Raw genomic sequence first — 56,034 nt, forward strand, 5'->3', positions numbered from 1 at the left:
TCCCGCCAACGATTGTCGGTGCCTTCGCGGAAGGCGACATCCTGCAGGTGCTGTTCTTCTCGGTTCTGTTCGGCATGGCGCTCGCGATGGCCGGAGAGACGGGCAAGCCTGTCGTTTCCTTCCTTCAGGCGCTCATCGCGCCTGTCTTCAAGCTCGTTGGCATTCTGATGAAAGCCGCGCCGATCGGCGCTTTCGGCGCAATGGCCTTCACCATCGGCAGATATGGCATCGGTTCGGTCGTCAACCTCGCGATGCTGGTCGCGACGTTTTATTTCACCGCCTTCCTCTTCGTGTTCGGGGTTCTCGGCGCGGTCTGCCGCTACAACGGCTTTTCGATCTTTTCTCTCATTCGCTACATCAAGGAAGAGCTGCTGCTTGTGCTCGCAACGTCCTCCTCGGAGGCCGCGCTCCCCTCGCTCATGCAGAAGATGGAGAAGGCGGGCGCCAGGCGTTCGGTTGTGGGTCTCGTCATCCCGGCCGGATATTCGTTCAATCTGGACGGCACGAATATCTACATGACCCTGGCGGCCCTCTTCATCGCACAGGCGACGAACACGGATCTGTCAATCGGCGATCAGGTGCTGCTGCTGCTCGTTGCGATGCTTTCCTCCAAGGGCGCTGCAGGTGTAACAGGTGCGGGCTTCATCACCCTGGCTGCTACGCTCGCCGTAGTTCCGAGTGTTCCCGTTGCTGGGATGGCACTGATACTCGGCATCGACCGCTTCATGTCCGAATGCCGGGCGTTGACGAATTGCGTCGGCAACGCAGTGGCATCCCTCGTCGTTGCCCGCTGGGAAGGAGAATTGGACCGAGCGCAGATGAAAGCCGCCTTCTGCGGTCATCAGCTTGCCGAGGCATCAAACCGGCTATCCTCCGCCGAGTAAGGGCGACGCACCGCGACCGGTTTCGCCAAGCTGGTCACATGACCTGAACGATCGACTCGCAGGCTCTAAACGGCGCCTCACGGACCATGTATCAGAAGCGCTAAATGTGTGAGTGCAAATCGTCGCCGCCCTAAGCGAATGAACCTTCCGTTATACCCGGCCGGTCTACGTCTGGAGTAGTCCAATACGCTGTCGATCATTCAGTATGCGGGCGTCTTCACTTTGCCCACCCGAAACCATTGTCGAATCGCGCTAGGTGACAGAGAGCCAGCCTGCGTCAAAAACCAATCAGAATAGGACCCATGACCAAGCGCCCCACAATTGCCGATCTCGCCCGCGAAGCCCGAGTCAGCGTAGCAACGGTCGATCGGGTTCTGAACGCCCGCCATCCGGTGCGCGAGGAGACCGCGCGGCGGGTCCACGACGCCGCCCACGCGATCGGCTATCATGCTGCCGGGCTCATCAAGCAGCGCTTGCGGCGAGACCTACCGTGCTACCGTCTGGGCTTCATCTTGAGAAAACCGGCCCAGCATTTCTACCAAGACTTTGCGCGCGAGGTCGAAGCGTCGGTCAATTTGGCCCAGTCCTTCCACGGCATTCCGCTCATCCAATTCGCCCCGTCACATATGCCGAGCGACCTAATCGCACCGCTCAAGGATTTGGGCGCACGCTGCCATGCGATCGCGATGGTGGCACCGGACCACCCAAAAATTACAGCAGCGGTTGAGGACCTCAAGGCCAAAGGCATTCCGGTTTTCTCGCTGCTTTCCGACTTCGCCGCCGGCGTGCGACAGGGCTATATCGGCCTCAACAACCGCAAGGTGGGGCGCACGGCCGCTTGGATGGTGTCCAAGGTCGCAAAACGGCCCGGCAAGGTGGCGGTGTTTGTCGGTAGCCATCGTTTCCAGGGGCACGAGCTCCGTGATGTCGGCTTTCGCTCCTATTGCCGTGAGAACGCGCCGACGTTCGAGGTGCTCGATCCGCTTGTGAACCTGGAGAAACGGCAGGTCACCTACGAGGCAACGCTTGATCTCATGCAGCGGGAACCCGAGCTCGTCGGCTTCTATGTCGCCGGGGGCGGCATGGAGGGCGCCATCTCCGCGGTCCGGGAAGAGGGTAAAAGTCGCGATCTCGTCGCGATCGTGAATGAAATCACGCCGGAATCTCGGGCGGCACTCGCTGATAACATCATCACGATGGCGGTCGCCACGCCAATGCGCCGGCTTTCCCAGGAGCTGATAACGCTGATGACGCGGGCTATCGAGACCGGCACTGCTGAAACACCAGGACAGACATTTCTGCCGTTCGACATTCATCTGCCGGAAAATATATGAAACTGATGGCTTCTATCGTAAGCGGGGAAGTTTCCTTTCATAAATGAGAGAAAGTTGATTGATGATCCCATCCACGCGGGGTAGCCGCACCCCACAGGCCTCAGCCGCGGCCCAGGATGAAGCCAATTGGGTGAACGGATCGGCCACGCGTTCAGGCGGAAGCGCGAGGTAAATTGCCTACATCCGCAGCGTCAATCGCGACCGGCTTCATTGCCAACATCTCGACGTTGTCGGTGCAAGGCGGTGTCGTCAAGGATGCCTCACGCCAGTAGCCGAGCGAGGCCGGCACAGTCCGTTGGGATTGACCTCGTCGACCGGCATCTCCTCGCCTGGCCGCGCGTGAAAAGCCGCGGCAGGGCCGGCAAAGTTGGCATTTGAGTGGGGCTAAACATCTTCTGGGACTTCGCACGCGAAATCGGAGGCGGCAGTCAACTCAGCACCAACCCGGGCATGTGTTCTGCTCGTTACTGGCCCTCGTACTCAGCAAGGAACTGCGCCGCTCTGCCGAGCCAAAGGCCTGACGCCCGAATGGCAACCGCTCCTACGCGATCGCGACCGCCTCCAGGAAGCCCGAGACGCTCAATAGCTTTCAAGCAAAGGCGCCAGGCGAGATGCCTCCTGCAACATCATTTCCCGCATCCACAGGCTTGCCGGATCAGTATTGTGAAGCGCGGGCCATTGGACGGCCTCCGTGAATGCGGGATGAGGAAGTGGCGGCGGAAGTCCGACAATCCGCAGGGGTGTTGTTTTTGCGAAATGCTGCGCCAGCCGTAAGGGCATGGTCCCGATGCGGTTGGTGCCTGATATGACGGGCGCGATCAGGCTAAAGCCCTGTACGACGACCTCGATACGTCTCTCGAAACCGTGCTCGAGCAAATACCACTCCTCCATGGTGGGCTGCCGGGTGTGCCTGAATTTGAGCACGACATGCCCCATCGACAAGTATCGCTCGAATGTAAGTGGCTCTGACAGCTGCTTGTTCGTGCCGCAGCCTACGCATACGAGCATATCTTCGAACAGGGCTGCGCGAGGATGTTTCGACATGAACACTTCCGGCATAATCAGAAAATCAACGTCGCCGCGCCGGAGAAGCTCCTCGGGGTCGTCGCAAATAGGCAGACATTCGAAGCGGACGGCGGGAGCTTCCCGCGCAGTACGCTCTACGATCCTCTTAAAAAGCACGAGCGTGAGGTAATCGGAAAGCATGATTCGGAAGAGACGATCCGATTGGGCTGGGTTAAAGGCGTCGGAGGAAATAATCGATAGCTGGATGTGCAGCAATGCGTCCCGGACTGCTGGGGCAAGCCCCTCCGCGCGCGGTGTCAAAATGAGCTCGCGGCCGTTCATCGTAAATAGCTCATTGCTGAAGTAGGCGCGTAACCGAGCGACGGCGGCGCTCATGGCCGGCTGGCTCAGGTTAATACTGTTGGCCGCGGCAGTGACTTTACGCTCCCTGATCAGAGCGTCCAGCACAACGAGGAGATTCAGATCCAGCCCCTTAAACCGCATATCCTGATCTATCCAGCGTGTGGATGGGCATCATCTAAACAATCAATTTTACGAATTTACGAACCATGCATTAGAGGAACGTAAATGACCGACGTCAAGCTCAAATCGACGGCGCCGCGACGGGCGAGAACATCGAGAGAGCTCATTGGCGAGCCCCACCGGCTGGCTCACCTTCGCTAACGACAACGGTTGAGTGCAGCCAACAACGCCGCCGCTTTGGCCGGGTAATGCGGCCCGCAAGAAACTATTTTGAAGAGAGGTCCTGAATGCGCCCTCAGGTGCAGTGGAAATTGTGCTGGGAAAACGAGTTGCAGCTCTCGGACCACGTCGAGCTCGCCCAGTTCTTTCGTAATACCTACGGGCCGACTGGGGCGTCCAACGCAGAACCGTTCGAAGGTAGTCGAAGCTGGGCCGGCGCCAGGCCTGAACTCCGCGCAATCGCCTATGATTCGAACGGTGTAGCGGCTCACATGGGCATACTGCGCCGTTTCATCAAGGTTGACGCGGTCGATCTGTTGGTGGCTGAGCTGGGCCTGTACGGGGTACGTCCGGATCTTGAGGGTCTCGGAATCGCCCATTCAATCCATGTCGTGCTTCCAATACTGCAGGAGCTTGGCGTTCCATTCGCTTTCGGAACCGTCCGGCACGCGCTGCGGAATCATGTTGAGAGGTTCGGGCGGCGATACAGCCCTTTGGCCGTTTTGTCGGGAATTCGCGTGCGCTCCACCCGACCAGAGGCGCGCCTCGACCTGCCGCCCACACGCATCGATGACGCACTCACCATTGTTCTGTCAGTTGGACGGCCGATCAGCGAATGGCCCACGGGCACGATGATCGATCGGAACGGACCAGAGCTATGAGCCGTCCCGATTGCTTGTACGAAGTGCGCCGTGAGTGCTCTGACGGCACCGGCCGTCGCAGCGTTTATCTGACGTTTGACGACGGTCCCAATCCACTTTTCACACCGGAGATTCTGGATGTGTTGGCAGAGCAGCGGGTGCCGGCGACTTTCTTCGTCATCGGCGCCTACGCCTTAGAGCACCCGGATCTAATCCAACGAATGTTTGCAGAAGGGCACGAGCTAGGCAACCACACGATGACTCATCCGGATCTGTACAAATGCGGCTTCGGCGAAGTGCAACGTGAGATCTTTGAAGCGAACGGCGCCATCATGAGGGCGTGCCCTCAGGCCTCGGTGCGCTATATTCGCGCGCCCTACGGCGCCTGGAGCGAAGAAGTCTTCACAGCGTCACAGATCGCCGGGCTGACGGCCCTCCATTGGTCCGTCGACCCTCGAGATTGGTCTCGCCCTGGGGTCGACGCGATTATCGATACCGTGCTCGCCTCTGTCCGGCCGGGCGCAATCGTACTCTTGCACGACGGATGCCCTCCCGGCGAGTTGAGCCAGGGCGCTCACGCCGGTCTGCGCGACCAGACGGTCACGGCGCTGTCCCGTCTGATTCCAGCACTTCATGAGCGCGGATTTGTAATCCGCTCACTTCCTCAACATCACTGAACAAACGAGATCCCATGACTCTTCTTGGTACAACCAGCACTGTGGCCATTTCGCTTTATGCACTGCTCTCGACTGCTTATAAGAGCATGCAGGGGATTTATGCTCTGCCGACAAACGACTCATCGGCGTTGGAGGATCTCGTCGGCTCCGATCAACTGCCCAGCGTGGATGTCATCGTCCCCTGCTTCAACGAGGATCCGCGCACGCTTTCAGAGTGCCTGGCGTCCATTGCAGACCAAGAATACGCCGGAAGACTTCGGGTCTATGTGGTTGATGACGGTTCTGGAAATCGCGAAGCCGTAGGAACTGTCCACGAAACCTACGCGCGCGACCCTAGGTTCGACATCATTTTGCTTCCCGAGAATGTTGGAAAGCGCAAGGCGCAGATCGCCGCGATACGCCGCTCATCCGGGGATTTGGTGCTTAACGTTGATTCAGACACGATACTCGCGTCCGACGTCATCACCAAGCTTGTACCGAAGATGCGAGATCCAGCGGTCGGCGCAGTCATGGGTCAGTTGATTGCCAGTAACCGGAGCGAGAGCTGGCTGACAAGGCTGATAGACATGGAGTACTGGCTGGCTTGCAACGAGGAGCGCGCGGCACAGGCTCGCTTCGGTGCCGTTATGTGCTGTTGCGGCCCATGTGCCATGTACCGCCGGTCTGCGCTCCTTTTGTTACTGGACCAGTACGAGTCGCAATTTTTTCGGGGCAAGCCAAGCGACTTCGGGGAGGATCGCCATCTCACTATCCTCATGCTGAAAGCAGGCTTTCGAACCGAGTACGTTCCGGGCGCCATCGCGGCCACAGTCGTTCCGAACAGACTCGGACCGTATCTGCGCCAACAACTCCGTTGGGCACGAAGCACATTCCGGGACACGCTGCTTGGGCTGCGCTTGCTGCCCGGCCTCAATAGCTATCTCACGTTGGACGTGGTCGGACAGAATCTCGGGCCGCTACTCCTCGCCCTATCGGTACTAACGGGCCTCGCACATTTCGCACTGACAGGCACTGTGCCTTGGTGGACAGGACTGATGATTGTGTCCATGACCATGCTCCGATGCAGCGTGGTAGCATTTCGTGCTCGACAGTTTCGATTTCTGGGCTTTTCCCTGCACACGTTCATCAACATCTTTCTCTTACTTCCCTTGAAGGCCTACGCGCTGTGTACATTGAGCAATAGCGATTGGCTGTCGCGAAGCTCTGCTGTCGCTACATCGAACACTGGGGGAAAACAGGCCCCCACCCAAACTCCGATCACTGGATCAAGCAGGGCAGAATTCTCACCGCATGCGGCTCCGCTTCGCAGGCTCAATCTTGCGCGGATTCTTCGGGATTAGCGCTGTCGAGCAACATCTGCGGCGACGAGTGATCGCTAATTACCTAGGTGGACGAGAGGTGGACGAGTTTGACCCAGAACATGAATCATCAGTTGCTCGATCGGGAATTGGCCGCAGACGATCCGTGGCGCCTCGACGGCAATCCGTTCGAGCGGGAGCGCCACACGCAAATGCTCCAGCTGGCGCTTGCCCAAGGCTCCATTACAAATGCCCTCGAAGTCGGGTGCGCTGCCGGCGCATTCACGGAAAAACTAGCTCCCAACTGCCAACGGCTCACCGTCATCGATGTCGTGGCGCAAGCGATTGCTCGAGCACGTCAACGGATAAAGGAGCCGTCGCGCATCAACTGGATAGTCTCCGATGTTCAACAGTTTTCGACCGACGAGTTGTTTGACCTGATCGTTGTGGCGGAGGTCCTATACTACCTCGAAGACATAGCCGAGATGCGCGCGGCCGTCAAAAACCTGGTGCGGGTGCTTGCGCCAGGCGGGCATCTGATCTTCGGATCGGCAAGGGATGCTAATTGCCGTCGCTGGGGTCACGCCGCTGGTGCTGAGCCGGTCATCGCCATGCTGAACGAAACGTTGATCGAGGTAGAGCGTCTTGAGTGTCGGGGCGAGTCGGTCAACGAAGACTGCTTGCTCGTCCGTTTCCGGAACCCGCTTTCCGCTTCCTGATCAATCGAATCTATCGCCGTTAACGTGGAGACACTATGCGCATCTCTGGTACCAAGCTGACCCATGATGGGGCGATCGCCCTTGTCGAGGATGGACGGCTCGTCTTCTGCGTTGAGCAGGAAAAGCGGCACAACAATCCGCGTTATCAAACCATCGATAATCTCGACGCAATTGTCGCCGCTTTGGCGGAACAGGGGCTAAATCCTTGTGATGTCGATCAGTTCGTTATCGACGGCTGGGATGGCGAAGACGAGTCACAGTTTCAGGTCCGGCAGGCAACCAAGCAACCGCCAGTCTTGGCGTCCCTCTCGGTAAAATGAACCCATGTCCATGGTAGCGATCGATCTTACTGACGTAAGCAAAACTTATGACAAGCTCGTTGTCGACAGACTGTCGTTCCGCGTTGCGGCGGGGGAATGCTTCGGGCTCCTGGGACCGAACGGTGCGGGCAAAAGCACGATTGCGCGTATGGTCCTCGGCATGACATCGCCTGATGCGGGGAAGATTACTGTGCTCGGCGCTCCAGTGCCGGCGCGCGCGCGTTTGGCACGTATGCGCATCGGCGTGGTCCCGCAGTTCGACAATCTTGATACCGCGTTCACTGTACGCGAGAACCTGTTGGTGTTCGGGCGCTACTTCCGGATGAGCAGACGCCAGATCGAAGCGGTCATACCATCGCTGCTTGAGTTCGCCCGCCTCGAGAACAAAGCGGATGCGCGCGTCGCCGAACTGTCCGGCGGCATGAAGCGGCGCCTGACGCTCGCGCGTGCGCTGATCAATGACCCGCACTTGCTGGTGATGGACGAGCCGACCACCGGCCTCGATCCGCAGGCCCGCCACCTGATCTGGGAACGGCTGCGATCGCTGCTGGCGCGGGGCAAGACTATTCTTTTGACTACCCATTTCATGGAAGAGGCCGAGCGGCTGTGCGATCGGCTGTGCGTTATGGAGGAGGGGCGCAAGATCGCCGAAGGCCGCCCGTCCGCACTCATTGACGAGCAGATCGGCTGTGACGTGGTCGAGGTCTACGGCGGCAATCCGCATGAACTGGGTGCGCTGATCCGGCCGTACGCACAGCGCATCGAGGTGAGCGGTGAGACGCTTTTTTGCTATGCACCCGATCCGGAGCAGGTGCTGGTGCAGCTACGCGGGCGCGCGGGTCTGCGCCTTCTGCAGCGTCCCCCCAATCTCGAGGATGTGTTCTTGCGGCTAACCGGGCGCGAGATGGAGGACTGAACAATGGGCGAACGTTATGCGGCGGCCATGCCCGCCAATGCGTGGAATTGGGTCGCGGTTTGGCGCCGCAACTATCTTGGATGGAAGAAAATCGGGCTTGCATCGGTTCTCGGCAACCTCGCCGATCCGATGATCTATCTGTTCGGTCTCGGTTTTGGCATCGGAACAATGATAGGTCCTATTGAGGGCACGTCGTACATTGCGTTTCTCGCGGCTGGCATGGTTGCCACAAGCGCGATGGCATCGGCGACTGCTGAAACGGTTTACGGGAGTTTCGGCCGCATGGACAACCAGCGCACCTGGGAAGGAATGTTATGCACTCAGCTGACGCTTGGCGATATCTTACTCGGCGAATTGGCGTGGGCAGCCACCAAGGCCCTGATGGCGGGCACAGCAATCACTGTTGTTGCCACCACGCTCGGCTACACATCGTGGCCATCCATCCTCTGCTTGCTGCCAGTCATCGCTCTCAGTGGCCTCGCCTTCGCGAGTCTAGCGATGGTCGTCACGGCGCTTGCGCCCAGTTATGAATATTTCATATTTTATAATACGCTTGTTATAACACCCATGCTGTTCCTTTGCGGCGCGATGTTTCCGGTCAACCAATTGCCCGGCACTTTTCAGGACGTCGCCTCCTTGTTGCCGCTCGCACATGCAATTGACCTCATTCGTCCGGCGATGCTTGGCCGTCCGGCCGGCAGCATGGGCCTGCATATCGGCGCGCTTTGCATATACACGGTTTTGCCGTTCTTCCTATCGGTTGCTCTATTTCGTCGTCGGCTGATGCGTTGACGCTACTCACCATTCGTAAAATTGATTCTTTGGGCGATACCCATCCACGCGTCGGATAGGTCAATACATGCGTTTTAAGGGACTCGATCTAAATCTCCTGGTTGTGCTGGACGCTTTGATCAGGGAGCGTAAAGTCACCGCCGCGGCCCGCAGTATTAACCTGAGTCAGCCGGCCATGAGCGCCGCCGTCGGTCGGTTACGCGCCTATTTCAGCGATGAGCTATTTACGATGAACGGCCGCGAACTCATTTTGACACCGCGCGCGGAGGGGCTCGCCACAGCAGTCCGGGACGCATTGCTGCACATCCAGCTGTCGATTATTTCCTGGGACGCCTTTAACCCGGCCCGATCGGATCGTCGCTTCCGCATCATCCTTTCCGATTACCTCACGCTCGTATTTTTTAAGAAGATCGTAAAGCGTGCTGCGCGGGAAGCTCCCGCCGTCCGCTTCGAATGTCTGCTTATTTCCGACGACCCCGAGGAGCTTCTCCGGCGCGGCGACGTTGATTTTCTGATTATGCCCGAAGTGTTCATGTCGAAACATCCTCGCGCAGCCCTGTTCGAAGATATGCTCGTATGCGTAGGCTGCGGCACGAACAAGCAGCTGTCAGAGCCACTTACATTCGACCGATACTTGTCGATGGGGCAGGTTGTGCTTAAATTCGGGGACACCCGGCAGCCCTCCATCGAGGAATGGTATTTGCTCGAGAACGGTTTCGAGAGACGTATCGAGGTCGTCGTACAGGGCTTTAGCATGATCCCGCCCCTTCTATCAGGCACCAACCGCATCGGGACAATGCCCTTACGGCTGGCGCAGCATTTCGCAAAATTAACACCCCTGCGGATTGTCGAACTTCCGCCGCCACTTCCTGCCGCATTCACGGAGGCCGTCCAATGGCCTGCGCTTCACAATAATGATCCGGCAAGCCTATGGATGCGGGAAATGATGTTGCAGGAGGCATCTCGTATGATTACCCCGCCTAAGAGCACCGGACGTCTCAGTTGTCGGCCGACGACCCCTCCGTTATGAGAGGAGGCATGGATGGCGATTGGGATTGGGCGATTCCTGCATTGTCGAGAACGATGCAGGGAGAGCAGATCCTTCAGCCTGAAGAGGTGGCAGCGATGCTGCCGCTGCATGAGCTTGGCTGGGGAACCGACGGGCGAACGAATTCGGGTGCGCTCGCAACACGGTGCCTCGGTATCTAAGCGAGGGCGGGACTGTTCCGTTTCGCAAGCCTGTGCGGCCGACCGCGTTTGACGGACTGGACGATTGGCTGCGGGAGCGCTTCTTCCCCCATGGCTCGGGCTGGATGACGATCTCGACCCGCTCCAGATGCGCCGGGAACGCCTTGCGCGGTCGCGCAGCACGTCGCGGCTCGCCTGTCGGTCTTGCGGCCTCGAGCTCGGACTCAATCGCGCCGAGCCCGGTCTGGATTTCGAAGGCGAAGGCCTGCTAGGCACGTTGGAGCTTCTCGGAGCTGCGACCGAAGCGGCGCGCTCCAGCTGCTTGACGATCCCATGAAGGTCGGCGATCCTCACCTGGGCACGCTCGTTGAGTGTCGCCATCCGGACGATCTCGGCCTTGAGTGTTTCGCTCCGGAGTTGTTGCAGTTCGGCCTTCTCCGCCGCCATGGCGACGAACATCGCCTTGAGCGTATCGATTTCGTGGGGACGGGCCGAAGCGCTTCTCATCATGACGCCGACAGAAGCTTATTGTGCACGGCCTGAAGCCCGCCTTTTGCGCCTGAGTCACTTCGCCACCGCCTTCCGGCCGGACGCCGTCGCCGTTCGGCTCGAACGCGTGTCCAGTCCATGCCTTCGACGAGCGCCATCAGTTTCGGCGCGGCAAGCCGATCACGCCGTTCTCCGCCAGCGGAACTTGTCCTCGTCCAGCGCTCACGGTGCGGGTATGCCGGCGTCGAGCAAACAGAGAGAAGTTTGGGGCCCAACCAGGACGGCCCCGTTACGAAGTTCGTCCTAGTCCCGGTTTGAGTGTCGAATCTTCATCGATTGCTTGGGCGACCAGCGTCCCCGCCGCCAGCGAGCCCGCAACTGCTCAGCAGAAGGGCGAAGTGAACGTGAATGCATCCATTTCGTAAATGTGTGTCTATCCAAGCAATCGATTTCTCTAATTATCCGATGAGCAATATGAACGCGTCAGGCAGGGTGCATCATTAGGAGTATTTTCGATGGCAAAGATTATCGAGGGTGGCCCGGGTGCCGAAACACTCATCGGCACCGAGCTTGACGATTGGATGGAGGGTTTCCAGGGCGGTGACTGGATTGACGGTCGTGGCGGCAACGACGAGATCTCGGGTGGCCCGGACAGTGACCGACTCATCGGCGGCAAGGGTAACGACCGCATCTTCGGCGGAGATGGCTGGGACGATCTCTCCGGCGACAACGGCCGCTTCAACCCGCGCGTCTCCGGTGAGGACAATGACAGGCTCAGCGGCGGTCCCGGCCAGGATGTCCTCTACGTGGGTGACGGCCAGGACACGTTGACCGGGGGCACCGACAGTGACACGTTCGTGTTCCAGTTCCACAATCCGGTGCCTGGGGTTGTCGGGTCGAAGTCGGACATTACCACTATCACCGATTTCAACCCGGCGGAGGACAAGTTCGCCTTCGATGCGGTGGGCCTCTACAATGACGGTTTTGGCGCGAACTTCGTCAACAACGCCAGCATACAGTCCGGCTACCCGGTGAGCAGCTTCTACAGTGGTGCGGCCTCAGGTGCGAACGGCGAACACGTCGTGGTAATCACTGGCGAATCTTTCAACTCTGCTTCTGAAGCCGCGAGTGCGATCTCCGGCGAGCACGCCGGCGACATCATTGTCTACCAAAGCAGCTACACCGACAGAGTCGCAACTCTGGCCTATGTCACCGCCGACAACAACGCGCATGAATTCGTCCACCTGGGCGGTGTGGTCACCGTGGCCGACCTAGGCCTGACCGCGTCGGACTTCACCTTCGTTTGATCCAGAAAACCCATACGGAACAGCGCCCCGCCCCCCGGGGGCGGGCGCTTCCGTTTCCGCTACTTGCGATGGGCCGGGGCGCCCGGGAGCAGTCGCAGCGTGTACAGCTTGACGAAGCCCTGCACGTCGCGCTGGTCGTACACCGAAATCTCCCTGAAGGCGTGGAGGCGGAAGCCTGTTCGGGCCCTTGCGGCCGGCCACGATGACGTTGCCCTTCCAAACCTTCAGCCGGACGGTGTTGTTGTTGACCCGCTCCATTAGATGCCAAACCAAACACATTCGGCGGGAGCACTGATCCTGAATCAGCGAGCGGATGCAGTCGGTTGCCGCTCGGGGACCAATATAGGGAGCTGGGTCGCCAGATCCTCACGGAGACCTACGTGAGTAACCATTCCTTGAAGGATTCAGCTTTGAGACCTTTCCCTCTGACTTCCGCTATTTGGGGAATTCTGTTGATCAGCGGCGTGGTCAACGTGCTTGCGCTGATCTCGCCGCTGTTCATGCTTCAGGTCTACGACCGCGTTCTGGCAAGTGGCAGCGTATCGACGCTAGTGGGGCTCGTCGTGCTTGCTGCAGGGCTTTATGCGTTCCAATGCCTGCTCGACGTTTTGCGCGCCCGCGTGCTGCTGCGGATTGGCGAGCGTTTCGATGAACAGTTTTCCGGACGCGTTCACGATGCGATCGTTCGCCTTCCGCTTTTAACGCGCATGCCGGGCGACGGCTTGCAGCCGCTTCGCGACCTCGACAATATTCGCGGATTCTTAGGTGGAAACGGTCCGACAGCGTTCTTCGATCTGCCTTGGATGCTGCTTTATCTTGCCATTTGCTTCCTCCTTCATTTCTGGATCGGCATGACGGCACTTATCGGGGCGATCGGTCTCACATCTCTGACACTTCTTACCAACACTCTCTCGCAACGGCCGATACGCGAGACCATTGCCCACGACATGGTGCGCAATGGCCTACTGCAAGCAGCGCGTTGCAATGCCGAGGTCGTGCAAGCTCTCGGTCTCGGAAAGCGGATCGCTGCCCGATGGCACAAGGCCAATGCCGAGTATCTGGCCGCCAACCGGAAAGCTGGGGACGTGGCAGGTGGGCTGGGTGGCATTGCAAAGTCGTTGCGCGTGCTGCTGCAATCGGCCATTCTTGCCGTCGGCGCGTACCTTGTCATCAGGCAGGAGGCTACGGCCGGGGTCATGATTGCCAGTTCGATCATGATGGGGCGTGCGCTGGCTCCGGTCGATCTGGCCATTTCAAGCTGGAAACCCTTCCTCATGGCGCGCCAGGGTTGGGCGCGGCTGGAGGACCTCCTGGGAAAGGTTCCTGAAACCGCTCCTGTTATGCCAATGCCTGCACCTGAACGCGAACTCCGCGTCGAAGGCGTGACAATCGTTCCGCCCGGCGAAAGGAAGCCGACCGTGACCGGCCTTGCGTTTGCCGTTCAGGCGGGAAGCGCACTCGGGATCATCGGTGCATCGGGTTCGGGCAAGTCGACACTCTCGCGCGCCATCGTCGGCGCATGGACGCCGGTCGCCGGAAAGGTTCGCATCGACAGCGCAAGCCTCGATCAATGGGACCGGGAAGCGCTAGGCCGTCATATCGGCTATTTGCCGCAAGGTGTTGAACTGTTCGACGGCACCATTGCCGAAAACATCGCTCGTTTTGAAGATAATCCTGACCCTGAGGCTATTGTCACCGCGGCGAAAGCAGCGGGCACGCACGAACTGATCCTCCGATTTGAGCACGGCTACGAAACTCCGATTGGTGAGGCCGGATCGGCACTTTCCGCCGGGCAGCGCCAGCGTATCGGTCTTGCCCGTGCTCTTTATCGAGACCCTTTCCTTGTTGTGCTGGATGAACCCAATGCCAATCTCGATGCGGAAGGCGAGGCTGCGGTCGTCAAGGCGATCGCCTCCGTGCGCGGGCGCAAGGGCATTGCGGTTGTCGTCGCCCATCGGCCGAGCGCCATCCGCGCCGTGGATTTTGTGTTGGTCATGGAAGGTGGACGGCAGCGAGCATTCGGTGCGCGTGATGAAGCGCTTTCCAAAGTCTTGAAGAGGGCAGCGATGGCACCAGGCGCTGGCGTCAAGGCCATCGCGTCTACACAGGATAACGTGGGAGAGCGCGCTGACATGGAGGATCCCGGTGGCCGGCATTCATCAGAATAATGACGTTTCCAGCTCCATTCGCCGGCACCTGCTGGCGGGCCTTCTGGCGAGCGTGATCTTTGTTGGAGGAGCCGGAGCCTGGGCGGCCTTCACGAATCTCTCCGGTGCGGTTGTCGCGTCCGGACACTTTGTCGTCGATTCCTATGTGAAGAAGGTGCAGCACCCGACCGGCGGGGTGGTGGGAGAAATCCTGGTGAGCGAAGGTGATAAAGTAAAAGCCGGCGACATCCTCATGCGGCTCGACGCCACCCAGACGCGCGCCACTCTCGCTGTAGTCACCAAGCGGCTCGATGAGCTGGCCGCCAACCTGGCACGACTCGAAGCTGAGCGTGACGATCTGGCGGAGATCGCCTTCCCGGACTGGCTGCTCGCCCGCAGAGATGTTCCGGACGTAGCTTCGGCAGTACATGGCGAGACGCGGCTGTTCGAATTCCGCAGACAATCCCGCGACGGAAGGCAGGCGCAGCTAGCGGAACGCATCACTCAATATGAGCACGAGATCGAGGGGCTCAAGGCGCAGGCAATCGCTTCTGAGAAAAGCACCGAGATTCTCCAAAAGGAAATTGCTGCCCTGAGTGGGCTGCGCGACCAAGGCATTGTCTCGGACCAACGCTTGAACAGCCTGAAGACGCAGGTTGCCACTTTCGGCGGCGAACGCGGTGAGAAGATTGCACATCAGGCACAGACGGCAGCCCGCATAGCCGAAACGCGCCTCCAGATCCTGCAGATCGATCCGGATTTCAAGACGGAAGTCGGCCAGGAGCTCAGAGAGGTTCAGGCGCAGGTTGGGGAGTATGTTGAGCGCAAGGTGGCGGCTGAACAGGAACTGCGACGGATCGATATTGTCGCGCCGCAGTCAGGCGCCATTCAACAACTCGCAGTTCATACGGTCGGAGGAGTGATCACGCCCGCCGATCCGATTATGCTAATCGTGCCCGAAGGCGACGATCTTGCGCTTGAAGCACGAATCACCCCGAAGGACATCGACCAAATCCAGCTTGGTCACAAGGCCGTGCTGCGGATGTCAGCCTTCAATCTGAGGACCACGCCGGTATTGAACGGATATGTCAGCCGGATCGCAGCCGATCTGGCGACGGACGAAAAAAACGGCGTTTCGTATTACCTGGTGCGTCTGTCGGTTCCGCATGCGGAACTGACGAAGCTCAAGGACCTGACGCTCGTGCCCGGCATGCCGGCCGAAGCGATGATCCAGACGGGCGAGCGTACGGCGCTTTCTTATTTTGTGAAGCCGCTGTCGGACCAAATCAGTCGCGCATTCCATGAGGAATGAAAGTAATCCACAGAAATATTTTGTTTGTATTCTTGTTGGTTGTTACGCATGCATGAGAGTCATAACCGTCTGAAAACACAGCCATGCTTTCCTCAGTTGGATTCCGCCTCTGACTCAGATTCGTGGTTCCGCGGTCATTTTGCCCTTCCAAGTCGCCGACCATTCAGTTCTTGGCCTCGAGCGCATTAAGATACCCATCATCGTACACAAAGGCTGGAAAAGAGTCCGGTGTCTTGAGCGATCCTAGGTCTGGAGACCTAGGGTGAGCCTGCAAGCACAGGGCTAGGACATGATTGAGCGTCTGCAATATTCGGACAGGTACATAGGAAGACAGGCAGGCGTCAAAAACGCGCTTTCAACGCGCTAAACCGATGCTACGCACCCCGAGCGTCTTGCCGCCCTCGCTCCCGCCGGTAGGAATCAATCGCGAGCAGGCTGCGACGTTCATCGGCGTAAGCTCAACGACCTTTGATGAAATGGTCCAGGACGGCCGGATGCCGCAGCCACGAATGCCGAGCAAGGGGCGCATTGTTTGGGACGTCGAGGAACTTGTATTGGCCTTTCGAAAGCTCCCTCACCGCCAAATCGGAGGAGCACCAAAGCTTGACGAAGATTCGCCGCCACTAGACAATCCTTGGGATCGAAAACCACGAACATGACGGATGAGCCCGTGAAAATCGATCTTAAGGGCGTAGTGAAGGACACTGATCGCCACGGCAATGATCGGTACTATTTTCGCGCACCGGGTCGGAAGAAGGTCCGGCTCCGTGAACCGACCGGCAGCGACGAGTTCCTCGAGGAACTGCGCTGCGCACGCGCCGAGGTCTCTTATGTTCGGCCCGGCACTCTTCCCGAGATTTGCCGGCGCCTCCCCAAGCCTTCCGAGCCAGCGAAGAAAGGCACGTTACTGTGGCTTTGCCAGGAGTATTACCGTCGGGGCGGCACGGAAATCACCCAAGACACTATGGCGCGCCGACGAGCAATTCTGGAGCGCGTATGCGAATTACCTCATCCCCTCGAAGGTGACCCGGATCCTCAGTATCCCACCAAGGGATCTCTGCCATTCGCCGGTATGAAACGGTCTCATGTTAAGGAGATCAGGGACACCAGGCTCGACGCCCTGGGCGCGGCAAACAATATCGTAAAAGCCATCAGCGCGATGTTTGAGTGGGCAAAGGACACAGAGATTCCGGGCGTCGACTCCAATCCCGCCCGCGGCATCAGACGGCTAAAGAGCGGCGACGGCTGGCACCCATGGGACGTGTCGGAGATCGTTCAATATGAGAAGCGGCATCCGCTGGGTACCGCAGCCAGACGTGCGCTCTCGATCTTCATGTTTACTGGCCTGCGGTTGTCCGACGTCGCGATCTTCGGTCGACAGCACATCACGCTCGTCTACAACGAGGAGACCGAGCAGTGGGAGAAGTGGATCAGAATTAAGCCTGGGAAGACCAGTCGTAACAAGGATGCGGTGTTGGTGGAGCTCCCGCTTCTGCCCGAACTAGAGGCGGAACTTGAGCACACGCCCTCCGACCAGATGACCTTCCTGGTCAATGAGTATGGTCGCCCGTTCTCGGAGAACGGTCTGGGCAACAAGATGCGCCAGTGGTGTGATCAAGCTGAGCTGCCGCACTGCAGTGCTCATGGAATTCGGAAGGCCGGCGCGACGATCGCCGCTGAGAACGGCGCGACGCACGAGCAGCTGAAGGCGATATATGGGTGGACTACGTACCAGCAGCCCGACCACTACATCAAGAAAGCGCGTCGCCGGAAGGTAGCGAGAGCGGCGAAATACCTGCTGGTTATCGATCGAAAAGAGAACAAAATTGTCCCACTTTCTGAGGGGGTTGAAAGAGGTGGGACAAAAATGGCCAAAAAATCCAATTAAATCAACGGCCACAAAAGCCAATGGTGGGCCCGGAGGGACTCGAACCCCCAACCAAGCGGTTATGAGCCGCCGGCTCTAACCATTGAGCTACAGGCCCCACGGCGTTGGATTAGTGTTTTTCCCTGAACCGCACAAGGCTTTCAGAGCGGCTTTCCGAGGGGGCTGGCCGAGACCGCCCAAATCAGCCCATATTGATAACCTATTGCACGTCCCCCATTGGAGCCGCTCGACACTCGGCAGTCTTGGGATCGCAGATCGAGGAGATTTCATGACCAGACGTATTTTGCCACTGGCGATTGCCGCCGCAATCGCATTTCCGGCGATCGCCGGCGCCGCCGATTCGCCGCCGCCGCCGCGCATCGTCGTCACCGGCGAAGGCGAGGCGGCGATAGCACCCGATCTGGCTCTGCTGACGCTCAGCGTCATGCGCGAGGCCAAGACGGCGCGTGCCGCGCTCGATGCCAATAACGACGCCATGGCCGCGGTGATCGCGGCAATGAAATCGTCCGGCATCAAGGAGCGCGACCTGCAGACCGCGGGCATCCAGATCAACCCGCGCTATAACTACACCAACAAGCCCGACGGCAGCCAGGAGGCCGAACTTGTCGCCTATCAGGTGACCAACACGCTTTCGGTGCGCATCCGCGACATCGACAAGACCGGCGACATTCTCGACAAGGCGGTGTCGCTCGGCGTCAACCAGGGCGGCGGCATCTCCTTCTCCAACGACGATCCGGCGGCAGCCGTCACTGAAGCGCGCAAGAAGGCCGTCGCCAATGCCATGGCCAAGGCCAAGACGCTGGCCGAAGCGGCCGGCGTCGGCATCGGCCGGGTTCTGGAAATCACCGACCAGAATTTCGCACCGCCGCCGATGCCAATCAACGCCAAGGCTTTCGATGCGGCCGGCGCATCGGTCCCCGTGCAGGCCGGCGAGAATTCCTATACCGCGCAGGTGACGGTGACTTTCGAACTGAAGTGATCGTCGATCGCAGCGCATAAAAAACCCCGGAGGACCGATCCTCCGGGGTTTTCGAGCCGCACCTTTCCGTCCTGGCGGAAAGAGGCTCCGCTACTTTACCGGCTGAAAGACGCCGGCCGCAAAGCTTCGACGGGCTTAGCGATAGATAATCGGACAACCGCGCTCGTTGGCGAATACGATCACCACGCGGTCGCCGTACTGGCGGCCAGCGACCTTGACCGTGCGGCGGTTGATGTCGACGATGCGGGCGCGGCGCAGGCCCATACGTTCGGCCTTGTCGAGGGCACGCTCGGGCGAACAGGAGCGGCGCCAGTTGCGCTCACGGCGGTGTTCGCGATAGTAACCATCATCTTCGTCGCCGGTATAGACGCCGACGCGCGGATCTTGGTTGTTGCCGAAGCCGAGATAGATACTGTCTGCATGGGCTGGGATGGCAGCAAGCGTGCCAAGGCCGACAAGAGCCGAAAGAGCCGCCGTCTTGATGGTGTTGAACATTGTCTTCTCTCCTTGTTTGAGGGTTTCCACCCGTTTTCGTCGAACCGATGGGAGGAGAATGCACCCGCCTGTCTGAATTTTTTGCGAACCGGCCGTTCATCTCCGGTTCATGCGGCAGAACCGGGATAGTCTCTCGCTTCCGGAACCGGTGCTATGGACGGCGGTCCTACATAGGGTGGACCGGCATGGGCGGATAGGCAACGTCCGTTTTGCTGTCGGTTCTGGGTCCTAGATTCCGGAGTAAATCCTAAGGCTCGTCTGCAAGCATATGGTCGAAATAATCCTCCGGCTCGGCAAGCTCCGTCTCGCTGGCGCTGACCCGGCCGCGCATCGAGATGCCGGCCTCGTGCACAGTCTCGTCGCTTCCCGACACCAGCCTGTGCCACCAATAGAGATCGCGGCCCTCGGCAACCAACCGGTAAGCGCAGGTCTTGGGCAGCCAGCTGATGGTGCGCACATTCTGCGGCGTCAGCCCGACGCAATCCGGAACACGCGCCAGCCGGTTGGTATAATCGGAGCAGCGGCAGCTTCCAGCGTCGAACAGCCGGCAGCCGACGCTGGTCCAGTAGATATCTCCGGTGTCCTCGTCTTCGAGTTTGGACAGGCAGCATTTGCCACAGCCGTCGCAGAGCGATTCCCACTCGGCCGGGGTCATCGCCTCCAGCGTCTTGGTTTTCCAGAACGGCTTTTCCATCGTCGGCATGTGGACCTCGGAGGCGTCAAGGTCAAGCGCAGCAACCCATGCACCCTCGTCCGAACAATACGCCGGGACCATACGCCAAGACCATACGAATGACATGAAGTCGCCTTCAAAACGCCGGTCAATCGCCCTGTGCCACCGCTAAGACCTACAAACAGGAACCAAACATGGTTGCTGAAAGTTTGGGCAGGGATGGGACGCCACAAGGAGTGTTTATGATGAAACGCCAACCACGGATTCTGGCAGGCACGGCGCTTGGCCTGTTGATGGCGTCCGCGCCGTTAGGCGCGTTCCCGCTGCAAGGCAGCGCCGCATTCGGCCCCGCTCGGAACAGCGCAGTGCTTATCCCGGCGCAGTCGAATTGCGCCGAAGGCGAGTCGGCCGAAGCCTGTGCCCAAGGCGGGCAGGCGGAGCCGGAACAGAAGCCCGGCAAGAGGCGCGAACGGCAGGAGCGAACCGAAGCACCCGCCGAACAATCGGGCGAGTCCGAGCAAAAGCCGCGCCGGAACAAGCGCGAGCAGCAACAGACCGAATCCGCGCCCGCCGAACAACTCGCGCCCTCGGGCGGAGAGGAGCAGGGCAATCAACGCAGGAAAAAGAGGCAGCAACAGCAGATCGAAGCCGAACAGCCGGCCGAGCAGGCTGCACCCGTGAATGACGATCAGCAGATCAAGCCGCGCAGGAAGAAGCGCGACCAGCAACAGCGGGAAGCCGCACCTGCTGAACAGCCGGCCGAGCAAGCTGCACCCGCGAGCGACGATCAGCAGCAGCTCAGGCCGCGCAGGAAGAAGCGCGACCAGCAACAGCAGGAAGCCGCACCTGCTGAACAGCCGGCCGAGCAGGCTGCGCCCGCGAACGACGTTCAGCAGCAGCTCAAGCAGCGCAGGAAGAAGCGCGACCAGCAACAGCAGGAAGCCGCACCTGCTGAACAGCCGGCCGAGCAGGTTGCCCCTGCAAACGACAACGAGCAGGGCAATCCGCGCAAGAGGAAGAATAAGCAGGACCAGCAGGCGGCGCCGGCTCTCCCACAGGCCGAGCCACTTCCAACCGACAAGCAAGCCGCTCCTGCTCAAGCCGAACAGCCCCAGGACCAGACGAAGAAACGCGGCAAGAAGCCCGTTGGGGAAGAGCCGGTGACAGGCGAACAGCAGCCCGCAACCGGTGAGCAACCCGCCACCGGCGAACAGGCAGCACCCGCCGAGGGTGGGCCCCCTGCTTCGGGCGAAGCCGCGGCCAACCCGAACGAGGCGCCCATACTGGACAGTCAGAAGGATGTCAGGCGCAGGCACGGCAAGGACCAAGGCGGCCAAAACGCGGGTCGCCAAAATGGCGGCAAAACGGGTGGTCAGGAAGGCAACCAGCCCGTCGAGGAGAACGGCAACCAGGCGGAAGTCTCGAAACCGGCTCCGGTCGACCAGGGGCCGCCCCCGACCGACGACCGGGCAGCGCAGCAGGAGATCAAACCTGAAAAGATCGCTCCCGTGACCGAGGAAAAAGGCAAGCGCGTCGAGCGCTCAGCCGATTTCGAGGATGTTCGTCGTCGGCGGCGCCCGCAAGGCACCAATGTCCTCAGGGAATTCGGCGACCGCGTCATCCTCCAGTTCAACAACCAGACGTTCGTCGAAAGCAGCGACGCCCCGCGTATGCACCGCGGCGCCAGGAATGTCTATTATGAGGACCTGTCGGGCGATCGCACCCGGGAAATCGTGGAGCGTGACAACGGTTTCCGGATCGTCACCATCCGCAACCGCTACGGCGACGTGATCCAGCGTTCACGCATCGCGCCTGACGGACGCGAATATGTGCTGAGCTATGTCGACGAGCGGAACTATGACGATGATGCAGACTGGCGCGACCCGGGCGACGACCTGCCGCCGATGCGCCTTACCATCCCGCAAGAGGAATACATTCTGGATTCCGAAGAGGTCGAGGATCCGGACGACTACTACACCTTCCTCGAACGACCGCCGGTGGAGAAGGTCCAGCGCCTCTATTCGATCGACGAGGTCAAACGCTCGGCCCGCGTGCGCGACATTGCCCGCCGCATCGACCTCGATACGCTCAACTTCGAATTCGGTTCGGCTTCGATTTCCGACACCGAGGTCCAGAAGCTGGAGGGTGTTGCCAACGCCATGGACAAGCTGCTGAAGAAAAACCCGGCCGAGACCTTCCTGATCGAAGGCCACACGGATGCAGTCGGCAAGCCGGAAGCGAACCTTGCATTGTCCGACCGCCGCGCCGAGGCAGTCGCCGAAGCCTTGACCAATGCCTTCGGCATCCCGCCGGAGAACCTGACGACACAGGGCTATGGCGAGGAGTATCTCAAGGTAGACACGTCGGGACCCAACCGTGAGAACCGCCGCGTCGCCATCCGCCGCATCACCTCGCTGGTGGCGCCGGTGGCCAGCGCCCAATAAGCGGAATGTGAACCGCGCGATCCGATCAACCATTGAATCGCGCGGTCACCAATCTTGAAACGCGAGGTCACCAATCCCAAATTTTGGAAAGGGCGTCCCTGCCCCGTCCCGACTCCAGCGGGACACACGAGCCCCGCCGGTTCCCCTCCCCGGCGGGGTTTCGTTTTTTAGAACCTTGCAAACCGCCGCAGCCTGCCCGAAATACGGCACTCCGACAACGGAGCCCGGAATCGCCGCATGAAGCGCCTCGAACTCGCCATCGAATCGATCATTCTCGCCTCGCGCTGGCTGCTGGTCGTCTTCTATCTCGGACTGGGCGCGGCGCTTGCCATCTATGCCGTGTCCTTCGGCAAGAAGCTGTTCGAGTTCGTCTTCGTGGCCTTCACGCTCGACGACACCGATACCATCCTGAAGATCCTCGGCCTCATCGACGCCGCGCTGGTCGCCTCACTGGTGGTGATGGTGATCATCTCGGGCTACGAAAACTTCGTAAGCCGCTTCGATGAAAATGACGGCAAGGTGCATTGGCTGGGCACGATCGATGTCGGCTCGCTGAAGGTCAAGGTCGCCTCGACAATCGTCGCCATCTCCTCGATCCACCTCCTGCAGGTTTTCCTGAACTCGGTCTCCTACACGACCGACCAGCTGATGTGGCTGACCATCATTCATCTGGCCTTCGTTCTGTCGGCACTGATGCTTGCCTATATCGACCGGCTGATGGGTCTTGGCAAAGCCAAGAAAGCCGAAGGCTGAGCACGCGTCTGTGCCGGTCTTTAAGAGATACGCCTGTCAGCTAGATGCTTTCCGTCAGTAAATACCTTTGATTTTGGTATCAGTCCGCTCGAACACCTCGTCCGGCACAAAAAAGTCGCCGGCGAGCGGGCCTGTCGCGCCCGGCGCATAGGCTGAGAAATCGCTGACGCCTTCGGCGCGCAGCACTTCTTCGTCGATGTAGAAATTACCGGTTGCCCCGCGCGACGGCCTGACCAGGATGGCGTGTGCGGCATCGGCCATGATGTCGGGCGAACGGCTCATCGCCGCCACCGTCGCCCCGCCCAGGAGGTTGCGCACCGCCGCCGTGTCGATGGTCGAGATCGGCCATAGCGAATTGACCGCAATGCCGTCCCTGGCGAACTCGGCGCTCATGCCCAGCGTGCACATCGACATGCCGAACTTCGCCATCGTGTAGGCGACATGGTTCTTGAACCATTTGGCCTTCATGTCGAGCGGCGGCGCCAGATTCAAAATGTGAGGATTTTCCGCCAACCTCAAGTGTGGAATGCACATTTTGGAGACGAGAAAAGTACCGCGCGTGTTGATCTGGTGCATCAGGTCGTAGCGTTTCATGTCGGTCTCCAGCGTGCCGGTGAGTTGGATGGCGCTGGCATTGTTGATGCAGATATCGATGCCGCCGAACGTCTCCACGGTCTTGGCGACGGCTTCGGCGACCTGCGCTTCATCGCGGATGTCGCACAGCGCCGGCAGCGCCTTGCCGCCGGCCCGCTCGATCTCTTGCGCCGCTGTGTAGATCGTCCCCGGCAGCTTCGGATGCGGCTCGGCGGTCTTGGCCGCGATCGTCACATTGGCGCCGTCGCGCGCGGCGCGCAGCGCAATCGCCAGCCCGATGCCGCGTGACCCGCCAGAGATGAACAGCGTCTTTCCCTTGAGCGACATCCTCGCCCCTCCCTGTGCTACTCTCTTTTCTACCATCTTTTCTCCTTGCGATCCTTGCCTGCACCGCCGGCGGATACAAGCGCCCTTAACCCGCAGCGGTGGTGTGACGCTACGGAGGGTCGTGGATTTCGCGGGAGCGCGCGTTGAATCTGTCGGGCAAGTTGGTATATATTCTATACGAAAAGGGAGAATATATAAATGGCCTTATCGATCAAGAATATGGCAGTCGAGCAACTGGCACGTGAGCTCGCCCGCCGGCGCCAGGTATCGGTGACGGAGGCCATCCGTCAAAGCCTCGAGCGCGAGGTTGCGCGCGAGCGGCTTGTGCCGCGCGACGAGACCGGTGACCTTTTTCAACGTCTGATGGCGATTGCGGAACGAGCTGCACGAATACCGGAGCGCAAAGACGCGATGAGCGACGATGAAATTCTCGGTTATGACGAACTGGGTATCCCGACGCGATGATCATCGATTCCTCGGCGCTGGTCGCCATTTTACGCACGGAGCCGGGCTACGACCGCTTCGTTTTGGCGATCACCCAGGCTGAAAGACGTTTGCTTCCGGCACCGACACTGCTTGAAACGACAATGGTGCTCGTCGGCCGCTGGCAGGACCAGATTATCGATCGCTTCGAAACTTTTTTGCGCACCGCCTCGATCGAGACGATCCCCTTCACGGCCGACCACGCCGCGGTCGCTCGTCAGGCGTTCCTGCGCTATGGCAAGGGCCGGCATCCGGCCGCCCTCAACTTCGGCGACTGCATTGCCTATGCTGCGGCACGTATCGAAGCCATGCCGTTGCTGTTCAAGGGTGACGATTTCCGGCTGACCGACATCGAACCGGCTGTTTGATCCACGGCTAGACCAGCACCAGGCCCTGCCGCATGGCGATGGCGATCGCATCGGTGCGGTTGGCGGCACCGAGCTTCGTCAGGATCGCTGCGACGTGGAATTTCGCCGTATGCACGGAGATGTTCAGCCGCCGCGCGATGACCTTGTTGGGCGCGCCTTCGGCGAGCAGTGCCAGCACCTCGCTTTCGCGCGGCGAAAGCGTCGGCCGGACGATTTGCTCGTTACTCGGTTCCTCGTCGAACCGGTCGCTGTCATGAAAGGTAAAATCGTGCCCGTCTGACAGAGCGTGGCTGTCACGCGAAATCCGGTAGCCAGCCGCCGCCAGCCGCGCCGCAGCGGCGATCAGCACGTCGTCCGCTGCCACCGGCAGCACGGCAAACACTGTATCGGCCGGCCGCTCCCCGGCCGCTCGCGACGATAGCAGCACTCGAGGCATAGCGGCGTCGACGAGCCCGCCTTGCACCCCATGATCATCGACGATGGCGACATCCGCCGCCCAACGCCCGTCGACTTCGCCCGCCAGAAAAGGCTGCAGGTCATCGGTCGCAGCGAGAGCCGCGGACAGACTTCGCGCGCGCTCGACGTCACGGAGCACGATCAGCACCGTCAGCCGTCTGCCAGCGACCTCACCGCTTACCATCTATCCCTCAGCTCAGTGGTTTTTCACCGATGGTCAGTGAGACCTCACGGTTCTCGCCGCCGCGCACCACGCCGAGTGTCACCAAGGCACCGGCGCTGTCCGGCCCGAGCTTGCGGATCAGCTCGCGCGGGCCATGCACCGTCTCTGCGTTCCACGATACGATGATGTCGCCGAGACTGAGACCGGCGGCTTTCGCCGGGCCGCTATCGTCAAGGCTCATCACCATGGCGCCCTGTGTATCACCATTGCGGACCGGATGCAGGCCGGCACCAAGATAGCCCCTCGCCACATGACCCTTCTCGCGCAGCGTCGTGACTGCCCGCTCGATCGTTTCGTAAGGCATGACCAGCGCCCGCCGGCGTGGCCCGAACAGCAGCATGCCGATCAGTCCGCCCTTGGCGTCGAGCACAGGGCCGCCCTCGAAACGGCCGCCGGCATTGACGGCAAGGTTGATGCGCCGGTCGATCGTGCCGCCGCGCATTGAACGCCAGGCCGGGCCGACCTCGCCGACCGTGCCGAAGGTAGCGAGCGAGGTGCCGTCGCTATTGCCCGCGACGATCGCCAGATTGCCCGGCCGCACTGCATCCGCCTTCACCAGGGACGGCACGCTTGGTGCGCCGGTGGGTTTCAAAACGGCCGTGCCGGTGGACGGGTCGCGGCCGACCAGCTCGGCCTTGACGGTTTCGCCCGAAGGAAACGTCAGCTCGATCTCCTCGCCGGCCTCGACCGCCTCCTCGGCAGTGACGAAATAGCCGTCCTGCCAGTGGAAAGCGGTAGACGTGCGGTGGTGGTGCGTCGCGAAGCTGGCCGTCGCTGGAGCCGCGGCTGCGGCGATGTCGGCAATGGCGTCGGAAAATGTGCTCAGATTGAAATCGCTCATGATTTGTCTCCTGGGTTCCTCGTGACCCAGATATCGCTCGGCAGGGCGTTGGCGGATACTCGCCTGACGGCTAGTTGGGCGTTTGACTGGCCATCTGGTCAGGTCGCGGCCGGTCCGGCCGCTCCGCACATATAGGCATTGTTCATCTTGTTCCAAAAGCTACGGAGCCCCGCAGATGGCCCTGCCCGCCCAGCAATTGCAATATGACGATGCCCTTCTCGATGCCTATTCGGCGACGGTCGCCGATGCCGTCGACCGCATCGGGCCCGCCGTCTGCCGCATCGAGCGTGTCGGTGGCCCGGGCGGCCATGGCTCAGGCTTCGTCATCGCGCCGGACGGGCTGGTCGTCACCAACTTCCACGTCGTCGGCGATGCGCGCAGTGTGCGCGTGTCGATGCCGGACGGCGCCTCCAGGGAAGGCCGCGTGCTCGGCCGCGACCCCGACACCGACATTGCGCTGGTGCGCGCCGACGGCAACTTTGCCGACGTTGCGCCGCTTGGCGATTCCAAGCGTTTGAGGCGCGGCCAGATTGCAATTGCCATCGGCAACCCGCTCGGCTTCGAATGGACCGTCACCACCGGCGTCGTCTCGGCGCTCGGCCGCTCGATGCGTGCCTCCACCGGCCGGCTGATCGACGACGTCATCCAGACTGACGCCGCGCTCAACCCCGGCAATTCCGGCGGACCGCTGGTGTCCTCGGCCGGCGAGGTGATCGGCGTCAACACCGCGATGATCCACGGAGCGCAAGGCATCGCGTTCGCGGTTGCCTCCAACACCGCCAATTTCGTCATCTCGGAGATCATCCGCTTCGGCCGCGTGCGCCGCGCCTTCATCGGCGTTTCCGCCGACACCACCAACCTGCCGCGCCGCGCAGCACTCTTGTCGCAAGTGTCGAGCAGCACGGCGGTGCGCCTGCGCAGCGTCGAGAAGAACAGCCCGGCGGACAAGGCCGGCCTCAGGGAAGGCGACATTATTGTCGCCATCGACGGCCGCCCGGTCACCGGCGTCGACGATCTTGTGCGCATGCTCGACGCCGAGCGCATCGGCCGCGAGACACTGTGCACGGTGGTGCGCCGCTCCGGCATTGCCCAGGTCACGGTGATGCCGTTGGCGAGGGCAAGCTAGCTCGCTGCAGCACCCTGCGCATATTGCGCCAGGAATTCCGGGCTCGGCGGGATCGGCCTGATCACGTCGATCAGCACGCCGTTGGGATCCTTGGTGATGAAATGGCGCTGGCCGAAGGGTTCGTCGCGCAGCGTTAGCAGGATCGGCAGGCCGGCGGCGGTGATCCGCTCATAGACGGCATCCGGGTCCCTGACCTCGAAATTGATCAGCACGCCAGACGCGCGGCCCCGCCCCTCCTCCGGGATCGTCTCATGATCGCCCTGGACGATGCCGAGGTTGACGCGGCGATCTTCGGCTGAGCGCAGATGGATGTACCAGTCGGCCTCGAACAGCGGCTTGAAGCCGAAATGCGCGACATAAAAGGCTGCAGTGCCGGCAACATCGCCCGTCATCAGCACCGGATAATAGCTCGTCGTCCTCATCTTTCCTTCTCCCGGCGAACACCATACAATCTGCATGTAAATGTAACTAACATACAGGCTGAATGTATGCAACAGCGATCCGCTCGCCGCTCCAACCGTGATCGCACCGAAGCGACACGCGCCGAGCTCATCGCTGCGGCGCGAAAACTGTTCACCGAAAAATCCTATGCCGAGACCAGCACACCCGAGATCGTCGCCGCTGCCGGCGTAACGCGCGGCGCGCTTTATCATCACTTTGCAGACAAGCAGGCGCTGTTTGCCGCTGTGGTCGAACAGGAGGCGCAAGCCGTGGCGGAAGAGATCGAACGCGCGTCGCCGCCTTCGCTATTTGCCCGCGATGCGCTGATTGCCGGCTCGGATGCCTATCTGGCTGCCATGCGCGCCCCCGGCCGAACTCGGCTCTTGCTGCTTGATGGCCCCGCCGTGCTCGGCCGCGCCGCCATGGATGCGATCGACAATCGCCATGGCAACCGTTCGCTGCGTGAGGGCCTTGTTGCCGCGATGCGCTCGCACTCTATGACGAGATTGCCTGTGGAAGCACTGACCGCTTTGCTCGCCGCTGCCTTCGACCGCGCAGCGCTCGCCATTGAAGCTGGAGCATCGATCGAGGACTATCGCGCCGTTCTCATCGCGCTGATCGACGGTCTGTCTCCGGCTCCTCCTTAGGCACCTCACCCGGCTCGAATTCGTTGAAACAACCAAGCTGGCGCTTGAACTGATCGATCAGCCAGGCGGCCGCCGGTTTCGGGCTGCGATCGGCGCGGTGCATGGCATAAAGCGGCGAGCGGACTTCGCTGTAAGGCTCGAGATCGAGTTCGACGAGCCGGCCGTTCGCCAGATCATCGGCAATCAGCCATCGCGGCAGCCCGCCCCAGCCCAGCCCCTCGCGCATCAGCACGTGCTTGGTGCGCACATCCGTCAGCCGCCAAGTGCGGTAGGCGAAGACGCCATAGTCGCGCCCGCGCGTACGCTCGGACTGGTCCGAGACGACCAGTTGGATGTGTTCGCGGACATCCTCCAGCGCCACTGGTCTGGGCAGCAGCGCCAGCGGGTGATCAGGCGCTGCGGCCGGCACCAGGGAGAAGAAACCGATGCGCAGCAGATTCACGTCCGCCTCGCCCAGAAGCCCTCCGATGCCGAGATCGGCCTGTCCGCCGACAACATGATCGAGGATAAGGCCAAGCGAGCCGATATGCAGACGCAGTGTCACGGCCGGAAACTGCACCTCGAATGCCTTTAGCACCCGAACCAGCACCGGCGACGGTAGCGTCACGTCGACCGACAGCGCAACTTCCGCCTCCAATCCCTGCCGATATCCGTCGATACGCGAGCGGATGCGTTGCAGCACGCCGACCATGCGCCGCGCATCTTCCAGCGTCGCCTTGCCGACATCGGTCAGTTGCGGCTCACGCGTGCCCTCACGCTCAAACAGCTTCAGCCCAAGCTGCGCTTCGAGGTTGGCAATGGCGTAGCTGATGACCGACTGCGCGCGGTTGAGCTTACGGCCGGCAGCCGAGAAGGAACCGGTGTCGGCCACCGCAACCAGGATCTGCAGTTGGTCAAGCGTCGGGTTGGGCTGCATCTTTCAATCCACAATTTAGATGGATCATATACAAAATATACCAGTTTTTCAAATGGGTCTGCGCACACATATTTGCCGGGAGATTTTAATCCAACCTTGGAGAGTCACCATGTCCATCCTTCTTGTCACATCCAGCCCACGCGGCGCCGCCTCGCACTCGACCCGTGTCGCCAACGAACTCGCCGACAAACTGCTTGCCGCCGATCCTTCGGCCAAGCTTGTCGCCCGCGACCTCGTCGCCAACCCGCTGCCGCATATCGACCCCGACTATTCGACCGGCATCTATACGCCGGCCGAAGCGCGCACCCAGCGCCAGGCTGAGGTCGTCGGCGTTTCCGATACTGTACTGGACGAGCTGTTTGCGGCCGACACCGTCATTCTCGCCACCGGCTTCATCAACTTCAACATCTCGTCGACGCTGAAATCCTGGGTCGACCACGTCGCCCGCTCCGGCAAAACCTTTGCTTATAGCGATGCTGGCCCGAAAGGCCTCGTCACCGGCAAGAAGGTCTATGTCGTGCTGGCTTCGGGCGGTATCTATTCCGAAGGTGCGGCCGTGCAGTTCGATCACGCCATTCCCTACCTGCGCAGCGTGCTCGGCTTTCTCGGCATGACCGATGTCGAGGTCATCCGCATCGAAGGAGTCGGCATGGGCGCCGATGCGGTAGCAGCAGCGCTGGCCAAGGCCTCGACCAAGGTCGACGCCATTGTGGCCGCGACCGGAAGCGCCGAGCGCGTCGCCGCCGCGGCGTAAAGCCAGCATCGTTTGAATTGAACAAGGGTAGGCGCTCGGTGCCTGCCCTTGCTGTCGTTGGCGACAACCTATTGTGGTGGGCCAACAACTGCCATTGGTTATTCCGCTTGTCTGCGCTATCGGTCGCGGATGTTCCTGTCCGTTGCCACAACGCACCGTCCGGCCACCGATCTCGGTTTCCTGCTGCACAAGCATCCCGATCGTTTGCACGAGACCGACCTCTCCTTTGGCAAAGGGTGGCTATTCTATCCCGAAGCGACCGAAGAGCGTTGCGAGGCAGCACTCCTGCTCGATGTCGACCCGATAGGGCTAGTGCGCGGCAAGGGGCGGGCGGAAGGCTTGCTGGACCAATATGTGAACGACCGGCCTTACGCGGCATCGTCTTTCCTGTCCGTGGCGCTAAACAAAATGCTGCGGACGGCGATGACCGGAATGTCAAAGGAGTGCCAGGAACTGGCTAGCGGCGAACTGCCGCTGGAGGCAGTCGTGACTCCACTGCCGATGCGCGGCGGTGAGGCTCTGGTTCGAAGCCTGTTCGAACCCTTGGGCTGGACAGTCGATCTGACGCCAATCGAGGGAATCGGGTCTGATGCAGGCGAGTCCCGGTACGGCCATCTGAAGCTGACCGGCACGGGCCGGCTCAGCGCCTTGTTGAACCACCTCTACGTGCTGATCCCGGTGATGGACGATGCCAAGCATTATTGGGTCGGCGAAGCAGAGGTCGACAAGCTGCTGTCCAAGGGAGAGGGCTGGCTGGAAAAACATCCCGCCAAGGACCTGATAGTTCGCCGATACTTGCGCAACCGCGGTGCCTTGGCCCGCATCGCTCTGGAACGACTGGTTCCTGAAACGGCCAGGGAGACTTTGCCGCCCGAACTGCGTGTCACACCTGAGGAAGCGCTGGAGACGCCGATCCGGCTCAACGATCTGCGCATGGAAGCTGTTGTCCGAGCCATCCAGGCAACGGGTGCAACCACGGTTGCGGACCTGGGATGCGGCGAAGGCAAGCTACTTTATCGGCTCGTGCGCGAGCGATGGGTCCATAAGCTGTTCGGGTTGGATCCAGCGGCACGCGAACTGGAATGGGCTGCAAAGCGTCTCAAGCTGAACGAGTTTGGCGGGCCGCCGGAGGGCCGGGTTACGCTGCTGCACGGATCTCTGACATACCGGGACGGCCGCTGGGCGGCAGCCGACGTCGCCGTGCTGGTCGAGGTCATCGAGCATCTCGACGAGGACAGGCTGCCCCTGGTCGAACGCATCGTTTTCGGCGAGACGGCGCCTAAATCCGTCATCGTGACCACTCCGAACGCGGACTACAACGCTCTGTTTCCCAGATTGGCCCCTGGCGCATTTCGCCATCCCGATCACCGTTTCGAATGGAGCCGGGCTCAGTTCGAAACCTGGGCGGCCAAAATCGGTGAGATCTATGGCTATGCAGCCACCTTCAGCGGTATCGGAGCCCAGGATTCTACCCTCGGCGCGCCCACGCAGATGGCGGTGTTCACCCGATGAGAGAACTGGACAAGACCGATCTCGCCATTCCTGACTTTGCCCTCGTCGTGCTGATCGGCTCGACCGGATCGGGCAAGTCGACTTTCGCGGCCAGGCATTTTCTGCCGACCGAGATCATCTCCTCGGATCAGTGCCGGGCGCTGGTCTCCGACGATGAGACCGACCAGGACGTCTCTGCAGATGCCTTCGATCTGGTGCGCGAAATAGCCGGCAAGCGGCTTAAACACCGCAGGCTGGCCGTCATCGACGCCACCAACGTGCGAGCCGCCGACCGCAAGGCCTGGATTGAGCTGGCGCGCAAGTGGCACGCTTTGCCCGTCGCCGTGGTCCTCGATCCAGGCGTCGAGGTGTGCGTCGCACGCAATGCGGTGCGAGCCGACCGGCCGGTCGGCGCCGGGGTCGCCCAGCGCATGACAACCGAGATCCGCAAGGGTCTTGGCGGCCTGCAACGCGAGGGCTTCCGCCAGGTCTGGACGCTTACCAGCGAGGCCAGCATCGACGCGGCCGAGGTGTCGCGGCAGCCGCTATGGACCGACAAGCGCGACGACCACGGCCCGTTCGATATCATTGGCGACATCCACGGCTGTTCGGATGAACTTCAGATGCTGCTCGCTCGACTGGGCTACAGCGTCGCCTGGTCTGAACATCAGGGCGACCGAACGGCCACTGTGATCCCGCCGCAGGGCCGCAAGATCGTCTTTGTCGGCGACCTCGTCGATCGCGGCCCCAACTCGCCCGACGTACTGCGCATCGCCATGAGCATGGTCGCGGCCGGGACCGCCTATTGTGTCCAGGGCAACCATGAACGCAAACTCGGCAGCTGGCTGGAAGGTCGCAAGGTCACGGTCGCCCACGGCCTCGAGCAGACGATAGACCAGTTGAACACGCAGGACCGCGGCCTGCGAGAGGCGCTGCCGGCCTTTCTCGACGGCCTGCGCAGCCACGTCTGGCTGGACGGCGGACACCTCGCCGTCGCCCACGCCGGTCTCAAGGAGGAAATGATCGGACGCGGCTCCGGCGCCGTGCGCGAGTTCGCTCTGTACGGCGAGACCACAGGCGAGACTGACGAGTTCGGGCTGCCCGTCCGCGCGGACTGGGCCGCAGCCTACCGTGGCAAGACAGCCGTAATTTATGGACATACGCCAACGCTGTCGGCCGAGTGGGTCAACAACACCCTGTGTATCGACACTGGATGCGTGTTCGGCGGCAAGCTGACGGCCTTACGCTGGCCGGAACGCGAACTGGTAGAGGTGCCGGCAATCCAGACATGGTCGGAGCCGATACGTCCGCTGGGCGGGTCCTGTCTGGGCAAATCGGCACAGGCCGACGCCGACGGCGTGCTCGATTACCAGGATGTCTCCGGTCGCCGCTGGATCGAGACCGGGCTGAGGGGCCGGATTGTGGTGGCCGAGGAGAACGCCTCGGCGGCACTGGAAGTGATGAGCCGCTTCGCGCTGTCGCCGCAATGGCTGATCTATCTGCCGCCGACCATGTCGCCGTCCGAGACCAGCAGCCAACACGGCTGGCTGGAACGTCCGGAAGATGCCTTCGCTTATTTCCGCGAACGCGACGTCGCCCAGGTCGTGTGCGAGGAAAAGCATATGGGTTCGCGGGCGGTGGTCGCGCTGTGCCGGAACGCGCAGGCGGCGCGCAGCCGCTTCGGGATCCCGGGCGACGAGACCGGCGCAATCTGGACCCGCACCGGACGTTCCTTTTTCAACGACGGCACCATGACGGAAGGCCTGCTCGCCCGTCTCCGGGTCGAGGTCGACGCGGCGGATCTGTGGACGGAATTGAACAGCGACTGGCTGCTGCTGGACACCGAGATAATGCCTTGGTCGGCAAAGGCCGGCAGCCTGATCGAAAGCCAGTATGCGCCGGTGGCGACATCCTCAGCCGCCGGTTTCAAGGTCAGCCGCGAGGCGCTAGCCCGTGCGATGGCGCGCGGCGTCGATGCGGCCGGCCTGAACGCACGCCTTGAAGACCGGGCCGCCCGTGCGGCTAAATACGCCACGGCCTGGGCGCCTTACGTGTGGCCGGTCTCCGGCGTCGACGACCTTAAGGTCGCGCCTTTCCACCTGCTCGCCAGCGAGGGACGTGTTTGGTTTGACCAGGATCATGTCTGGCACATGTCGCTCGCGGACCGTCTGGCTGCCCATGTTGGCGTGGTCACGCCGACCCGATGGCGTACGGTTGATCTGGCCGACGGCAGCGCGTGTGCGGAGGCTATTGCCTGGTGGGAGGCGCTGACTGGCTCGGGCGGCGAAGGCATGGTGGTCAAACCACGCGACTTCGTCAGCCGTGGCAAGAAGGGACTCACCCAGCCGGCGCTGAAGGTCCGCGGCCCGGAATATTTGCGCATCATCTATGGTCCCGAATATGACGCGCCGGACAATCTCATCCGCCTGCGAGAACGCGGCCTGAGCGGCAAGCGCAGCCTGGCACTCAGGGAGTTCGCGCTCGGTCACGAGGCGCTGACGCGATTTGTCGCCAAGCAGCCGCTACGCCGCGTTCACGAGTGTGTCTTCGCCGTGCTGGCGCTGGAAAGCGAGCCAATCGACCCAAGGCTGTAATAACGATCTACCCGAAGATCTTCTCGCCTTGCTCATCGACCAGCTGGATGCCCTTCTTGATCGAGATGTCGACAGCGTCATCAAGCCCGGCAAAGCGATCGGCGCGGATGAATTTGTGCTCCTTCATCACGCCGTCGATCTCCTTCGAAACCACGCCGCAGGTCTGGTACTGGCCCTCCGCCTTGTAGGGCGTGGCGCTGATCAAAAATCCCTTGTGCTCGATTTGCTTTACCGGCGCCGCTGTCTTTGGCTCAGCGGCTTCGTTGCCGCCGCCGAAAAGACGCTTCAGAAAAGACATGGGGTATCCTCCAACGGCAATCATCCTGCACCACATAGCGTGGTGCAGGATGATTTTCAGTACCGGTCCTTGGCCGAGCGGGCAAGGGCCGCAGCTGGCTTGGCACTCAGGGGTCAGTCGCGCGACAGCGCTTCCAGGGCCTCTGCGGCAGCTTCCAATATGCTGATTGCCTCGGCCTGCTTTGCTTCAGGCGCATCTACGATTTCGCCGAGCGCGGCGCGCAGCCGGTGGCGCACGGCGCGGAATTCGTCGCGCTTTTCCGAGCGGCCGCGGCCGCGCCGGCCACCGTCGCCGTCATCGTTCCAGCCGAACCACTCGCGCGCCTTCGCCATCTTGCGGCCGAAGCGCTCGAGATGGTCGAGCACGTGGTCGATCATCTCGCGATTTTCGTTGAGATGCGCCTGCCCTGCCTCGGTGATCGAAAACACCTTCTTGTTGCCTTCCGCCGCAGAAACGGCATAGCCGGCCTCTTCCAGGAAGGTCAGCGTCGGATAGACGACGCCGGGGCTCGGGCTGTAGACGCCGCTGGTGCGCTCCTCCAGCGCCTTGATGATGTCGTAGCCGTGCCGCGGCGCCTCGGCCAGCAGCGACAGCGTGATCAGCTTGAGATCGCCGTCAGCCAGCATACGCCCGGCGCGGAACATGTCGCCTGGTCCGCCGCGTCCGCCGCCGCCTCTCATGCCATGCCCGAACGGGCCGAACCCGCCGCGTCCGCCGAACTTGCCGGCCATATGCATGAAAACGCGCTCGGCGTGTTCGCCAAAACGATGATGCCCGAAATGATTGTCTTTGTGCATTGTCTGCTCCTTGAGTTATGTCTTACGATATATCTCAATTAGGTGCTCGCCACGATCGAGTCAAGATATATCTTACGATGTATCTGAAAATGCGCCAGCAGGATTGATTTCGCCGGCAAGGGCAGCTAGGAAGCGCGTGAGGGTCGAAGACCCCTCCGTAAGCGTCTGACGTGAAGCAACGCATCCACCCCGGTCGTTTCCGGGCAATTACGCCGGAAGACCGGCGAATGGATGCCAATGCGACGGACCGGATGCTTCAGGGAAAAATCCAAATGACCATGAAAACCCCGCGCAGGAAGCTGCCTGCGCGCTATGCCGCCGTCCTCGGCCCGCTGGTGCTGTCGTTGCTGATGACGTTCATCGTGTCGTTCATCTCGACACTGAAAAGCCTTGGCTTCCAGCCCGACCTGCCGGCCACCTGGCTGACGGCTTGGGGCCTGTCCTGGATGGTGGCCTTTCCGACGCTGCTGCTGTTGCTGCCGGCGGTGCGCCGCATCGTTGGCTGGCTTTGCGAGCCCGTGGCTCGATAGCAGGCTGCGCCAAGGGCCCGAAGCAACTTACGGGTCTTTCAGTGCGAAGTGAACGGACACTATCACCAACGGCCTTTGCGGCGGTTCCAGGCATAGAGCAGATCGGCGAAGCGATCATAGGCATAGCGCGTCAACGGCAGCGTGGCGGGATTGCTAAACAGCGTCGCCAACCAGCCCTCGCCCGGCGTTATCAGCCAAACCGCAACGGCAACATCGGCGCCGACCAGCAATTTGCCACCGGCGTCGGTCGCATGCAGCCGGCGCCGGATATCCTCCAGCCCGATGCCGTAGCGGGCCAGCGCCGTCGGTTCGGCATTGATGTCGCGAAATTCGATCCGCCCCGCCTTGACCGCCTCGATCAGCCGCCGCTTCTGCCGGCTGATGCCGGCATCGCAGACCGGACAGCGCGTATTGTACCAGACGGTCAGCAGAGGCTTGGCCATGGTTCGCAACACCAGCGGAGGACGCGCGACGACTATCCAGCAAATGCCGTTGCGCCGCAACGTGACGCGACACCGCGGAATGTCCCGGCTTCGGCTAATGCACGTCGCCCCAAAAACATGTCCTCGGGCCTGGCCCGAGGGTGCGCGGCGGTTTGCCATACCGACCTGTTTAAAAAGAAGAGCGTAAAGCGCGTCGCAAGAGGCCGTTCAAGCGCGACGCGCTTCAGGCACGGCACTCAGCCGAGCGAGGTAATGATCTCGCGATAGGCATCCTCCGGGAAAGCCTTGAGTGTCCGCGTCCTGACGTTTCCGCCCGCCGCCAGCATCAGCGAGAAACGAGCTAGTACGGCATCGTCGGGGGCTTCGACCACCGCCACCATGTCGCAATCCCCCATGGTGAGATAAAATGCCTTGAAGGACCCGCCCATGTCTCCCAACAGCTTCTTGGCGGCATCGAGCCGCTTCGGCGACTCGCGCACGTTTTTGGCGCCTTGCTCCGTCCAGTTGATCAGCACGATGTAAGTTGTCATGGCACACCTCCCTCCGGGGCCACGGAGCACGGCGTCACAGCCGGGGCGGGCATCCGGGTTTGTCGCCCAGAAAATGCATCCGTCGCGGAATTATCCTCTCGTAGGGCACGACCCGCAAGAGCGGCGCGTCCAATCGTGATCGCCTGTGCCCAAACGGAAAAGGACGCCACCGGCGCCCTTTAAACTGCTTATCCGTCACCCAGACTCAGCTGTCGAGGAAGCTTCTGAGCTTGCGCGACCGGCTCGGGTGCTTGAGCTTGCGCAGCGCCTTGGCTTCGATCTGGCGGATGCGCTCGCGGGTGACCGAGAACTGCTGGCCGACCTCCTCAAGCGTGTGGTCGGTGTTCATGCCGATGCCGAAGCGCATTCTGAGCACGCGCTCTTCGCGCGGCGTCAGCGAGGCCAGCACGCGCGTCGTCGTCTCGCGCAAATTGGCCTGGATCGCCGCGTCGATCGGCAGGATCGCCATCTTGTCCTCGATGAAATCGCCGAGATGCGAATCCTCCTCGTCGCCGACCGGCGTTTCGAGCGAGATCGGCTCCTTGGCGATCTTCAGCACCTTGCGCACTTTTTCCAGCGGCATTGCGAGCTTTTCCGCCAGTTCTTCCGGCGTCGGCTCACGGCCGATCTCATGCAGCATCTGACGCGAGGTGCGTACGATCTTGTTGATCGTTTCGATCATGTGCACCGGAATGCGGATGGTGCGCGCCTGGTCGGCGATCGAACGGGTGATCGCCTGCCGGATCCACCATGTCGCGTAGGTCGAGAACTTGTAGCCGCGGCGGTATTCGAATTTGTCGACCGCCTTCATCAGGCCGATATTGCCTTCCTGGATCAGGTCGAGGAACTGCAGGCCGCGATTGGTGTATTTCTTGGCGATGGAGATGACGAGACGCAGATTGGCCTCGACCATTTCCTTCTTGGCGATCGCGGCTTCGCGCTCGCCCTTCTGCACCTGGTTGACGATCTTGCGGAATTCCTGGATCGAAATCGCCGTCTCGGTGGCGAGGTTCTGGATCTCGGCGCGCAGGTCGCGGATGGCGTCCTTCTCGTTCTTGGTGAACTCCTTCCAGCCGCGCGAGGTCAGATTGCCGATCGAACGCGTCCAGTTCGGATCGAGCTCCGAGCCCTGATATTCCTTGAGGAACTCCTCGCGGCGCACGCCATAGCTTTCGGCCAGCCGCAACAGCTTGCCCTCGTTCTGCACCAGGCGCTTGTTGATGTCGTAGAGCTGCTCGACCAGCGCCTCGATGCGCGCCGTGTTCAAGGACAGCGACTTCACCGCCTTGATCAGCTGGTCCTTCAGCTCCTTGAGCCGACGGTCCTGGCTTGGCGACAGCGTGCCGGCGGCGGCCAGCCGGTTCTCGACCTGCTGGTCCTGCAGCTTGCGCAGCTTCTTATAGGTGTCGGCAATGACGTCGAGCGTCTCCATCACCTGCGGGCGCAGTTCCGCTTCCATCGCCGCCAGCGACAGGCTCGCCTCGTCATCGTCCTCCTCGTCGTCGTCCACCAGGCCACGGGTGTCGCCGCCGACATTGGTGATGTCGTCCTCGTCCTCGCGCGAACGGCGCGGCTTTTCCTCGGTCTTGGCTTCCTCGATACGCTCGACCACCGGCGCCTGCTTGGCCTCCGGCCCGGCATAGGTCGCCTCGAGGTCGATGATCTCGCGCAGCAGGATCTTCGATTCGTTGAGCTCGTCGCGCCAGATGATGATGGCCTGGAAGGTCAGCGGACTTTCGCAGAGGCCCGCGATCATCGTCTCGCGGCCGGCCTCGATGCGCTTGGCGATCGCGATTTCGCCCTCGCGCGACAGAAGCTCCACCGAGCCCATCTCGCGCAGATACATGCGAACCGGATCGTCGGTGCGGTCGGTCGGCTCTTTTTTGGTCGTGGTGGCGGCGACGGCGGTGCCGGTCTGCTCGGCCAGCTCGTTGGCATCCTCCTCGGCGTCAGCGGCGGTATCGGCGGCTTCGGGCTCCTCGCCCTGCTCGTCGTCCTCGACCACGTTGATGCCCATGTCGGAAAGCATGGCCATCGTGTCCTCGATCTGCTCGGAGGTCACTTCCTCCGAGGGCAGCACCGAATTCAGCTCGTCCATGGTGACATAGCCGCGCTTCTTGGCGGCCTTGATCATCTTCTTGACAGCATCGTCGGAAAGGTCGAGCAGAGGGCCATCGGTCGCGGCCTCGCGTTCGGTCTCGACTTCTTCCTTTTCTTTTGTCGCCATAGTCTTTATTTTCTCCAAGCGGCTGTATCAAAACCGCGTAAGCTGCCGGTCCGGTCAAATTGGATGCGCTCTTTCCAGAACGCGCTTTACCGGGCCAGTAACTGCATCTCTCGTTAAGTCCAGATTAACCCTGATATCTGTGGCAAGCTGACTGCCTGTCCAGTGATCAGTACCTTACATCGCTGCATTCCCGTCGATGCCGGGGCGGGTTAACGTTTCGAATCGACCTGATTCCGCCATTCTGCCGGAAGGTCAAGCGCCTCTCGCATGATTCGCATGAAAAAAGCGAATCAATACCCGACTTAGAGCGCCGCACGCTTGATTCGACGCGCAAGCACGTCCTTACATTCAGTCTTCTGGAGGCTTCGATCTAAACGCGCCCAGCCCTGCCCGACGATACGCCAAACCCTTCGATCAGCGCTTCCGTTGCCTGCACATCACGAAATTGCGCCTGGATTTCGACCAGGTGCCGGTAGTTTTCGTCCGTGGGGTCGCTGGCGAGCGCTGCTTCCGCCTGCTTCAGCTCCTTATGTAAGGTGCGCGCGCTGCGCTGCAAGTGGAGGGCCTGGCTGAACGCATCGCGGGCATCGTCGAGTGCCGCCGTTTCCAGCGCCGGCCATTGCCGCGCACGTTTGATCAGCGCCACCGCACGCTGCCAGATCTCGCCGCAGCCGGCCCGCTCGATCGTCGCGATCACCGCGTCGCGGTCATTGGCCATATCATGCGCCATGGCGTCGAGGATCGCCGCGTGCAGCCGCTTCAGATCGGAGTTGGCGAGATCGAGGAACTCGACATGGGCGAAATTCTCGTCGATCAGCACGGGATGGTTGACGAGGGCGGCAATGATCGTCGCCTCGCGTACCGACATGCCCTCGCCGCCGCGCTTGACCAACGCCGAGCGACCGAGGCTTTCGGTGATCGCGGTGCGCCCACCGGCATTGCCGCCGCGCGCAAACTGTCCGCCGGGTGCTGAACCCTTGCCCTGGAAACGTTCGCCGGGCCGTCCGTCCTGACGCCCCTGGCGTCCGCGCTGGGCACCGAAGAAGCTCTGCACCCGCTCGCGCATTTCCTGTTGGTAGTGATAGCGAAGGCTCTCGTCGCGGATACGGCTGGTCAGTTCGCGCAGCCTCTTTTCGAGCTCGGCCCGCCGTTCCGGCGTGTCGAAGATGCCGCCGGCCGTCTCGCGCATCCACAAGAGGTCGGCCAGCGGCCGCGCCTCGGAAAGCACGGCGCGGAACGCATCCGGTCCGTCACCCTTGACCAGATCGTCGGGATCCTTGCCCTCCGGCAGCAGGGCGAAGCGAACCGAGCGGCCCGCCTGGACCGCCGGCAGCGCCATGTCGGCGGCGCGCCATGCTGCCTTCAACCCGGCGTGGTCGCCGTCGAAGCACAGCACCGGCTCGCCGGCCATGCGCCATAGAAGTTCGAGCTGGTTTTCAGTCAATGCGGTGCCGAGCGGCGCCACCACGTTTTCGAAGCCGGCCTGCGCCAGCGCGATCACATCCATGTAGCCTTCGACGGCAATGACCGTGCCGCCCTTGGCCAGCGCCCCCTTTCCCAGCGCCCCCTTTCCCAGCACTTGGCGTGCACGAGCGAAATTGTAGAGCACGTTGCCCTTGTGGAAGAGCTCCGTATCGGGCGAGTTCATATATTTGGCCAGCGCATCCGGCGCTAGCGCCCGCCCGCCGAAGGCGATGATCTTGCCCCTGGAATCCGGGATCGGGAACATAATGCGGTCGCGGAACCAATCGTAGGAAACCGGGACGTCGTCGCCATGGCGCACCAGCCCGCACGCCTCGATGTCGGCCTTGGGGACGCCCTTGGCGGCAAGATGCTCCTTCAGCGCGTTGCGGCTGTCGGGCGCATGGCCGAGGCGGAAGGACTGCTGCGTCGCCGGTGTCAGTCCCCGGTCGCGCAGATAGGCGCGGGCCTTTGCGCCTTCCGGTCCCTGCAGCCGTTCCTGGAAGAACACCGTCGCCATCTCCATGACATCGGTCAGGCTGGCGCGTTCCTTTTCGCGCCGTTCCTCATCGGCGTCGCGAACCGGCATCGGCACGCCGGCCATGTCGGCGATCTTCTCGACGGCCTCGGGAAAGCTCATCCCGTCGAGTTCGGTCAAGAACTTGAAATGGTCGCCCGAAACCGAGCAGCCGAAACAGTGATAGCGGCCCTTCTTGTCCTCGCAATGGAAGGACGGGCTCTTCTCGCCATGGAACGGACAGCACGCCCAATAATCACCGCGCGGCGCGTTTGTCTTTTTCCTGTCCCACGCGACGCGCTGGCCGATCACCGAAGAAATCGGCACGCGGTCGCGGATCTCGTCGAGGAAAGCAGGCGGAAAGCGCATGAGGGACAGCTCGTTTGGCCTCCATATAATCACACGGGCCAAGCCCGACGACTCCTAATGCGGAACCATACCCGGTTTTCACAGGCCAAAAAGAGAAGGCGGCCTGCGGGCCGCCTTCTCGATCTAATCCGGCGCAGCGCCGGTCAGCCGTTCCGCACCTACTGCGCGGCGATAGCGCCGAAGATCAGGCCCGAGAGGTTGCTGACCAGCAGATAGTCGTTGCCGACCCGGATCCACTCCTGGCCGGGACCGGGACGGCGCAAGCCGTAGTGGCGATAGTCGCGGATCGGCTGGTGACGCTTCCAGCTGGAATATCTCTGGCCGTTGCGCCAATGGCTGCGCTTCACCACGATCTTTTTCGTCACTACGACGCGCTTGTTCACCTCGACATGCTTGTTCACGTCGACATTGCCGGGCTTTTGCCAGTCGACCTGGCTATAACTTGATTGCGGTGCGTTTGGTGGGTTCAATGGTGCAGCCTGGCCCTGCAAGGCCGTTGCAGCCAGCATCGAGAAGGCAATGGCGGAAAGAACGATGCGTTTCATAGCGGGTACTCCTTGGTTGTCGATGCCTCTGGAATAGAGCCGGAAGGATGAACCGAAACTGAACGCAGAGATTACGTTTTCGTAATGATTTCCTACATTTAGCATGCCTAATTCAGCACTACCTTTAAAGCAGCTGTCCGAGCACGGACGCATGACCCTCCGCAACTCCGCGGGCAATGCAACCATTTTGCCGGCCATCCATTTCCGACACGCCCCGTCGCGGGGCAACACTCGTCCGAACCGGGCAAAATTTATTATTCGGCTAAAATAAATCGGAGTAATATCAACCTCTGCAATGTCCACGATTCGCGCCCACTGTTGCCCCTTTGACTTCACCGCGCCCGCGTCGCTGGCACCTGTCGCGTTGCGGGGCCTGGCATGAGTGGCTCCGTCGTTTTGCTGCACCTTGCCGGTGCGGTGGCACTGATGCTGTTTGCTACCCGTTTGGTGAAGACCGGCGTCGAGCGCGCCTATGGCGATGTGCTGCGCCACAAACTGCGCGCCACCATGCGCAATCCCTTCATGGCGGTTCTGGCCGGCTGCGGCCTGGCGGTCGCGCTGCAAAGCTCGACCGCCGTTACCTTGCTGGTCGGCTCATTCGCCGGCTCCGGCATTGTCAGCGGCATGTCGGGCCAGCTTGCGGTGCGCGGTGCCGAGATCGGCTCGGCGCTGGTGGTCAAGCTGCTTACCTTCGATCTGTCGCTGCTGGTACCGGTCTGCCTGGTCGCCGGCACCGTCATGTTCATGGCCACCGAGCGGCGCGACTGGCGCCAGTTCGGCCGCATCCTGGTCGGCATCGGCCTGCTGCTTCTGTCGCTGGAGATGATCGGCCAGGCGTCGGAGCCGCTGCGCCAGAGCACGCTGATGCCGCTCATCGTCGATTACTTCTCCGGCGATCCGGTCACCGCCTACCTTCTGGCGGCGTTGGTCACCTGGCTGTTCCATTCCTCGATCGCCGCGGTGCTGCTTATGGTGACGCTCGCCGGCCGCGGTTTCATCCCGCCCGAACTCGGCATCGTGCTGGTGCTCGGCGTCAATCTCGGCTCTTCGATCATCGCGCCGCTTCTAACCCGCAACGCAGAACCCGGCGTTCGCATCGTGCCGATCGGCAATCTCCTGATGCGCGGCATGGGCTCTCTGATCATGCTGATCCTGTTCCTGACGTTCAAGCCGCCAGTCGCCTTCTTGGGCAGCACCGTGCCCGAGCAGATCGTCAATGCCCACATCGTCTTCAACATCCTGATCCTGATCGCCGGCCTGCCGCTGGCGCGCCTGGTCTATCGTGCCTCGGAAAAGATCGTGGCGCTGGGCACCAGGCCCCAGCCCGCCAACGCGCTCGACGTCATCGAGCTTTCGGCGCTCAACGAAAGTGCGCTCGACGTGCCGAGCCAAGCACTCGCCAATGCCACCCGCGAGGTAGTGCGGGTCTGCGAGACGGTCGAGATCATGCTGAAACGGATCATCGAACTCTATGAGAGCGCCGACGCCGACAAGATCAGTGCGCTGGCCGCGCTCGACGACCGTGTCGACAGGAAGCACGCGGCGATCAAGCTCTATCTCGCCAAGGTCACCAAGAACCCGCTGAGCGAGGACGAGGCCCTGCGTTGCCAGGAGTTGATCGGCGCCTGCGTCAAGCTGGAGCAGGTCGGCGACATCATCGTGCGCAACATGCTGGTCCATGTGAAGAAGAAATTCGAGCGCGGACTGGAGTTCACGCCGGAAGGCTGGCGCGAGCTTTGCGCCTTCCATGCCCTGGTGCTTGCCAATGCCAGGCTAGCCTTCAACGTCCTGGTGTCCCGCGATCCGGAGACCGCTCGCCAGTTGGTGCTGGAAAAGGACCGGCTGCGCGACCGCGAGAAGGAAACCAGCCAGAGCCATTTCGTGCGGCTGCGCGACGGCACCGCCAAGAGCGTCGAGACCAGCTCCATCCATCTCGACACCATTCGCGACCTCAAGCAGATCAACTCGCTGCTCGCCTCGATGGCCTATCCCGTGCTTGAGGAACGCGGCCTGCTAACCGGTTCGCGGCTGAAGGCCGGATAGATTGCGTCCACAGGCCGGTAGCTTCAGAAGCTCGCCTATGCTGTGAGCCAATGCGCAAAATTACCTTTGCGCCACCTCCTGTCTGTCGGCTAAAGATCGCCAGATCTACCGGAAGGAAAGTCGATGGACACCCATTCTCGCAGCTTCGCCAAGGCGCTTTCCTGGCGTGTCACCGGTACCATCGACACGATGATCATTTCGCTCGTCGTGACGGGAAGCATCAAGCTCGCTGCGGCCATCGGCCTGACTGAGGTCGTCACCAAGTCGCTGCTCTACTACCTTCATGAGCGGGCGTGGCTGAAAATTCCTTACGGAAGGAAGGCGGCCGCGTAGCTCTTGCCGCCGCGGCCGGCACCTGACCGGTGACAAAGAAAATCTAAAGCGGCGTCGCCAATTTCTGAATTGCCCGGTGCCCTTATCCGTGGTTTGAGGTCACCTTATCCGAGGATCGCCTTCCCGCCATGCTTCCCCTCATTGCCCTGTTCATTGCCGCCTTCGCCTTCGGCACCACCGAATTCGTCATCGCCGGCGTGCTGCCGCAGGTGGCGGATGGCCTTGGCGTCGCGATCCCGACCGCCGGCTATCTCGTTTCCGGCTATGCCGGCGGCATTGCAGTCGGCGGCCCGCTGCTGGCGCTCGCCACCAAAAGGTTCTCCCGCAAGGCCCTGCTGCTTGGACTGACTGCAGCCTTTACCATCGGCCAGGCGGCCTGCGCGCTGGCGCCCGACTTCGCCTCGATGCTGCTGTTGCGGATTGCGGTGGCCGTGGCACACGGCGCCTATTTCGGCGTTGCCATGGTGGTGGCCGTCGGCCTCGTGCGCGAAGACCAGCGCGGCATGGCGGTGGCGCTGATCCTGTCCGGCCTCACCGTATCGAATGTCATCGGCGTTCCGGCCGGCACGGCAATCGGCAACATCTGGGGATGGCGTGCGACATTCTGGGTGATGTGCGCTCTCGGCGTGGTGGCCTTCGCCGCCATCGGCGCCCTGCTGCCGCGCAAGACAGGATCGTCGAGCCCGTCCGTCAGCCTTGGCAGCGAGGTACGCGTGCTCGCACGCCAGCAGGTCTGGACCTCGCTCATCATGATGCTGATGCTGATGATCGGCCAGTTCGGCCTGTTCACCTACATCACGCCGACGCTGCTTGAGGTCACCGGCCTCGACGAGAAATGGATACCTTGGGTGCTCCTGCTCAACGGTGTCGGCGCTACAATCGGCGTCTTCGTCGGCGGGCGCCTCGCCGACTGGAAGCTGATGCCGTCGCTCATCGCAATGCTATTCCTGCAGGCGGCGATGCTCGCCTCGATCTACGCCGTCAGTCCTTACCCACTGCCGATGGTGATGGCGATCTTCGTCTGGGGCGGCCTCAACTTCGCCATCGGCACGCCGATCCAGACCCGCATCCTGACCTGGACCGCGGACGCCTCCAATCTCGCCTCGTCGCTCATTCCGTCAGGCTTCAATGTCGGCATCGCGCTCGCCGCATCGCTCGGCGCGGCGATGCTCAATGCCGGCTATGGCTATCGCAGCTTGCCGGTGGTTGGCGCGATCGCCATGCTGGTCGCGGTCGCGGTTGCGCTTGCCTCGCATGTCTGGGAATGGCGGAGCCGGGCGGCGCCGCCGCTGCCGGCTGCCGCCGAATAGGGCTACAGATCGATCCGGTAACGCAGGCTTTCCGCGCCGCCATAGGAAGCATCCTCGAAGAAACGCCCGACGAGCCCGCCGCCATTGGCCAGAACGACCTTCTGCGAGGGCACATTGTGAGGCTTGCAGGTGATTTCGACGAAGGGCAGGCCAACCGCCCTCGCCTCCTCCAGCATCAGCCGCAGCGCCTCCGTCGCATAGCCGCATCCCCGTTTCCACGGCACCACCGCATAGCCGATGTGGCCGAGCACGTGCGATGGCAGCGCCGCGGTTCCGGGCTGCCAGCGCAAGCCGATCGAGCCTGAGACTTCCCCGTCCCAGATCCAGCGCCGAAATCCAGGCAGCCGCGGCACCGTCGAACCGTCCGGCAAGACGATCGGCGGTCCCTTGCCATCAGGATCGTCGAGATCGGCAAGGAAAGTCGCTGGATCCTTTTCGATAGCCGCAAGCTGCTCGCGCGTCGCGTCGAGCAGCCGCACATTGTCCGGCGACCAGCCGCGCTCGAGGGCCGCCTTGTAGGACGGCAGGTGTTCAAACGCCGGTTTGACGAGTTCGATCATGAGCGCGAGCTTTTGGCTGTCGGCCCTCAAAGGCGGGCTTGCGGCTGTAGCGACTACGACAAAACTGCCCCGCCATCGACCGTAATTCCCAAGTTTTCCGCATTGCGCCCATGTCGCGCAATGATTGCGACCGGGCGCATAAGGCTGGCTCCGCTTGGATGAGGCAAGCCGGCCAATTGCCCGCGAACGACCGTGAGATGGATCTCGAACTATCCAAGGGCGTCTGCAAGCATCTCATTCAAGCGTGCGAATGCTGCGGACTCGTCTGGCGCATGGGCCGGATTAACTTCTGTGATGGTCAGGCCGCGCCATTGCGACAGGGCTGTCAGTTGCTTTAGCACAAAGGCGACTTGCTCCAGTTTGAGACCGTCGCAACGGCGCACATTCTCCGCAATCGGAAAATCGATAAAGGAGAGCACATCGACATCGAAGTGGATAAGCACGCAGTCAAAGCGCGCCGCCCATTCGGCCGCGCGCGCCGACGCCGCCTCGATGTCACTCAAAGCTTCCTCACGCGATATGATCTTGATCGCGTGATTTCCGATCACGGCCGCTTCGGGCGGGGTGATGTTCTCGATGCCGAAATAGAGGAGTTGCTGAGGCACGAGCATCGGGCGGGTCGGGCCGAGCCTCGCGAGCGAAGGCTCGCATCCATGGATATTGAGCAGATGGGCGACGCCGGTCCAGTCCAAGGCGCCGTCGCTCGTGTCAGGTGTGTTGAGATCGGCGTCGAAGTCAATGTAAACGAGTCCGATCCGCGCGCCGGCCGCATTCGCCCCGGCGACCGTCCCCAGTTCCACAGTACAATCGCCACCTAAAACAAGCACGTCTTCCTGCGCTGCGATCGCCGTCGCTACGTGGCTTGCGACCAACTCACAGGCGTCGCGCACGGCTTCCAGGTTCATAGCCTGCGACCGCGAAGGGTCCGGTCGCCATCGGAACGATGCAACATCGCCACGATCCCTGATGGATCTGCCTCGGTTCGTGATCGCTTCTGCGAGCCCATTTCGCCGAAAGGCCGCGGGGGCCTGTTCCTGACCCGGCGAATAGGCGCCGGCACTCGTGGCCGCACCGACAATATTCAACAAACGCGCCGCCAAATCGAAGCTCCATTTTCGCATGATCTTCTCGCAAACGTGTCCGGAGGGAGGAAGGTTCCTCCTCGACTTGAGAGGTTGCCGCCCGGCATCGGCACGAGGCCTAACAAGCAAAAAGCTCGCCGCATCGATGCCGTCGTGAGACGCCAGACGTCGAACATACAGGTTCATTCGCGCGGCCGTGGCGATGAACATGTCGGTGCGAACTGCCGTCCGCTCCGCCCGCTCCTAGCCTGGCTCCTCGCGATGGTCTCTTCGAGTCTCATGAGCACCGCTAAGGCGGGAAAAATCCCTACTGAAGCAGGCTCTTGACGATGCCGCTCGCCTTGGAGAAATCCATCTGGCCAGCATATTTCTCCTTGAGCGCCGCCATCACCTTGCCCATCTCCTTGACGCCGCTGGCACCTGTCTCGGCGATAGCGGAACGGACGGCGCTTTCCGTCTCGGCCTGGCCCAGTTGCGTCGGCAGGAAGTCGCGGATGATCGCCATCTCGTCGCGCTCCTGCGCGGCAAGTTCCGGCCGCTTGCCGTCATCGAACGCCTTGGCCGATTCCTCGCGCTGCTTCACCATCTTGGCCAGGATCTGCAGGATCTCGTCGTCGCTGGCCGGCTCCTTGCCGGCGCCGCGATTGGCGATGTCGCGATCATGAATGGCCGCCTGGATCAGCCGCAATGTCGGCAGCCGGCGCTTGTCCTGTGCCTTCATCGCGCTCTTCAGGGATTCGGCGATTTTGCCTCGCATGGTGCTTTCTCCTTCGAATGCGGCGGACAATAGCCGTGCCGAAAGCCCAAGGCAAATTCAAGTCTGTCCGGCAAATCCCTGATATTGTTCGACGAAATAAATCCAGGCACGTACGGCGCGGCATCATTGACCGCCTTGGCGCCTTCCCCTATGTACTGTGCCTTGCATGAATTGAATTCTAGTGCACGTCGCCCAAAAGTGCGTAGCGGTTTTGGGGCAACGACATGCAGCGCGCCGAGGCTGTGAGATTGCCGCTTCGCGCTTTTTGTTGCGCCGATTGAGGAGCGCAGCCTTTAGGAGTGCCGCCATGGCAACGATGACCGCCGCATCGACCCCCCCTTGGGCCACCGAGAAGCCGACCGCCCTGCTGGTGCTGGCCGACGGCACCGTCATCGAGGGCCGTGGTCTGGGCGCTTCCGGCTCCGCCGTTGCCGAGGTCTGCTTCAACACCGCGCTGACCGGCTATCAGGAGATCCTCACCGACCCCTCCTATGCCGGCCAGATCGTCACTTTCACCTTTCCGCATATCGGCAATATCGGCACCAATAACGAAGACATCGAGGATCTCAATCCGCTGGCCCGCGCCGGCGCCGTCGGCGCCGTGTTCAAGGCCGATGTCACCAACCCGTCGAATTACCGCGCCGGAACCGGTCTCGACCAGTGGCTGAAGAAGCGCGGCATCGTTGCACTTTCGGGCATCGACACGCGCGCGCTGACCGCGCTGATCCGCGAAAAGGGCATGCCCAATGCCGTTATCGCGCACGCCCCAGACGGTATCTTCGACATCGAAGACCTCAAGCGCCGCGCCGCCGCATGGTCGGGGCTTATCGGGCTTGATCTGGCCAAGGAGGTCACCTCCGGCCAATCCTCGGTCTGGCGCGAGACACCCTGGGCCTGGAACGAGGGCTTTGGCGAACAGGCCGACCCGTCGATGCACGTCGTTGCCATCGATTATGGCGTCAAGCGCAACATATTGCGCCTGCTTGCCGGCCTCGGCGCCAGGGTCACCGTGGTGCCGGCCAAGACCGGCGCCGAGGAGATCCTGGCGATGCGGCCCGATGGCATCTTTCTATCCAACGGCCCCGGCGATCCGGAAGCCACCGGCGACTACGCCGTTCCGGTCATCCAGGATCTGTTGAAGACCGATATCCCGCTGTTCGGCATCTGCCTCGGCCACCAGATGCTGGCGCTGGCGCTGGGCGGCAAGACCGCAAAAATGCATCAGGGCCACCACGGCGCTAATCATCCGGTCAAGGACCACACCACCGGCAAGGTCGAGATCGTCTCGATGAACCACGGCTTTGCCGTCGACGCCGACTCATTGCCGAGCGGCGTCGAGGAAACCCATTTCTCGCTATTCGACGGTTCGAATTGCGGCATCGCGCTCACCGGCAAGCCGGTCTTCTCGGTCCAGCATCATCCGGAAGCCTCGCCCGGCCCGCAGGATTCGCACTATCTGTTCCGCCGCTTCGTCAACCTGATCCGCGAAAAGCGTGGCGAACCGGCACTGGCCGAGCGTGTTTAGCACCCGATCTCAAGCCACCGGGCGGCCTTCGCTCGCTTCCAGGACCGCGAACCATTGCTGGCGGTCGAGCACGATATCCAGCGCCTTGACCATCCCGGCGAGCCGTTCAGGTTTCATCGTTCCCAGCACTGGCACCAGCCGGGCCGGATGGCGCAGCAGCCAGGCGATGGCGACCGCCGCGAGATCGGCGACGCCGGCTTCCGCCGCGACCGCCGCAAGCGCGGCACGCACCCGCGCTTCTCGTTCTCCCGTGCCGGTGAACAGTGATCCGCCGCCGAGCGGCGACCAGATCATCGGCGAATACGAAAGCCGCTGCGCATGGTCGAGGCTGCCATTGGTCAGCGCCGCGGTCTTCAGCACAGACACCTCGATTTGATTGGTCGCGAGCGCAAAAGGCAGCCGTGACGCCAGCAGATCGAACTGAGACGGCGTGAAGTTGGAGACACCGACTGCACGTATCTTGCCGGCCTTGACCAGCCCGGCCAATGCTGCTGACGTCTCGCCCGCGTCCATCAGCGGATCGGGCCGGTGCAGCAGCAGGACATCGAGATAGTCGGTGCCGAGATTGGCCAGCGAGCGCTCCACCGAGGCAATGACATGACCGCCGCTGGTGTCATAGTGCCTCAATCGGTTGCCCGGCCGGTTGGCTGAGTTCGCCATGATGCCGCATTTCGAGATCAGCTCAATGCCGCCGCGCTTGCCTTTCCGGTGCGCCAGCGCCGCCCCAAAGGCCGCCTCCATCTCGTAGTTGCCATAGATATCGGCATGATCGAAGCTGGTTATTCCGAGATCGACCGCCGTGTCGATCAGCCGGGCGATGGCGTCCGCGTCTGGTCGCGGATCCGCTTTGAGCAGGCGCGATGTGCCGAACGCCAGGCGCGACAGCGACAGCCCGTCCTTGGTCAGGGCGATGCGGCCGTCATGGCTCATATCTGTGCTCCGTCTTCAGCAACGCCGGACGTGACGTTTCTGAGCGCCGCCGGCTTGGCTACTTTCGTGACGAAGACGATGAGCGCCAGCGTCAGGAAAATCGCGCCGAGCAGGTAGGGCGCGCCGCCGAAGGTCACGGGCGCGTTCGGCCCCGTGAACCAGGAAAAGATCGCCGTATAAAGCAGCGGCGTGATGATCGAGGTGATCGAGAAGATCGACGTCATCGCGCCCTGGAGTTCGGCTTGTGCCGAAGGCGGCACCTTGGCGGCGGCAAGGCTCCTGAGCGGCGGATCGGCAAACGCCTCGAGGCAGCCGACGACGATCACTGCATAGATCATCCAGCCTTGCGACGCGAATGCGTAGCCGAAGGCGCTGAGTGCCGTAAATGCCAGACCGATTACCGCCGTCTTCCACTCGCCGAGCTTGGGGATCACGCGCGGCAGGACCGTCGCCATGACGATAGCCCCGCACAGGCCGAAGGCACCGAGCGAGAAGCCGATCTGTTGTTCGCTCCAGCCATAGCGATAACTGGAGACGAACGACCAGACCGCAGGATACATCATGTGCCCCAGCGTCATCAGAAAGAAGACAAGCCCGATCCAGCCGATGCCTTCGTAGTTGCGCATCTGGACAAGCGTGCCGACCGGGTTCGCGCGTTTCCACTCGAAGCGGCGACGATGCTTGCTATCAAGCGTTTCCGGCAACAGAAACAGCGCGATCAAAAAGTTTACGAAGGCAAGCCCGGCAGCGAAATAGAACGGAACGCGCGGCCCGAACGTGCCGAGCAACCCGCCCAGGACCGGCCCGATGACGAAGCCGACGCCGAAGGCAATGCCGAGCAGGCCGAAATTCTTCGCACGATTTTCGTCGGTCGAGATATCGGCAATGAATGCCGATGTCGTGGAATAGCTGGCGCCGGAAATGCCGGCCAGCACCCGGCCGATGAACAGCATCGGATAGGACCAGGCGATGGCGCAGATCAGATTGTCGATGGAAAACGTCAGCACCGAGGCGAGCAGAATCGGCCGCCGCCCGAACCGGTCGCTCAACCCGCCCATCACAGGTGCGAAAATGAACTGCATCGCCGCATAGGCGAAGAACAGCCAGCCGCCCTCGATAGCCGCCTCACTGATGCCGACGCCGGTCAATTCCCTGAGATAGGCCGGCAGCACCGGCATGATGATGCCGAAGCCGATGATGTCGAGCAGCAGGGTGGTGAAAACAAGCGCAAGGCCCCGCCTGGCGGTTTTGGGGTCTATCATGATGGTATCTCCTCGGGCCGCCCGGGGCGAAGGCGAACGCACCTTATAGGCGAACACATCGCTGGGAACAATGAGGGAACGGGCAGGGTGTTTTCATCCTGACATCCCCTGACTGCTATCCAGTCTCTCGGATTCGCGAGAAAACCGTCGGCTCAGATCGGATTGTTGAACGTGTCGCAGTCCGAAAGCTTGCCGTTCTGGAAGCCTCGCGCCAGCCAGGCCTGCCGCTGCTGCGACGTGCCGTGGTTGAAGCTTTCCGGCACGACGTAGCCCTGCATCTTCTTCTGCAGCGTGTCGTCGCCGATCTGCTTTGCGGCGTTCAATGCCTCCGCCATGTCGCCCTGTTCCAAAATGCCCTTCTGGCCGGTGAAATGTGCCCAGATGCCGGCAAAGCAGTCGGCCTGCAGCTCGACCTGCACCGACATGTGGTTGGCGTCGGCCTCGCTCATATTCTGCCGCATCTGGTTGAATTTGGGCAGGATGCCGACGAGGTTCTGCACGTGATGGCCGACCTCATGCGCAATAACATAGGCCTGTGCGAAATCGCCCGAGGCACCGAACTGCTGATCGAGTTGCTGGAAGAAGGTGGTATCGAGATAGACCTTGCGATCGTTGGGACAGTAGAATGGTCCGGCCGCTGACGAGGCCGAACCGCAGGCGGAGCGAATCTGGCCGCTGAACAGGACCAGTTTTGGATCTTGATAGGTCAGGCCCTCGGACTGGAAAATACCAGTCCAGGTATCCTCGGTCTCGGCCAGCACGGTCGACACGAACTGCTTCATCTCGTCGGAGGCCGGCGCACCGGTACCGCCGCCTTGCTCGCCGCTATTGTCGGTGATCTGGCCGCCGCCGCCGGGCTGCAAGCCGCTGTTATCGAGGATCTGACTCGGGTCGAAGCCGAAATACCACCCTGCCAGGAAAATCAATCCTACGATGATGATGCCCGACATGCCGCCGCCGCCGGCGCGACCTCCGATCGGGATGCGAAACTGCCCCGGCCCGCCGCCAAGCCCGCCGCTCTGGCCGCGCTCGTCCTCGACATTGTCACTCTGACGACGGCCCTTCCAGAGCATGGCAACCCCCGTGATGCATGTTTGCAATCAACCCGCCGATGTCCTGGCCGGTTCCAACCCAGCAAACAATTATCCCAATGGTTACGCCAAGTCACAGTATTTTTCGCGCTAATAAGCAATGCCGGCTGACGCGGGTCTGCTCTGGCTTAGACGTCGCAAGGTCTGTAGCATCCACCGTGGCTGTGGAAGCGAGGGGGCGCTTGCGGATGATCGGGCGGGTTCTGTTGCTGTTTGCGGCATTGTCTTGCCTAGGCCCCGTGCCGGCCAGCGCCGTCACTCTCGATTCCAGTGTCGCAATCACCGATCCCGAGACCTTGCAGGCGCTCGAGCGCGGCGGGCTATCGATCAGCCGTCTGCTTGGGCCAGCGCTCGGACTGACACGCGACGTCGACAATCGCGGGCTGTTTTCGGTGCGCGCGCTGAGCCCGGTCCGCAACGCCGTCAAACAGCAGATCGTAGACGAACCAAGGAACAGCCCCGACTCCTATGTAACCGCTCTGGCAAACTCGAAAGACATCACCCAGAAGTTCAATCCGAAATACATCGACGACGACGGTTCGACGCTGGACCTGACCGGCATCGTCAATCGCATGGATCGCGGCTATCTCGGCCACACCGAATGCGGCGAGATCAGGCTGATCTACCGCTTCCACTATTCGGTCGAGGAGAAGCCTGGGCAACGCATCTCGTCGCGCCTGCCGCTGACCCTGAGCCTGGTCTTCAACGCCATACCGGCTTCGGCACAGATTCGCGCCTCGAAGGACCGTCCGCGCTCGGCTAACGGTTCCTGCGCGGACGTGGCGAAGCGCTGGCTTGTCGCCGGGCAGAAGAATCTGGAGCCGGATCAACTGGCGGCCTGGCTGCGCTCGGAAGAAGGCCCGCTTTCCAGCGCGATGTTGAATTCTTCGCAGATCATGCGGCTCGAGCTCAACATGCAGGTCGTGCGCCTATCGGCTTCGAGCCGGCGCGATTTCGGCGGCCACGCTGAGTATCTGTTGAAGATATTCAAGTGGGACCCGGCCAAAGCCATTTTCCAGGAAGCGAAAATGGAGAACCAGATCGACCGCAAGCTGGTGCTGGCCGACAGGCAAACCTTCGAAAGATGGCTGCTCACCGATCGCAACATCTATGATCTCGACCGTGGCCGCCTGGTGATCGACGAAAAATTCCTCGCGACCACCGCGGTTTCGGTGGCACCCGGCGGTATGAGCCGGTCGCAAAACAATTTGGCTTTTGGGCTGCTCGACGACGATGCTATCGACAAAGCGCTCAAGGACTATGTCGCAAAGGGCAATACGCTTCGCACCGTCAAATCGGTGGCCGGCTTCAATCTGCGCCTCAACGAGATGACCTGCACCGGCTGTCACCAGACGCACGGCATCGCCGGGTTCCATTACACCGGCGCCGACCCGGCCAGCGAACCGCGCCGCAACGCGGTGTTCGTGCCGGGCTCGGCTGTGTTTTTTGCCGACCTGCCGCGCCGCCGCGCCATTGTCGAGTCGTTCGCCGCTGGCAGACACCCGGATTTCAGCCGCGGCTTTGCCGGCCGTCCGGAGGCAAAATACGCCGAAGCGCTGAAAGGCACCGATCTCTACAATGGATGGGGCTCGATCTGCTATCGCGGCGCCGACCCAAGTTTCGTGGACTGGACCTGCGACGAAGGCCTGCGTTGCGCCGGGGTCCACGAGAGCGCCATCCATCCGGGCTTTGGTACCTGCGTCAGCGAGGCCGGCACCGCAGTCGGCGATCCGGTGGAGTTCGGCGAGATCAGGATGTCGAAATGGGGCAACGACCAATATTGCCGTCTGTCACCGGCAACCGCGAAGGCCTGCGCCATCGACCCGGCCAGGGACAGAAAACCGCCGATAAAGCTCGCCGGCTATGGCGCGGCGCGCCAGCGTTACGATAATCCCGAGCAGAAGACTGGCGGCTTTCCCGGCGGCATGCTGCGCAAGGCGACCTGCGAAAAGCTGCCCGACGAGGCAAGCTGCGGCCGCCTCGCCAAGACCGGCTTCAACGACTGCATAGGCTCCGGCAAGGACCACGAATTCTGCACCAGGGAATTCACCAAGACCGCTGGCCTGCGTGCTTGCGACAAGGCCCATCCCTGCCGCGAGGACTATATCTGCACCGCCGGTTTTGACGATCTGCCGGAAGCAAAGCCCGGCAAGGGCACTTGCATCCCACCCTATTTCATCTTCCAGTTTCGCGTCGATGGTCACCCGCGCAACTGGGTGCAGGATACGAACGAGTGAGCAGGTCAGTCGCACTGCATATCGCTTCGATCAATCAGCGGGCGGCGATTATTGCCTTGCGAAAGGCTTCGAGCGTCTCGGCGCTGACATGGTGCTCGATGCCTTCGGCGTCGATGCGCGCCGTCTCGGCGCTGACGCCGAGCGAGCGCAGGAAAGCCTCGACCGTCTGGTGGCGAATGCGGCTCTCTTCCGCAACCTTCCGCCCGGCATCGGTCAGGAACACGCCGCGATAGGGTTTCCGGGAGACCAGCCCGTCTGCGCACAGCCGCGTCAGCATTTTCGCCACCGTCGGCTGGGCGACGCCGAGCCGTGCCGCGATGTCGACCTGGCGCGCCTCGTTGCCGTCCTCGATCAGGTCGGCGATGAGCTCGACATAATCCTCGACCAGCGCGCTGCGGCGCGCTTCACGCGTCTGCCGGAACCCTTCCGAGTGGATTTCTGCGTCAGGCAGCGGCTTTTCGCGAGGAACCGGTCTTTTCTTCAGCGCCAATACGCGCTCCTCCCGGCAGTTTGAATCGGCATTGCAGTCATAACACGGAACCCTATTGGTTCTGGCCGTTTATTTCCATTCGGTGGCCGGCGCAACCGGCGTTCACTGCCGTTCCGGTCGCACCGTCAAGTGGGCACACGAAAAAGCATGAACAATGAAATATAGCATATTGCATAATGTTCAGCCGTGGCATAGATAAGGAGACAACATCGATCGTTCCAGTGGAAAGCCATCTCATGTCGGAAGCCGAAGCCACCTCAGCCCCCCGATCCATGTGGCGATTTGCCCGCCCGGAAGACGACGAGCAGCCCAGCCTTCGCGAAGTCAACGCAACGATCGCGGTGCCGCACTCGGGGATCTGGCTTCGCCGGCTGTTCGCCTTCGTGGGGCCGGGCTACATGGTTTCGGTCGGCTACATGGATCCGGGCAATTGGGCGACCGACCTCGCCGGCGGTGCCCAGTTCGGTTACACG

The 56,034-nt window shown here is 61.6% G+C and carries 53 protein-coding genes, 1 tRNA gene and 2 pseudogenes (1 of these 56 only partly in view); 32 read left to right on the top strand and 24 right to left on the bottom strand.

Annotated features, from left to right (window positions below; all coding sequences use genetic code 11):
• On the top strand, window positions 1-884 hold an 884-nt coding region (locus NKI01_RS25275), incomplete at its 5' end, for a cation:dicarboxylate symporter family transporter (protein WP_502899468.1).
• Window positions 885-1,186: 302 nt separating this feature from the next.
• Window positions 1,187-2,218, top strand: a complete 1,032-nt coding sequence (locus NKI01_RS25280) for a LacI family DNA-binding transcriptional regulator (RefSeq protein WP_023678260.1) — start codon at window positions 1,187-1,189, stop codon at window positions 2,216-2,218.
• Window positions 2,219-2,797: 579 nt separating this feature from the next.
• On the opposite strand, the gene NKI01_RS25285 is transcribed toward NKI01_RS25280, so the two are convergent.
• Complete coding sequence (locus tag NKI01_RS25285; RefSeq protein WP_352506788.1) at window positions 2,798-3,727, bottom strand: LysR family transcriptional regulator; 930 nt, start codon at window positions 3,725-3,727, stop codon at window positions 2,798-2,800.
• Window positions 3,728-3,993: 266 nt separating this feature from the next.
• Between NKI01_RS25285 and NKI01_RS25290 the strand changes: the two genes are divergently transcribed.
• The 13 genes and pseudogenes from NKI01_RS25290 to NKI01_RS25350 all read left to right on the top strand — a co-directional run bounded on the left by NKI01_RS25290 (window position 3,994) and on the right by NKI01_RS25350 (window position 17,619).
• On the top strand, window positions 3,994-4,587 hold the full coding sequence (locus NKI01_RS25290; protein WP_352965105.1) for a NodA family N-acyltransferase: 594 nt from the start codon (window positions 3,994-3,996) through the stop codon (window positions 4,585-4,587).
• Window positions 4,584-5,243, top strand: coding sequence for a chitooligosaccharide deacetylase NodB (nodB, locus tag NKI01_RS25295; protein ID WP_352457035.1), 660 nt, complete (start codon window positions 4,584-4,586; stop codon window positions 5,241-5,243). The genes NKI01_RS25290 and nodB overlap by 4 nt, the downstream gene beginning before the upstream one ends.
• Window positions 5,244-5,257: 14 nt before the next feature.
• Window positions 5,258-6,583 carry a chitooligosaccharide synthase NodC gene (nodC, locus tag NKI01_RS25300; protein ID WP_352466667.1) on the top strand — a complete coding sequence of 442 codons (1,326 nt, stop codon included), beginning with the start codon at window positions 5,258-5,260 and terminating at the stop codon, window positions 6,581-6,583.
• A gap of 80 nt (window positions 6,584-6,663) precedes the next feature.
• A complete protein-coding gene (nodS, locus tag NKI01_RS25305; protein ID WP_352965122.1) occupies window positions 6,664-7,260 on the top strand; it encodes a nodulation methyltransferase NodS in 597 nt (198 codons plus the stop codon).
• A gap of 35 nt (window positions 7,261-7,295) precedes the next feature.
• Window positions 7,296-7,541 (top strand): annotated as a pseudogene (locus NKI01_RS25310) (carbamoyltransferase N-terminal domain-containing protein); the annotation flags it as partial.
• A 43-nt stretch (window positions 7,542-7,584) separates the two neighbouring features.
• Window positions 7,585-8,496 carry a nodulation factor ABC transporter ATP-binding protein NodI gene (gene nodI, locus NKI01_RS25315; RefSeq protein WP_023719311.1) on the top strand — a complete coding sequence of 304 codons (912 nt, stop codon included), beginning with the start codon at window positions 7,585-7,587 and terminating at the stop codon, window positions 8,494-8,496.
• A gap of 3 nt (window positions 8,497-8,499) precedes the next feature.
• Window positions 8,500-9,288 carry an ABC transporter permease gene (locus NKI01_RS25320; protein WP_352494954.1) on the top strand — a complete coding sequence of 263 codons (789 nt, stop codon included), beginning with the start codon at window positions 8,500-8,502 and terminating at the stop codon, window positions 9,286-9,288.
• A 67-nt stretch (window positions 9,289-9,355) separates the two neighbouring features.
• Window positions 9,356-10,318: a LysR family transcriptional regulator gene (locus NKI01_RS25325; RefSeq protein WP_352684127.1), complete on the top strand. Its 963-nt coding sequence runs from the start codon at window positions 9,356-9,358 to the stop codon at window positions 10,316-10,318.
• 8 nt (window positions 10,319-10,326) lie between these two features.
• A pseudogene (locus NKI01_RS25330) lies at window positions 10,327-10,589 on the top strand (hypothetical protein); the annotation flags it as partial.
• 891 nt (window positions 10,590-11,480) lie between these two features.
• The gene (locus NKI01_RS25335) at window positions 11,481-12,272 is read left to right on the top strand and encodes a calcium-binding protein (protein ID WP_352483785.1); all 792 of its coding nucleotides are present in this window, start codon (window positions 11,481-11,483) and stop codon (window positions 12,270-12,272) included.
• 395 nt (window positions 12,273-12,667) lie between these two features.
• The gene (locus NKI01_RS25340; protein ID WP_352710456.1) at window positions 12,668-14,440 is read left to right on the top strand and encodes a type I secretion system permease/ATPase; all 1,773 of its coding nucleotides are present in this window, start codon (window positions 12,668-12,670) and stop codon (window positions 14,438-14,440) included.
• Entirely contained in the window at window positions 14,418-15,731 is a 1,314-nt protein-coding gene (locus tag NKI01_RS25345; protein WP_352710392.1) for an HlyD family type I secretion periplasmic adaptor subunit, read from the top strand. The genes NKI01_RS25340 and NKI01_RS25345 overlap by 23 nt, the downstream gene beginning before the upstream one ends.
• Before the next feature lie 670 nt (window positions 15,732-16,401).
• Window positions 16,402-17,619: a tyrosine-type recombinase/integrase gene (locus NKI01_RS25350; protein WP_352566044.1), complete on the top strand. Its 1,218-nt coding sequence runs from the start codon at window positions 16,402-16,404 to the stop codon at window positions 17,617-17,619.
• A 21-nt stretch (window positions 17,620-17,640) separates the two neighbouring features.
• On the opposite strand, the gene NKI01_RS25355 is transcribed toward NKI01_RS25350, so the two are convergent.
• Window positions 17,641-17,716 (bottom strand) — tRNA-Ile (locus NKI01_RS25355).
• A 171-nt stretch (window positions 17,717-17,887) separates the two neighbouring features.
• On the opposite strand from NKI01_RS25355, the gene NKI01_RS25360 reads away from it, so the two are divergent.
• Window positions 17,888-18,598 (top strand): SIMPL domain-containing protein, encoded by a 711-nt coding sequence (locus NKI01_RS25360; protein ID WP_023719319.1) that lies wholly within the window; start codon window positions 17,888-17,890, stop codon window positions 18,596-18,598.
• A 135-nt stretch (window positions 18,599-18,733) separates the two neighbouring features.
• On the opposite strand, the gene NKI01_RS25365 is transcribed toward NKI01_RS25360, so the two are convergent.
• From NKI01_RS25365 to NKI01_RS25375, 3 genes are all read right to left on the bottom strand, one after another.
• A complete protein-coding gene (locus tag NKI01_RS25365; RefSeq protein WP_023719320.1) occupies window positions 18,734-19,093 on the bottom strand; it encodes a hypothetical protein in 360 nt (119 codons plus the stop codon).
• Window positions 19,094-19,340: 247 nt separating this feature from the next.
• Window positions 19,341-19,787: a YcgN family cysteine cluster protein gene (locus tag NKI01_RS25370; protein ID WP_023719321.1), complete on the bottom strand. Its 447-nt coding sequence runs from the start codon at window positions 19,785-19,787 to the stop codon at window positions 19,341-19,343.
• A gap of 287 nt (window positions 19,788-20,074) precedes the next feature.
• On the bottom strand, window positions 20,075-20,962 hold the full coding sequence (locus NKI01_RS25375; protein ID WP_352965107.1) for a hypothetical protein: 888 nt from the start codon (window positions 20,960-20,962) through the stop codon (window positions 20,075-20,077).
• On the opposite strand from NKI01_RS25375, the gene NKI01_RS25380 reads away from it, so the two are divergent.
• Both NKI01_RS25380 and NKI01_RS25385 read left to right on the top strand, forming a co-directional pair.
• A complete protein-coding gene (locus tag NKI01_RS25380) occupies window positions 20,927-22,210 on the top strand; it encodes an OmpA family protein (RefSeq protein ID WP_348633220.1) in 1,284 nt (427 codons plus the stop codon). The genes NKI01_RS25375 and NKI01_RS25380 overlap by 36 nt on opposite strands.
• A gap of 237 nt (window positions 22,211-22,447) precedes the next feature.
• Window positions 22,448-22,963: a TIGR00645 family protein gene (locus tag NKI01_RS25385; RefSeq protein ID WP_352591327.1), complete on the top strand. Its 516-nt coding sequence runs from the start codon at window positions 22,448-22,450 to the stop codon at window positions 22,961-22,963.
• A 54-nt stretch (window positions 22,964-23,017) separates the two neighbouring features.
• Here NKI01_RS25385 and NKI01_RS25390 read toward each other — a convergent pair whose 3' ends face one another.
• Complete coding sequence (locus NKI01_RS25390; RefSeq protein ID WP_352494950.1) at window positions 23,018-23,884, bottom strand: SDR family oxidoreductase; 867 nt, start codon at window positions 23,882-23,884, stop codon at window positions 23,018-23,020.
• A 198-nt stretch (window positions 23,885-24,082) separates the two neighbouring features.
• On the opposite strand from NKI01_RS25390, the gene NKI01_RS25395 reads away from it, so the two are divergent.
• Window positions 24,083-24,349, top strand: a complete 267-nt coding sequence (locus NKI01_RS25395; protein ID WP_023719325.1) for a type II toxin-antitoxin system VapB family antitoxin — start codon at window positions 24,083-24,085, stop codon at window positions 24,347-24,349.
• Window positions 24,346-24,735 carry a type II toxin-antitoxin system VapC family toxin gene (locus tag NKI01_RS25400; RefSeq protein ID WP_023719326.1) on the top strand — a complete coding sequence of 130 codons (390 nt, stop codon included), beginning with the start codon at window positions 24,346-24,348 and terminating at the stop codon, window positions 24,733-24,735. Before NKI01_RS25395 ends, NKI01_RS25400 begins: the two co-directional genes overlap by 4 nt.
• Before the next feature lie 7 nt (window positions 24,736-24,742).
• On the opposite strand, the gene NKI01_RS25405 is transcribed toward NKI01_RS25400, so the two are convergent.
• Entirely contained in the window at window positions 24,743-25,375 is a 633-nt protein-coding gene (locus NKI01_RS25405) for a helix-turn-helix transcriptional regulator (protein WP_023719327.1), read from the bottom strand.
• Window positions 25,376-25,382: 7 nt separating this feature from the next.
• Window positions 25,383-26,255 (bottom strand): S1C family serine protease, encoded by an 873-nt coding sequence (locus tag NKI01_RS25410; protein ID WP_023719328.1) that lies wholly within the window; start codon window positions 26,253-26,255, stop codon window positions 25,383-25,385.
• A gap of 175 nt (window positions 26,256-26,430) precedes the next feature.
• On the opposite strand from NKI01_RS25410, the gene NKI01_RS25415 reads away from it, so the two are divergent.
• Entirely contained in the window at window positions 26,431-27,381 is a 951-nt protein-coding gene (locus NKI01_RS25415; protein ID WP_352494948.1) for a S1C family serine protease, read from the top strand.
• On the opposite strand, the gene NKI01_RS25420 is transcribed toward NKI01_RS25415, so the two are convergent.
• The gene (locus NKI01_RS25420) at window positions 27,378-27,803 is read right to left on the bottom strand and encodes a VOC family protein (protein WP_352483190.1); all 426 of its coding nucleotides are present in this window, start codon (window positions 27,801-27,803) and stop codon (window positions 27,378-27,380) included. The genes NKI01_RS25415 and NKI01_RS25420 overlap by 4 nt on opposite strands.
• 66 nt (window positions 27,804-27,869) lie before the next feature.
• On the opposite strand from NKI01_RS25420, the gene NKI01_RS25425 reads away from it, so the two are divergent.
• The gene (locus tag NKI01_RS25425) at window positions 27,870-28,469 is read left to right on the top strand and encodes a TetR/AcrR family transcriptional regulator (RefSeq protein ID WP_023719331.1); all 600 of its coding nucleotides are present in this window, start codon (window positions 27,870-27,872) and stop codon (window positions 28,467-28,469) included.
• Here NKI01_RS25425 and NKI01_RS25430 read toward each other — a convergent pair.
• Entirely contained in the window at window positions 28,429-29,385 is a 957-nt protein-coding gene (locus NKI01_RS25430) for a LysR family transcriptional regulator (protein ID WP_352639934.1), read from the bottom strand. The genes NKI01_RS25425 and NKI01_RS25430 overlap by 41 nt on opposite strands.
• 109 nt (window positions 29,386-29,494) lie before the next feature.
• Between NKI01_RS25430 and NKI01_RS25435 the strand changes: the two genes are divergently transcribed.
• The 3 genes from NKI01_RS25435 to NKI01_RS25445 are packed head-to-tail and all read left to right on the top strand — an operon-like array spanning window position 29,495 to window position 34,224.
• On the top strand, window positions 29,495-30,139 hold the full coding sequence (locus tag NKI01_RS25435; RefSeq protein ID WP_352965108.1) for an FMN-dependent NADH-azoreductase: 645 nt from the start codon (window positions 29,495-29,497) through the stop codon (window positions 30,137-30,139).
• A gap of 48 nt (window positions 30,140-30,187) precedes the next feature.
• Window positions 30,188-31,651 carry a 3' terminal RNA ribose 2'-O-methyltransferase Hen1 gene (locus NKI01_RS25440; protein WP_352965109.1) on the top strand — a complete coding sequence of 488 codons (1,464 nt, stop codon included), beginning with the start codon at window positions 30,188-30,190 and terminating at the stop codon, window positions 31,649-31,651.
• Window positions 31,648-34,224: a polynucleotide kinase-phosphatase gene (locus NKI01_RS25445; protein WP_352965110.1), complete on the top strand. Its 2,577-nt coding sequence runs from the start codon at window positions 31,648-31,650 to the stop codon at window positions 34,222-34,224. Before NKI01_RS25440 ends, NKI01_RS25445 begins: the two co-directional genes overlap by 4 nt.
• A 7-nt stretch (window positions 34,225-34,231) precedes the next feature.
• On the opposite strand, the gene NKI01_RS25450 is transcribed toward NKI01_RS25445, so the two are convergent.
• Both NKI01_RS25450 and NKI01_RS25455 read right to left on the bottom strand, forming a co-directional pair.
• The gene (locus NKI01_RS25450) at window positions 34,232-34,522 is read right to left on the bottom strand and encodes an HlyU family transcriptional regulator (RefSeq protein WP_023719334.1); all 291 of its coding nucleotides are present in this window, start codon (window positions 34,520-34,522) and stop codon (window positions 34,232-34,234) included.
• A 113-nt stretch (window positions 34,523-34,635) separates the two neighbouring features.
• Window positions 34,636-35,319 (bottom strand): PadR family transcriptional regulator, encoded by a 684-nt coding sequence (locus NKI01_RS25455; RefSeq protein WP_023719335.1) that lies wholly within the window; start codon window positions 35,317-35,319, stop codon window positions 34,636-34,638.
• 272 nt (window positions 35,320-35,591) lie between these two features.
• On the opposite strand from NKI01_RS25455, the gene NKI01_RS25460 reads away from it, so the two are divergent.
• The gene (locus NKI01_RS25460) at window positions 35,592-35,849 is read left to right on the top strand and encodes a DUF2798 domain-containing protein (RefSeq protein ID WP_023719336.1); all 258 of its coding nucleotides are present in this window, start codon (window positions 35,592-35,594) and stop codon (window positions 35,847-35,849) included.
• A 62-nt stretch (window positions 35,850-35,911) separates the two neighbouring features.
• Here the strand turns inward: NKI01_RS25460 and NKI01_RS25465 are convergent, their stop codons facing one another.
• The 5 genes from NKI01_RS25465 to NKI01_RS25485 form a co-directional block, all read right to left on the bottom strand.
• Window positions 35,912-36,292 carry a thiol-disulfide oxidoreductase DCC family protein gene (locus tag NKI01_RS25465; RefSeq protein WP_352965112.1) on the bottom strand — a complete coding sequence of 127 codons (381 nt, stop codon included), beginning with the start codon at window positions 36,290-36,292 and terminating at the stop codon, window positions 35,912-35,914.
• A gap of 236 nt (window positions 36,293-36,528) precedes the next feature.
• Window positions 36,529-36,822, bottom strand: a complete 294-nt coding sequence (locus NKI01_RS25470) for a GYD domain-containing protein (protein ID WP_023719338.1) — start codon at window positions 36,820-36,822, stop codon at window positions 36,529-36,531.
• A gap of 205 nt (window positions 36,823-37,027) precedes the next feature.
• Complete coding sequence (gene rpoD / locus NKI01_RS25475; protein ID WP_023719339.1) at window positions 37,028-39,049, bottom strand: RNA polymerase sigma factor RpoD; 2,022 nt, start codon at window positions 39,047-39,049, stop codon at window positions 37,028-37,030.
• 370 nt (window positions 39,050-39,419) lie between these two features.
• Entirely contained in the window at window positions 39,420-41,396 is a 1,977-nt protein-coding gene (gene dnaG, locus NKI01_RS25480; protein ID WP_352965113.1) for a DNA primase, read from the bottom strand.
• A 158-nt stretch (window positions 41,397-41,554) separates the two neighbouring features.
• Window positions 41,555-41,941, bottom strand: coding sequence for an RcnB family protein (locus NKI01_RS25485; RefSeq protein WP_352965115.1), 387 nt, complete (start codon window positions 41,939-41,941; stop codon window positions 41,555-41,557).
• 378 nt (window positions 41,942-42,319) lie between these two features.
• Between NKI01_RS25485 and NKI01_RS25490 the strand changes: the two genes are divergently transcribed.
• From NKI01_RS25490 to NKI01_RS25500, 3 genes are all read left to right on the top strand, one after another.
• Entirely contained in the window at window positions 42,320-43,984 is a 1,665-nt protein-coding gene (locus NKI01_RS25490; RefSeq protein WP_023719342.1) for a Na/Pi cotransporter family protein, read from the top strand.
• A 123-nt stretch (window positions 43,985-44,107) separates the two neighbouring features.
• Entirely contained in the window at window positions 44,108-44,317 is a 210-nt protein-coding gene (locus NKI01_RS25495) for a DUF2061 domain-containing protein (protein WP_023678301.1), read from the top strand.
• 128 nt (window positions 44,318-44,445) lie between these two features.
• Window positions 44,446-45,627, top strand: a complete 1,182-nt coding sequence (locus NKI01_RS25500; RefSeq protein ID WP_023719343.1) for an MFS transporter — start codon at window positions 44,446-44,448, stop codon at window positions 45,625-45,627.
• A gap of 2 nt (window positions 45,628-45,629) precedes the next feature.
• Here the strand turns inward: NKI01_RS25500 and NKI01_RS25505 are convergent, their stop codons facing one another.
• From NKI01_RS25505 to NKI01_RS25515, 3 genes are all read right to left on the bottom strand, one after another.
• The gene (locus NKI01_RS25505; RefSeq protein WP_023719344.1) at window positions 45,630-46,187 is read right to left on the bottom strand and encodes a GNAT family N-acetyltransferase; all 558 of its coding nucleotides are present in this window, start codon (window positions 46,185-46,187) and stop codon (window positions 45,630-45,632) included.
• A gap of 209 nt (window positions 46,188-46,396) precedes the next feature.
• Window positions 46,397-47,479 (bottom strand): arginase family protein, encoded by a 1,083-nt coding sequence (locus NKI01_RS25510; RefSeq protein ID WP_352494940.1) that lies wholly within the window; start codon window positions 47,477-47,479, stop codon window positions 46,397-46,399.
• 97 nt (window positions 47,480-47,576) lie between these two features.
• On the bottom strand, window positions 47,577-48,026 hold the full coding sequence (locus NKI01_RS25515) for a GatB/YqeY domain-containing protein (protein WP_023719346.1): 450 nt from the start codon (window positions 48,024-48,026) through the stop codon (window positions 47,577-47,579).
• A 307-nt stretch (window positions 48,027-48,333) separates the two neighbouring features.
• On the opposite strand from NKI01_RS25515, the gene carA reads away from it, so the two are divergent.
• Window positions 48,334-49,551: a glutamine-hydrolyzing carbamoyl-phosphate synthase small subunit gene (carA, locus tag NKI01_RS25520; protein ID WP_352859240.1), complete on the top strand. Its 1,218-nt coding sequence runs from the start codon at window positions 48,334-48,336 to the stop codon at window positions 49,549-49,551.
• Window positions 49,552-49,560: 9 nt separating this feature from the next.
• Here carA and NKI01_RS25525 read toward each other — a convergent pair whose 3' ends face one another.
• The 3 genes from NKI01_RS25525 to ypfJ form a co-directional block, all read right to left on the bottom strand.
• Complete coding sequence (locus NKI01_RS25525; protein ID WP_352859242.1) at window positions 49,561-50,481, bottom strand: aldo/keto reductase; 921 nt, start codon at window positions 50,479-50,481, stop codon at window positions 49,561-49,563.
• Window positions 50,478-51,743 (bottom strand): TCR/Tet family MFS transporter, encoded by a 1,266-nt coding sequence (locus tag NKI01_RS25530; RefSeq protein ID WP_352965117.1) that lies wholly within the window; start codon window positions 51,741-51,743, stop codon window positions 50,478-50,480. Before NKI01_RS25530 ends, NKI01_RS25525 begins: the two co-directional genes overlap by 4 nt.
• 152 nt (window positions 51,744-51,895) lie before the next feature.
• Window positions 51,896-52,816 carry a KPN_02809 family neutral zinc metallopeptidase gene (gene ypfJ, locus NKI01_RS25535; protein ID WP_023719351.1) on the bottom strand — a complete coding sequence of 307 codons (921 nt, stop codon included), beginning with the start codon at window positions 52,814-52,816 and terminating at the stop codon, window positions 51,896-51,898.
• A 206-nt stretch (window positions 52,817-53,022) separates the two neighbouring features.
• Here ypfJ and NKI01_RS25540 point away from each other — a divergent pair, with 206 nt between their 5' ends.
• Window positions 53,023-55,071, top strand: coding sequence for a hypothetical protein (locus NKI01_RS25540; protein ID WP_023719352.1), 2,049 nt, complete (start codon window positions 53,023-53,025; stop codon window positions 55,069-55,071).
• Window positions 55,072-55,105: 34 nt separating this feature from the next.
• On the opposite strand, the gene mntR is transcribed toward NKI01_RS25540, so the two are convergent.
• Window positions 55,106-55,561: a manganese-binding transcriptional regulator MntR gene (mntR, locus tag NKI01_RS25545; RefSeq protein WP_023678308.1), complete on the bottom strand. Its 456-nt coding sequence runs from the start codon at window positions 55,559-55,561 to the stop codon at window positions 55,106-55,108.
• A gap of 236 nt (window positions 55,562-55,797) precedes the next feature.
• Between mntR and NKI01_RS25550 the strand changes: the two genes are divergently transcribed.
• Window positions 55,798-56,034 carry the start of an Nramp family divalent metal transporter gene (locus NKI01_RS25550; RefSeq protein WP_352483177.1) on the top strand. It continues 1,131 nt past the right edge of the window, so 237 of the gene's 1,368 nt are visible here — the first part of the coding sequence; it begins with the start codon at window positions 55,798-55,800; its stop codon lies beyond the right edge, outside the window.

The sequence above is a fragment of the Mesorhizobium sp. M0815 genome, assembly GCF_040319995.1.
Classification (GTDB): Bacteria; Pseudomonadota; Alphaproteobacteria; order Rhizobiales; family Rhizobiaceae; genus Mesorhizobium.

Excerpts from the sequence above, each read along its gene's own strand:
- NKI01_RS25280 (WP_023678260.1), top strand. The coding sequence starts at position 1,187 with ATGACCAAGCGCCCCACAATTGCCGATCTCGCCCGCGAAGCCCGAGTC.
- NKI01_RS25285 (WP_352506788.1), bottom strand. The coding sequence starts at position 3,727 with ATGCGGTTTAAGGGGCTGGATCTGAATCTCCTCGTTGTGCTGGACGCT.
- NKI01_RS25290 (WP_352965105.1), top strand. The coding sequence starts at position 3,994 with ATGCGCCCTCAGGTGCAGTGGAAATTGTGCTGGGAAAACGAGTTGCAG.
- nodB (WP_352457035.1), top strand. The coding sequence starts at position 4,584 with ATGAGCCGTCCCGATTGCTTGTACGAAGTGCGCCGTGAGTGCTCTGAC.
- nodC (WP_352466667.1), top strand. The coding sequence starts at position 5,258 with ATGACTCTTCTTGGTACAACCAGCACTGTGGCCATTTCGCTTTATGCA.
- nodS (WP_352965122.1), top strand. The coding sequence starts at position 6,664 with ATGAATCATCAGTTGCTCGATCGGGAATTGGCCGCAGACGATCCGTGG.
- nodI (WP_023719311.1), top strand. The coding sequence starts at position 7,585 with ATGTCCATGGTAGCGATCGATCTTACTGACGTAAGCAAAACTTATGAC.
- NKI01_RS25320 (WP_352494954.1), top strand. The coding sequence starts at position 8,500 with ATGGGCGAACGTTATGCGGCGGCCATGCCCGCCAATGCGTGGAATTGG.
- NKI01_RS25325 (WP_352684127.1), top strand. The coding sequence starts at position 9,356 with ATGCGTTTTAAGGGACTCGATCTAAATCTCCTGGTTGTGCTGGACGCT.
- NKI01_RS25335 (WP_352483785.1), top strand. The coding sequence starts at position 11,481 with ATGGCAAAGATTATCGAGGGTGGCCCGGGTGCCGAAACACTCATCGGC.
- NKI01_RS25360 (WP_023719319.1), top strand. The coding sequence starts at position 17,888 with ATGACCAGACGTATTTTGCCACTGGCGATTGCCGCCGCAATCGCATTT.
- NKI01_RS25365 (WP_023719320.1), bottom strand. The coding sequence starts at position 19,093 with ATGTTCAACACCATCAAGACGGCGGCTCTTTCGGCTCTTGTCGGCCTT.
- NKI01_RS25370 (WP_023719321.1), bottom strand. The coding sequence starts at position 19,787 with ATGGAAAAGCCGTTCTGGAAAACCAAGACGCTGGAGGCGATGACCCCG.
- NKI01_RS25385 (WP_352591327.1), top strand. The coding sequence starts at position 22,448 with ATGAAGCGCCTCGAACTCGCCATCGAATCGATCATTCTCGCCTCGCGC.
- NKI01_RS25390 (WP_352494950.1), bottom strand. The coding sequence starts at position 23,884 with ATGTCGCTCAAGGGAAAGACGCTGTTCATCTCTGGCGGGTCACGCGGC.
- NKI01_RS25395 (WP_023719325.1), top strand. The coding sequence starts at position 24,083 with ATGGCCTTATCGATCAAGAATATGGCAGTCGAGCAACTGGCACGTGAG.
- NKI01_RS25400 (WP_023719326.1), top strand. The coding sequence starts at position 24,346 with ATGATCATCGATTCCTCGGCGCTGGTCGCCATTTTACGCACGGAGCCG.
- NKI01_RS25405 (WP_023719327.1), bottom strand. The coding sequence starts at position 25,375 with ATGGTAAGCGGTGAGGTCGCTGGCAGACGGCTGACGGTGCTGATCGTG.
- NKI01_RS25410 (WP_023719328.1), bottom strand. The coding sequence starts at position 26,255 with ATGAGCGATTTCAATCTGAGCACATTTTCCGACGCCATTGCCGACATC.
- NKI01_RS25415 (WP_352494948.1), top strand. The coding sequence starts at position 26,431 with ATGGCCCTGCCCGCCCAGCAATTGCAATATGACGATGCCCTTCTCGAT.
- NKI01_RS25420 (WP_352483190.1), bottom strand. The coding sequence starts at position 27,803 with ATGAGGACGACGAGCTATTATCCGGTGCTGATGACGGGCGATGTTGCC.
- NKI01_RS25425 (WP_023719331.1), top strand. The coding sequence starts at position 27,870 with ATGCAACAGCGATCCGCTCGCCGCTCCAACCGTGATCGCACCGAAGCG.
- NKI01_RS25430 (WP_352639934.1), bottom strand. The coding sequence starts at position 29,385 with ATGCAGCCCAACCCGACGCTTGACCAACTGCAGATCCTGGTTGCGGTG.
- NKI01_RS25435 (WP_352965108.1), top strand. The coding sequence starts at position 29,495 with ATGTCCATCCTTCTTGTCACATCCAGCCCACGCGGCGCCGCCTCGCAC.
- NKI01_RS25445 (WP_352965110.1), top strand. The coding sequence starts at position 31,648 with ATGAGAGAACTGGACAAGACCGATCTCGCCATTCCTGACTTTGCCCTC.
- NKI01_RS25450 (WP_023719334.1), bottom strand. The coding sequence starts at position 34,522 with ATGTCTTTTCTGAAGCGTCTTTTCGGCGGCGGCAACGAAGCCGCTGAG.
- NKI01_RS25455 (WP_023719335.1), bottom strand. The coding sequence starts at position 35,319 with ATGCACAAAGACAATCATTTCGGGCATCATCGTTTTGGCGAACACGCC.
- NKI01_RS25460 (WP_023719336.1), top strand. The coding sequence starts at position 35,592 with ATGACCATGAAAACCCCGCGCAGGAAGCTGCCTGCGCGCTATGCCGCC.
- NKI01_RS25465 (WP_352965112.1), bottom strand. The coding sequence starts at position 36,292 with ATGGCCAAGCCTCTGCTGACCGTCTGGTACAATACGCGCTGTCCGGTC.
- NKI01_RS25470 (WP_023719338.1), bottom strand. The coding sequence starts at position 36,822 with ATGACAACTTACATCGTGCTGATCAACTGGACGGAGCAAGGCGCCAAA.
- rpoD (WP_023719339.1), bottom strand. The coding sequence starts at position 39,049 with ATGGCGACAAAAGAAAAGGAAGAAGTCGAGACCGAACGCGAGGCCGCG.
- dnaG (WP_352965113.1), bottom strand. The coding sequence starts at position 41,396 with ATGCGCTTTCCGCCTGCTTTCCTCGACGAGATCCGCGACCGCGTGCCG.
- NKI01_RS25485 (WP_352965115.1), bottom strand. The coding sequence starts at position 41,941 with ATGAAACGCATCGTTCTTTCCGCCATTGCCTTCTCGATGCTGGCTGCA.
- NKI01_RS25490 (WP_023719342.1), top strand. The coding sequence starts at position 42,320 with ATGAGTGGCTCCGTCGTTTTGCTGCACCTTGCCGGTGCGGTGGCACTG.
- NKI01_RS25495 (WP_023678301.1), top strand. The coding sequence starts at position 44,108 with ATGGACACCCATTCTCGCAGCTTCGCCAAGGCGCTTTCCTGGCGTGTC.
- NKI01_RS25500 (WP_023719343.1), top strand. The coding sequence starts at position 44,446 with ATGCTTCCCCTCATTGCCCTGTTCATTGCCGCCTTCGCCTTCGGCACC.
- NKI01_RS25505 (WP_023719344.1), bottom strand. The coding sequence starts at position 46,187 with ATGATCGAACTCGTCAAACCGGCGTTTGAACACCTGCCGTCCTACAAG.
- NKI01_RS25510 (WP_352494940.1), bottom strand. The coding sequence starts at position 47,479 with ATGTTCATCGCCACGGCCGCGCGAATGAACCTGTATGTTCGACGTCTG.
- NKI01_RS25515 (WP_023719346.1), bottom strand. The coding sequence starts at position 48,026 with ATGCGAGGCAAAATCGCCGAATCCCTGAAGAGCGCGATGAAGGCACAG.
- carA (WP_352859240.1), top strand. The coding sequence starts at position 48,334 with ATGGCAACGATGACCGCCGCATCGACCCCCCCTTGGGCCACCGAGAAG.
- NKI01_RS25525 (WP_352859242.1), bottom strand. The coding sequence starts at position 50,481 with ATGAGCCATGACGGCCGCATCGCCCTGACCAAGGACGGGCTGTCGCTG.
- NKI01_RS25530 (WP_352965117.1), bottom strand. The coding sequence starts at position 51,743 with ATGATAGACCCCAAAACCGCCAGGCGGGGCCTTGCGCTTGTTTTCACC.
- ypfJ (WP_023719351.1), bottom strand. The coding sequence starts at position 52,816 with ATGCTCTGGAAGGGCCGTCGTCAGAGTGACAATGTCGAGGACGAGCGC.
- NKI01_RS25540 (WP_023719352.1), top strand. The coding sequence starts at position 53,023 with ATGATCGGGCGGGTTCTGTTGCTGTTTGCGGCATTGTCTTGCCTAGGC.